Origin of the sequence: Salinicoccus hispanicus (assembly GCF_009831115.1) — a bacterium.
GTDB lineage: Bacteria > Bacillota > Bacilli > Staphylococcales > Salinicoccaceae > Salinicoccus > Salinicoccus hispanicus.
Genome location: NZ_WUUK01000002.1, coordinates 57,227 through 114,897, shown reverse-complemented (window position 1 = coordinate 114,897; position 57,671 = coordinate 57,227). Strand labels below are relative to the sequence as shown.

The window sequence follows — 57,671 nt, the reverse complement described above, 5'->3', positions numbered from 1 at the left end:
ATATAATCAGAGAGCTTGCGATGGTCCTGAACAATCAGGTAGTAGCCATCCATATCCCTTTCATAATGGAATTTTTGAAACTCTTCGAAGGCAGTGGCCGATATCGGACATGTACTGCTATGTTTCATAAAAAAGAAATCTTTATTCGCTTGCAACAACTTTTGAAATGATTCAATCGATGTTGTTTTCGTCAGCATTTCATCACCTTCTCATTAAACTGTTAATAACTTATCATTTATCATTGAATTTAGCAAATCACGTTTTGCATTATGGTATAATGACATGGATTGGAGGCATGACATGAATAATCGATCACTTAAGAGATGGACATTTCTCGATACAATCAATGCAGCCCTGCTGATTGTCGTTTTGCTGTTCATGCTCGATTTTGAAAATAACAGAACAGTATCTTTCATCCTTCTCGCTGTGTTTGCATTCTGGATTACTACTGTAATTCTCAGAAATGTGTTCATATCAAAGGTCCAGAAGGATCCGAACCACCCGATGAACGAGCAGCAACCCAATAACAATCCCAAGAAGAAATAGAGAGCGAACCTACAGTTCGCTCTCTATTTCTTCTATCTGGACATTGTATTCCTGATCCAGTTCTTCATATGTTTCACGCAACGGCAATATATTCTGCAGCTGCAATTCCTGCAGCCGGTTGTTGTACTGCATTGTATTCTTCCGTTCCTGATAGTATTTCCTGAAACCATAGTACATCTCCAATGTCAGACTGCGTACACGCACAGCACTGTCCGTATCAAGGTTCATCTGGTTGAGGGTCTCGATATGGCTGTCGATCAATGGCAGCAGCGTATTATCAATATGCGCCATCTTGGTAGCCTGTGACTCATCCAGCTGAAGAATTTCAGATTCTTCTTCCAGTTCTGTACTGTTCTCATTGATCTGTGAAATGATCGAATCGATTTCTTCGGTCTCCATCCCGCTGCTGGCCGCATCGATCACTTCATCCCTCTCTCTCTGATTGTCCATAAAATCCTGGCTCAGCTGTATAAGTTCTTCATTTGATCTGACAGAGAAGGCGTATGTTTCGACATAGTCATTCAACCCCTGGACAAAATCCTGTTTGACTTCAAGGCTTTCCTTATAAGTATCATGCAGATCAACCAGCTGATCATCCACAACTTCGATATTGCCCACCTTGTCATTCATCTGTGTAATCACCGGCATGATTTCCTGATCCAGTGCTTCGCTGATCGTTGTCAGTTTTTCAAGATTGATATCCGGATTTCTAGGAGAGACCTCTTCCGGCAGACTATCGATATCCAGTTCGGCCATCTTGTTTTCATATTCAGTATCCAGTGCATGAACCTCTTCCATACTGGCCATATAGTCCTCGAAGTTTTCATCAAGCCCAGAGCCACAACCGGCAGCCAGCATCGCAAAAATGACCATAAGGATACCATTCATCAATATTTTTCTATGCAAAGAAAGTCACACTTTCATTGTATTATAGTCACACACCCTGCTCAAATTGCTAAACAAAATATAGCATACATCCTAAATCCTCACAACGGACATAACTTCAATTGGCAATGGACCGGCGATTCCCTTATAATAGTGTTAAGTATTTTCTTTTGAAAGGAAACATTATAGTGAATCATACTCAAATTGAACGAGATCTGAAATCTTTACTGAACCATTCTGAAATCAAATTTTATGAACCTTTGAAAAAATATACATACACTCGAACCGGAGGGCCTGCTGACATCCATATCACAGTCCACGATATTGAAGATGCCTCCCGTGTCCTGCAGTATAGTCATAAAAACGGTATACCGGTAACATATCTCGGTAATGGATCAAACATCATCATCCGGGACGGAGGGATTCGTGGCATCGTGCTGAACCTGCTCGAACTGGATGATCTCCATGAGTCGGAGAATGTAATTACTGCAGGCAGCGGCCGGGCCATCATCGACGTTTCAAACTATGCCAGGGATCTGTCCCTGTCCGGACTGGAATTTGCGTGTGGCATACCCGGAAGTGTCGGTGGTGCTGTGTATATGAATGCTGGTGCCTATGGCGGAGAAGTCAAGGACTGTCTGCTTGAAGTCACCGTACTGGACGAAACCGGAGAGCGTACTGTATTGAGTAATGCAGACCTAGGGCTGGACTATCGTAAGAGTGTCGTCCAGGACAACGGATATGTAGTGGTTGAAGCGAAATTCAAGCTTGAACCGGGGGAGATTGCTGATATTGAAAGAAGTATGGCTGATCTGACAGAACGTCGGGAAACAAAGCAGCCATTGGAATTCCCTTCATGCGGCAGTGTATTCCAAAGACCACCCGGCAACTTTGCCGGCAAACTCATCCAGGAAGCCGGACTGCAGGGGTACCGCATCGGGGGTGTCGAAGTTTCCAAGAAGCATGCCGGTTTCATGGTGAACGTGGATCAAGGTACTGCCGGTGACTACGAAGCGCTGATCGAATACGTACAGGACACTGTAAATCATAGGTTCGGCGTCCAGCTCAATCGTGAAGTCAGAATAATCGGCGAACCATTGCATAGACGTTCCGAACGCCAGATCTAAATACCATCAAAAAAGGCCCATCATAATGATGGGCCTTTTCGTATTCATCTACTGCTCAAGTGCCTGTTCCACTTCTTCAAGTTGACCAATTGTTGTAACAATGCCACCTGAAGCAAGATACCACAATTGAGCGTTCAAATCGATTACTCGATCATTCTTGATGGCATCTACATCTTGAATAACATTGTTATCCAGAACAGTGCTTGAAGCGGATTCCCCACCGATTGCACTGCCTCTATCCAATGCCAAAATGATGCCTGGGTTCCTATCGTTGATATATTCATAGCTGATCGCCTGACCGTGTCGGGTTGTTGAAATCTCTTCATCTACTGTCTTGAAGCCGAGTTCATCGTAGAGGAAACTATAACGGCCCCCTGGACCATGGGCAGAAAGTTCACCTTCATTTGCCATGACAAACAGAAGTGTTTCTTCAGTATTTTCAGCTTTTTGTTTCACTTCTTCGATCTTATCATCAAACTCGCCAATCAAAGCTTCTGCTTCATCCGATTTGTCGAAGATATCACCAATCATTTGAGTGTAATGCCTGATTTCTTCAAAGTAGTTATCACTGGAGGGACCGACAAAGAGGACTTGTGCATCCGGCGCTGCCTTACCAAATTCATCAATGATGGTATCTGTCGCCTGACGCCCAGAAATCATGATGAGATCTGGCTGTAATTCAGCAATTTTCTCGAAGTCCGGATCTTTCAGCCCGCCAAGATTTTCGTAGTCATCTCCGCGAAACTCATCCAGTTCTTCTGGCAGTGTACTTCCGCCATCTCCTTTAGGCAAACCGACAACACTTTCAGCTTCACCTAATTCTTTAATTGTCGAAAGTGCACCATAGTCAAATACAGCTACTTTTTCAGGGTTCAATGGTACTTCGATTGTTTCTGATACTGTTTCCTCAGACTCTTCTCCATCTGAAGCTTCACTTGAGACCATGAAATTATTCTCTACAGATACTGTCCCAGTCTCTCCTGCCTCTGCTTCAGTACTCTCTGTAGTCTCTTCTGTATTACCGCATGCCGCAATTACCATAATCATCATTACAGCAATCAATAAGTAAAATTTCTTCATTTCCATTCCTCTTTCCTTTGGTGTGTTTTCAGCCCCCACTAAAAACATTCATATATCCGATAGGCTCCCATCACCTCCTTAAATGAAGTCGATCGTGTTTAAGCACGTATTTGAACTTGCGCCTGATCTTCAATGAAATCATCCACAGATGCATCCTGATGCTCATCAAAGTAGACACAGATCTGTTGTCCGTAAATACATTCTATATTGATATCCATCTCATAGATGTCTTCAAGAATCTCTTTACGAATGACATCATCTTTACTGCCACTGATGACGACTTCACCATCTTTCATGGCCACGATGTTATCGGAATAGCATGATGCAAAATTGATATCATGAATAACGATGATGATAGTCTTATTCCGTTCTCTTACCAGCCTTCTCAATATCTGCATGATCTGCACAGAGTGTTTCATATCAAGATTGTTAAGTGGTTCATCCAGGAATATATACTCGGTATCCTGAGCGATGGTCATGGCGATATAGACACGCTGCCTTTGACCCCCCGATAGTTCATCTATATAGCGTTCTTCAAACTGTTCAAGTTCCATATAGCTGATCGCTTCATCGATGATCTCATGGTCTTTTTGTGTAAGTCTGCCCCTGGAATATGGAAACCTGCCAAAACTGATCAGTTCACGCACAGTAATTTTTAAATCCAGATTGTTGGATTGTTTTAAAATAGCGATTTTTTTTGCAAGCTTGTCACTTGGTGCTTGAAGTATGTTTTCCCCTTCAAGCAGCACATCGCCACTGTCCTGATCAAGCAGTCGTGTCACCATGGACAACAAGGTGCTCTTTCCAGCACCATTCGGCCCAATGAATGAAGTGACCTTTCCTTTAGCGATTGATACGGATACATCGTTAACAACTTTCTTTTGGCCGTAAATTTTTGAGATACTTTTAAGATCTATCATCTTCGACTCTCCTTAAGCATTAATATGATGAAGTACACTCCGCCTACCAGGTTGATGATGACGCTGATTTCAATTGCCTGTTTGAATACATACTGTGTCAGCATCTGACCAATGAGCAATGTAATCATTGATATGAGCGTACTGCCGATAAGCAGGTAGCGATGCTTGAACGTCTTGAATATCTGATGTGCCAGATTGACGACGAGCAGACCAAGAAACATGATTGGTCCGACCAAAGCGGTCGAAACGGATACGAGAACCGCAATAATGAGCAGCAACTGGGAAACTTTCCTGTCATAGTTGATCCCGAGGTTTATTGCATGATCCCTGCCTAGTGCGATGACGTCGAGAGAATGGAAATCTCTTAGGACAATGATCAACAGCAGCAGTACAATGGTACCAGTGATCCAGATCAATGACTCGTTGATGGCATTGAAGGATGCAAACATCGAGCTTTGCAGAATCAGGAAATCATCCGGATTGATCAGCATCTGCATAAATGATGACAGACTGCTGAAGAAAGTACCGAGTATGATCCCGATAAGCAGCAGTAGGAATACGTGGCTGCCGGTGAGCTTGAACAAGTACCTGAAAACGAGTACTGTAAATGCGACAAGAGCGAGCATACTGATCACATAATTGATGAAACCGTTGGTCAGAAGCGATGATTGGGTGCCTACAATGAATACGATGAGTGTCTGTATAAAAAGATAGACTGAATCCAATCCCATAATGGAAGGTGTCAGAATACGATTTTTTGTTATCGTCTGAAATATCACCGTAGAGACTGCAATCGCTGTTCCGACAATGAGCATTGTAGCCACCCGGTTGAGACGGGAAGGCAATTGGTAGTACAGTATGTTGAAATTCAATTGGTAGAGTATATAGAATCCACCAATCAATAGCGTAATAGCAGTCAGAATAAGTAGTAGCCGGTTATTTTTCCTATCAAGCATTCGATTTCACTCTCCTGAATATCATGATCAGGAAGATGAAACTCCCGACGACCCCAATCATCAACCCAATCGATATCTCATAGGGAAATATGATAAGACGACCGAGAATGTCACATAGCATGACGAAAATTGCACCGAGTACTGCGGTGAGAAGAATTGTATTCTTCAAGTGATCTCCACGGAATATTGATATAATATTCGGAATAATAAGGCCGAGGAACGGCAGCATTCCTACTGTTACAACAACAAGCGCAGTGATTACTGCGGTGATGAGCAAACCTATATTGATTACACGTTTATAATTCAATCCAAGGTTTTTCGAGAAATCTTCTCCCATACCCGCGATTGTAAACTGATTGGCGTAGAGCAGACCAATAATCAGAAAGGGAATGCTTATATACAGGACTTCGTAGCGTCCGGAGATGATAATCGAGAAATCCCCTTGCATCCAGCTTGAAAGTGACTGTACAGAGTTTGTTCTCAGACTGAGAAATGTTGCTACACTTGACACGACATTACCGAGCATCAGTCCAATAAGCGGAACAAAGACTACATCTTTGAATTGCACACGCTGTATGATCTGCATGAAAAGAAGTGTCCCCGCCAGGCTTAAAGCAGAAGCAAACAGTAACTTTACAAGCAGGTTCGCTGTTGGAAAGAACATCAGAGCAAGCAGAATCCCCAGTCGAGCCCAGTCCATAGTACCTGCCGTTGTTGGCGAAACGAATTTATTTCTTGTCAACTGCTGCATGATCAATCCGCATACACTAAGAGAAGCACCTGCGATGATGATCGCAACAGTTCTCGGAAACCGACTTTCAATAATAATATTTTTTTGATTCTCACTGAGGTTCAAAAGGTCTCTTGGAGAAACCTCAACAACCCCTACAAACATGGAGATGATGGATAACACAATCAATAATATAATCATGATGTCCAGCCTGAAAAGTTTATGTATCATAGTGGTCCACCTTAACTGATAATGATTATCAATGATAATCATACTCCCAATTATACATGCCATACTGTTTTTTTCAAGAGAATAAAAGAAGAATTCAAAAAAATGCCACCTGATTGAAAATCAGCTGACACTATTTGTTATTAATTTATGATGAGGGTGTTTCCGGTAGGGATATCTTCCGAACCTGTAAGAATCGTCATGACTTTGTCGATTGCCTGCAGATTTGTACGTTCTGGAGACTCATCATCGCCGAATGGCGGACGATAGCTCAGCGCGTAGACATCCACATCTTCCTTCCTCAGCTCAATAGCAGTGGAATGCGTCAATGCCTCGATTGCACCTGTGACGGTATAATACAGGTTTCTTTCAAATACATCCTCGAACGAAGGGCCGATGACGTTGATGATCTTTGCGTCCTTGCCGTCCTTGAGCAATGGCCTCAGCGTACGGATTCCCAAATAGGTCCCCCATACATGCTCGTACATCACCGTATTGAATTCATCAAAAGAAACATCATAGACAGAACGGTTCTCTGTGAATATGGTATGTACGAGAATAATACCATTCAATGTGCTATGATCCTGCTCAATTTCTTCCACAGTAGCCAACCAGTCGATTTCCTTCGACTGCTCCAGAAGAACCACCTTGTGCTTCCCTTCCGAACTGCTCTGGATAGCCTCCAGGAGGTTGTCCAGTTCCACATGCTCAGTACCTGCCAGAATGACGTTTGCACCCCGCTGCGCCAGATGCATGGAGAGTTCCTTTCCGAGCGCTGTCACAGCATTTGATACAATATAAGTTTTATCCTGCAAATTCATGTTTTCCTCCTGATTTATGCTTCCAGTTTCTATATATATTGTAAACCCTACAGGGCTTCATTACAATAATCAGCATCCGGAAGGAAAGACATGGTTATTCCACAGTAATATCCTTCTGTGGCATCGTATGGAGCTGGAATGCATCTACATGGGAGATGACTGTATACGTACCTGCTTCGTCAAATGCATGCTCGATTGTGTAGTTCCCATTTTCATCATGTTCCGCTTCAATCTTTTCAAGACTTTCTTCGCCCTGGAGCACTTCGAACATGACACTATCTGCATCCGGCACATCTTCACCGTTTGAATGGACATGGGCTGTAAATTCAACCGTTTCTCCTGATGCAGCTGTTTCAGGCACTTCAAGATCCACTTCGAGAGACCTCACTTCATCTTCACTTGCGTGATCGTGATTCATCTCCGCCGGTTCCTCTTCATTGCTGCAGCCCGCTATGATTCCCATGGCCAGAACGGCAGCAGGCAGTAATAGTCTCAACTTCACATAACCCTCTCCCTTTTTATCATATCTAAAATCATAGCATGAAAAAGCATCTGCTGAATTTTCGTTTATTGACGGTTGTTTGAAGTAATTATGGCAAATCCATGGCAAAATAAAAAGCCGATGGATATCGGCTCTTCATTTCTAGCGTATTTTTTTCATGAGGTTGGCCATCTCTATGGCTCCAAGTGCTGTTTCAGCACCTTTATTCCCTGCTTTTGTTCCAGCACGTTCTATCGCCTGCTCGATGTTTTCAGTTGTAATGATGCCGAACATGACCGGTTTGCCTGTCTGGAGTCCAGCCTGGGAAATGCCTTTCGCAGCCTCGTTGCATACATAATCATAATGTGTCGTACTGCCGCGGATGACACAGCCGAGCGCAATGACCGCGTCGTAGTTGCCGGACTCGGCCAGGGTTTTCGCAGCCAGTGGAATTTCAAAAGCACCTGGCACGTAGACGAGATCGATGTCTTCGGTATCCACATCATGGCTGATGAGCGCACCTTCTGCACCTGAAACGAGCTGTGATGTGATGAAGTCGTTGAATCTGCCTGCAACAATCGCAATTTTAAGGTCTGTACCGATCAGTTTCGTATCTATTCTATTCATGTTTTTCCTCCTAGAGCATGTGTCCGAGTTTGTCTTTTTTCGTTTTCAAATAATCCTTGTTGCTGACGTTGGCCTTGATGATATGGCTCTGGCGATTCACTTTTATGCCTTCTTCTTCGAGACCCTTGATCTTTCTCGGATTGTTGCTGAGAAGGGTCACTTCATCCAGTCCAAGCTGGTGCAGCATTTCTGCCGCCACATCATACTTCCTTAGATCGGCATCGAAACCGAGATGTTCATTTGCGCTCACAGTATCATATCCCTGTTCGATCAGCTCATATGCCTTGAGCTTGTTCATCAGACCGATGCCCCTGCCTTCCTGTCTCATATAGAGGATGACACCACCCTGTTCGCTGATGATGCGCATCGCCCGTTCGAGCTGTTCACCGCAGTCGCAGCGCTGGCTATGGAATACATCACCTGTCAGGCATTCCGAGTGGATTCTGACTGTCACATTCTGCTTCAATTCGCCATGCACCAAAGCAAGATGCTCCTTGCCCGTATCATTATCGACGAATCCGTACATCTTGAATCTGCCATAGTCTGTCGGAAGCTGGATGGTACTCTCCAGAGTGACACCGGAGTGCTTTTTCATATGATTCTTGAGGTCTTCTATCGTAATCATTTTGAGCCCGTGCGTCTCCTTGTATTTCTCCAGATCATCGAGCCGCGCCATGGTTCCGTCGTCATTCATAATCTCGCATATTACACCAACCGGTACAGCACCGGCAAGGCGCGCAAGATCTGTCGCCGCTTCAGTGTGGCCCATGCGTTCTATGACACCGCCCTTTTTGGACAGTAGCGGGAATACATGACCCGGCGCATTGAAGTCTGCCGGACCAGTATCCCTGGCAGTCAGTGCCTGCATCGTCGCATGACGTTCATGTGCACTGATGCCGGTCGTTGTCGATACGTGATCGATGGAAGTCGTGAAGGCTGTACCGTGCGGGTCGCTATTGTTGTTCACCATCGGATTGAGCCCTGCCCTTTCTGCGACTTCAGCAGTCACCGGCGTACAGATCAGCCCCCGTCCATGTGTCGCCATGAAATTCACTTCGCTTGCGCTGATGTATTCTGCAATACCGACCAGATCGCCTTCATTTTCACGGTTCTCATCGTCCACTACAATGATCAGCTTCCCTTGCCTGAGATCTTCTACAGCAGATTCAATCGTATCAAACATGTCGATCACCCACTTCTGCAATTGGATTGTCTTTCATTGAATCGGAGAAGCCCAGCAGGTGATCCACGTGTTTGATCAGCATATCCGCTTCAATATTGACCCGGTCGTGGACTGTTTTGCCTGCGAGTGTCGTCCGCTCCTGTGTTTCAGGAATCAGGTTGAGAATGATTTCCGCAGTCTCCACATTCACGTCGAACAGGGTCAGGCTGATGCCATCAATTGTCACCGACCCTTTGTGCACCATATACTTCATCAGAGATGCAGGGCACGCAATATGCATGACAATCGCACTGCCATCGTCATGGATGTTCACGATTTCACCTGTGCCATCCACATGGCCTGAAACGATATGCCCACCAAGACGTGTGTTGAGTGTCAGCGCCCGCTCCAGATTGACCGGCATGCCGGCACTCACACCATCCAGGCTCGTCACCCGCTTCGTTTCATTGACCATCTCCACTGTGAAGGCATCATCCGTCAGCCGGGTCACCGTCAGACATGTACCGTTCACGCTGACCGAATCTCCAAGTTTCAGATCATCAAATACACCTGTGGTGATTTCAAATACCGTATGCTCTCCTGTATCCTGTACTTCCCTTACTTTGCCAATCTGTTCAATAATACCTGTAAACATGGTGCTCAAGCCTTTCCATAAGTTAATTTAAGATCCGACCCGAGCTTTTCAACATCAATCAATTCGAACTGGACGACTTCCTCCATTGACGAAATCTGCTCCCTATATAATGCATGCCTCGATTCACCGAATATTTTCGGGGCAACGTATATCAATATCCGGTCATACAATTGCTGCTTTATGAACGATGTCAGCACTGTGGCACCACCCTCTACAAATAGAGAGGAGATGCCTTTTGCATAGAGGTCATCCAGGATGACATCGAGTGTCCATTCCCCAACCCTGACATCGCAGTTTTCACTGTGCTTCAAGTTTGCTTCATTTGCCGTATAGATGATCGGCCGCTTCGGATGGCTCAGGATCAGCTGTCCGGCAGACAGCTCCTGGTGGCCGAGCAGTACGACCGGCACCGGTGAATCCCCGCCACCATCGATTCTTGCTGTAAGCTTAGGATCATCATGCACGAGCGTACCGCCGCCGATCAGAATCGCATCATGCAGATGACGTTCCTGATGAACGTCAGAGCGGGCCGCCTCGCCGGTGATCCATGTGCTTGTACCATCGTCAAGCGCCAGATTGCCATCAAGACTGATGGCACACTTCAAGGTCACATTCGGTCGACCGGACCCGAGATGTCTGAAGAAAGGTGCATAGAACCGGTCGATGGCCACGTCCGGCGTGTGATCCACATGCACGCCTGCATCCATCAGTACCTGGTGGCCACTCACTTTCGGATTGAGATCCTTGGATGCATAAAATACTCTGCTGATTCCCGCTTCAATAATCGCTTCTGTGCACGGTGGTGTTTTTCCGTAATGGGAGCATGGTTCCAAAGTGACATAGATGTCCGAACCTTGCGGATTTTCATTGCAACTTGTGAGTGCCTGCCGCTCTGCATGCGGCTTGCCGTAGCCAAGGTGCGCTCCCATTCCGATTACTTTTCCTTCTTTCACTATAACGGCGCCGACTGCAGGATTCTTTCCTGTCTGGCCTACGGTCATGCGGGCCATTTCGAACGCCATATTCATATATCGGTTCAAGTTTTTCCCTCCTGAATATAAAAAACGCCGATGAATTGTTATCCATCGGCGCTTAAAAATATATGCAGAAATAAGCATTGTCAGGCAATGCTGAATAAAACCTACTTTGCTGGATAAATCAAACAGACTTATCCATATCGTATGTTCTGCAATTCTTTCTCCCATCCAGACTCTCACTGTCGGCTCCAGAATTTCGACTGGATCAGCCACATCATCAGAAAGATGATGCAGGTCGCGGGCTCGCCATATGGCCTACCGCCGGTTGGGAATTTCACCCTGCCCCGAAAGAACGATTGTATTCAGTTGAAAAACTCTACCTCAATCATATGCCATTCATATGAATTGTCAAGACAATTGCCTGGCTTTACGACTCCATTAAAAAATCCAGGCCCACAATGGACCTGGAATGCAAAGTTTCTATTTCACTTCATCAAAGATGAAGTCTTCATCCTGGATCGGCTCGACATTGAGTGCAATGACGTAGCCATCTCCTTTGACACTGAAGAAGTCATGGTTCTTCGTTGTCGTATCGAGTGCATTCTCGATGATCGGATTGAATGACTTCTCTTCAAAATAAGGATCGAATCCGAGATTTGCCAATGCCTTGTTTGCATTGTATTGGACGTAATTGAGTACATCTTCCGTCAGACCCAGATTATCATACAAGGATTTCGTATAGACTTCCTCATTGGCATAGAGCGCCTTCATGAGTTCGTACATCTCCATATCGGCACGCGCCTGCTCTTCGGCGGACAGCTCAGATCTGAGCGACTGTGCATCAAGACCAGTGAATACGCCGTGGATGGATTCATCGAGAAGAATCTTCCTGATGACCTCGCCACTTGTCGTCATCTTGCCCTGCCCGGCAAGATACAATGGATAATAGAATCCGGAGTAGAATAGGAAAGACTCGAGAAATACGCTGGCAACACGCGCCATGTACTGATCGTAGACGGAAGCCTCTTTGCCGAACAGTTTATGATAGTACTGTACAATCTTATCCGATTTATATTTGAGCTGTTCATTTTCAATGACCCATTTATCCAGAAGCTCATCGGTCTCCCTGGATGACAGGAGTGTCGAGAAGATGTGTGAATAGGATTTCGCATGAATCTGCTCCATCATCCCCATGAAGGAATAGACTGCTTTCTTGCGAAGATCCTGTGTATGCAGCATGATGAGCGGCATGCCATCATCCGCCTGGTGGGTGTCGAGCCCGGTCAGGCCTGCCAATACTTTTTTGAATGTATCCTTCTCATCTTCTGTCAGGCTGGACCATGAACCAAGGTCTTTTGAAACCTTGAATTCCGATTCCACCCACATCTGTGAAATATTCTGACGCCAAAAGACGTTTGTCATATCGTCCTCTTTATTCCAGTTTACTGCAATCATGTCATGACTCCTTTATCTTCGCTCGATTGATTATACGGAACAGCTTGTGCATTCTTCCACGCTGAGCAGTTTGTTCCTTGTATAGTAGAGGGATTTCAACCCTTTATGATGAGCGTATATATATAGTTTGGCGAGTTCTCTTGTAGAGATGTCGGAATTCACATACAGAATGGTGCTGATACCCTGATCTATATGCTGCTGTATTGTTGAAATCATGTCGATGATCTTCGTCTGGTCGGTATTGAATGCACTCTTATAGAACCACATTGTCTCAGGAGACAGGAACGGCATCGGATAGAATGTTTCGGAATTGCCATATGTCCTGCGCTCGATGGAATCCACAATCGGCATGACCGAGCTTGTTGCGTTCTGTACATAGGAAATGCTCTGCGTCGGTGCAATCGCCAGACGGTATGCATGGAACAGTCCATGCTCCATGACCTCTTCAGACAGTGCTTTCCAGTCCTGACGCGTCGGTACATGGATATCGGCAAACAGGGCTGCCACCTTGTCGGATTTCGGTTCCACCGCTTCGTTGATGTAGCGTTCGAAATACTGGCCTGTTGCATAGTCGGATCTGTCGAAATCCTGGAACGTTCTGCCACGCTCTTTGGCAATCATCATTGATTTCTCAAGAGAGTAGAAGTTGAGCAGCATGAAGAATACGTTGGCGAAGTCCCTCGCCTCTTCGGATTCGTAGCTGATCTTGTTCTTTGCAAGGTAACCGTGGAGGTTCATTGCACCAAGACCGACGGAATGCAGCTCATCATTCGCTTTTTTGACACCTGGTGCATTGGCGATCGCAGTATCGTCACTGACGACGGTCAATGCTTCGATGCCGTCATGCACGGATTCGCGTACTTTTCCGGAATCCATGACATTGGCGATGTTCAATGAGCCAAGGTTGCAGGAGATGTCACGGCGGATCTCATCATCTGTACCATAGTCGTTGATCGTGGATGTTTCCTGGAGCTGGAAGATTTCAGTACAGAGATTGCTGATCTTGATCTGTCCGATATCCTTCAGTGGGTGCACCTTGTTGGCGTTATCCTTGAACATGATATATGGATAGCCGGATTGCAGCTGTGTCTGTGCAATCGTGTTCAGCATCTCACGCGCATCCATCTCGCGCTTCTTCACCTTATCGTTTGCTACGAGCTCATCATACATTTCGTCAAGGTTCATATCATCCAATGACTGGCCGTATTCACGCTCGACGGTATGCGGTGCAAACAGATAGAACGGATCATTGTTTTTTGCCAGGTCGAAGAATTTGGATGGGACGACAAGTCCAGTCGAGATTGTTGCAAGGCGGAGATCTTCATCCGCATTCACTTTTTTGGTATCCAGAAACTCTGGCAGATCATAGTGGAAGATATTCAGGTAGACTGCACCGGCACCAGGTCTCTGACCCAGCTGATCGGCATAGCCGAATCCCCCTTCAAGTGCTTTCGCTACCGGAAGTACACCTTTGGCAACGCCTTCGATGCCTTTGATCGCCTCTCCACGTGCACGCAGTTTGGACAGGTTGATGGCGACACCGCCACCAATCTTGCTCAGCTGCTTCGCTGTAGAGTCGATGTAGTTGATGGAGTTCAGGCTGTCATCCACTTCAAGCAGGAAGCAGGATACCATTTCTCCACGGCGTGCGCGCCCTGCATTGAGGAATGTGGGGGTTGCCGGCTGGTAGCGCTGTTCAATCATGGAGATGATGAAACGCTTCGCCTGCGCCTTGTTTCCTCTTGCCAGATAGAGACTGACAATGACAACGTGCTGCTTGTAGTCTTCCAGATACTGTTTCTTATCGTTGGTCTTCAGTGTGTAGTCCTTGAAGAACTTGCTCGCAGCCATATAGCTTTTGAACTGGAACGGGATGCTCTCAGCATAGGCTGAAAGTTCCAATACATCCGCTTCGGAGTATTCATCAAACAGATTGTAGTAGAAGTCGTTATCCACCAGATAGTGGAGACGTTCGAGTTCAGTTTCGAAATGAATGGTCTTATCCTGAACCTCCTCCATGAATACTGCCAGTGCCTCCTGGTCCTTATGCAGCTGATAGAAACCCGTATCATCGCGTTTCGTCACTTCGTTGTTCAGTTCAATATGATTGTATTTTTTCTCGTCCAATACTTTCATGTACAGCCCCTGCCTTCTCAATGAATTCTTCTCTGTCTTTTTTATTCCCATGGAGCTCAAACTTCATCAGCAATGGTACTCCATAGTCGTTGCTGATATGTTCCCCTGCACGCGCAAAGTTCTGTCCCCAGTTCCGGTTGCCGCTTGAGGCGACCGCAATCATGGATTCGTGGTTCACTTCAAGGAACGATTTCACCTCGTCCGGTACACCACCGAAACCGTAGGTGCCTGTAACAAGTATGAACGGTTCACGGATGCGTTCACGGCAGTTGGCCGCCCGGATTTCATAAGTATCATGTTGCTCGGCCACTCCGGAATTTGTGATAAAACGTCTCACATTTCCAGTCATGGAATAGAATGCAATCAGCATGCCATCCCCCCTTATCCTTACTCTGGCAAAATAAAATAATCGAACCGGCGTCCGACAATCATAATACTGTACCTTATTTTCTTTACACCTTTGCCAGGGGAATTAAACACAATATGTTGTGTCTTATGAAAAATTTACACACAACATATATGATTTACTTGTTCAATGATGCCATAATCATCCATAATTATCAATGGCATAAATAGACATTTCATTGCGAATAATGTCACTTAAATATACCCGAAGTCGCATCATATGTATGTTATACTGTACCAAAAATTGTTTTGATTTTTTTTATTTAAAATTATGTCCGAATGCAACTATGAAATAAAATATAAATTACGAAATAAATTAAAAATATGGAGTGTCTCCTCATGAACAATACGCTAAAAGGCATCATCGCACTTCTCATATCGTCACTCGGTTTCAGTCTGATGGCGCTGCTTGTAAAATACAGCGGTGATCTGCCGACGGTCCAGAAAGCATTCTTCAGAAACTTTGTCGCGATGCTCGTCGCCCTCTCTTTTGCATTGTACTACAGAGCAGAACTTTTTGGTCGCAAAGAGAATCAGGGACTTCTGATGCTGCGTTCCGCACTCGGCGTCTCGGGCGTTCTCCTCAATTTCTTCGTCATCGACAGAATGGTGCTGAGCGATGCGGAAATTCTCAATAAGCTGAGCCCTTTCTTCACCATCATACTCTGCGCCGTCTTCCTGAAAGAATACATACGGAAGTATCAGATGATCGCGATCGTCATTGCTTTCATCGGCGCCATTTTCATCATCAAACCCTCTTTCTCAAGCGAGACATTCTATGCCCTGGTGGGCGTGCTTGGCGCGCTCGTCGCTGCCGGGGCCTACACTGTACTCAGAGTGCTTGGCAGCCGTGAAAAATTCTATACTGTCGTCTTCTATTTCTCCTTCTTCTCATCGGTGGTTCTTCTGCCATTCTTCATCTGGCAGTTCGAGCCGATGACCATGTCGCAGTTCTGGCTGCTTGTGCTGGCAGGATTGTTTGCAGCATTCGGCCAGTTCGGGCTGACCATTGCATACAGCTATGCACCAGCAAAGGAGATCTCCATATTCTTTTATTCCACCATACTGTATGCGGCAATCTTCAGTATCGTCTTCTTCAATGAAATTCCGGATATGCTGTCCATCCTCGGATATGTCATCATCTTCTCGGCTGGCTTCTATATGTTCATGAAGAACAGGCCCCGGAAGCAGGATGCAGCCTCATAAACACCAACATAAGCCGGCCATGGGCCGGCTTATTCTATTCCATCTCCGCCATCTGCTTCTTGTATTCGAGTATGGTCTCAAGGAAGTATGGGCAGTAGTGCTTGAGCTTATAGTTTCCGACACCCTGTATATGCACCATATCCTGTTTCGTCTCAGGCACTTTCTTGGCGAATTCCCTGAGTACATTATCGGTGAAGATGTTCTCTGCCTGGGTGCCGTATTTCCTGGCCAGCCGGCATCGTGTATCAGCAAGCTTTTCGTACAGTATCTCATTCGGAGAACTGGCCGTGCTGATGTCCACCTTCTCGTTGAAGTACTTCCTGAAAGGTGCTGTATATAGTATGGCTCCCCCATCCAGTACTTCCCGGCTCTTCTTTACAATATGGAGCTGGTCCGCCTTCAGATGGACATAGCCCCTGTAGATGAGCTCTTCAATGATATGGTTGATCTCACTGGTCAGATAGTTTTCCATGGTACCGAACGCTCCAAGTGTGTCGAGCTGGAAAGCCAGCACGTTTTCAGCCGCTTCACCCCGAAGTATCTGGATGGCCTGCTCCTTGGTCACAGGCATCCCACTCTGAGATACAAGGTTCAGTACGAGCTTCGCCTCTATTGTCATATCATAGGTGCGGTTCGGGCTCAGACAATTGGAACATTCCCCGCATTCGACCACATACTCATCCGCATCAAAATACTTTGTGATGAAGCTGCTCAGACATTTGGTTGTACGGTTGTACTGGATCATGCGGTCGAGCTTGGCACGCATATGATCCTTGTACTGCTCTGTGGAGTTTGAACGGTCGATGAAAAACTGGTGCAGATTGACATCCCGGGGGCTCGACAGCAGGATGCATTCGCTGACTTTCCCATCCCGGCCGGCACGCCCGATCTCCTGGTAGTAGCTTTCCAGATCTCCGGGCAGATTATGGTGGATGATGAAGCGGATATCAGGCTTATCTATCCCCATGCCGAAAGCGTTGGTCGCGACAGCAATGTCCACTTCCCCTGTAATGAAGAGCCGCTGGTTGAGATTCCTCTCCTCCTTGCCGAGGCCGCCGTGGTAGATGACATTCTGGATATCGTGCTCTTCAAGATGAAGGGATATCTTCTCCACTTCCGCACGTGTTGCCGCATAGACAATTCCCGGTGATCCCGGATGGCTTTTGATATACGATTCCATGAACTGTTCACGCTGATAGGTCGGATCGACACTCAGATGCAGATTTTCACGCGCAACACTCGTTGTGAATACATGCGGACGCCCGATCATCAGAAGCTCCTGGATGTTCTCCTGGACCTCTTCAGTGGCTGTTGCCGTCAAACCGACTGTAACTGCATCGGGCACAAGTCTTTTCAGTACGGGAATGATATTCTGATAGCTTGGTCTGAAATCATGGCCCCACTTTGAAATGCAGTGGGCTTCGTCGAAGGCAATCAGTGATACATCAAGCCTCTTGATCAGCTGATTGAAATCATCATTGTTGAAGCGCTCCGGTGCCACATATAGAAACTGGTACCGCCCTGCTTCGAGGTTTGCCATGACAGCATCGATTTCCTTCTTTTTCAATGTCGAGTTCAAATAGGCTGCAGGAATGTCCTGCGCATTCAACGTACCCACCTGGTCCCGCATGAGGGAAATCAGGGGGGAAATCACCAGCGTCAGACCCTCCAGTTTCAACCCGGGCACCTGAAAACAGAGCGACTTGCCCGACCCTGTCGGCAGGACCCCCAGCGTATTATGGCCTTTTAAAACCGATTCTATAATTTCCTTCTGCTTAGGTCTGAAATTTTCAAATCCGAAATACTGTTTTAAAATTTTTTCCATATCGAAACCAATCCCACCGTTCACTAGTCGCTATCGTTCCTCTATTTCTGATATATCATTATACCGTATTTTCCACCAGATTTGTTGCAGACTCTTCATTTTTAAGGCGAAAAATAAAAATTCCGAGGCGGATACCCCGGAATGGAAAGTATTACATTTTTTCTTTGATCAGTTCTTTCGACAATTTATAGTCGATGGCTTTGAACAGACTCTTCTTCCATAGATGATGGGCGTACAGATTGGCGTGCGCATCATCCGCCTCGACACACTTGAAGCGAATTTTCGATCCCGGACGCTTCTGGACCAGCTTATGCATATGATAGGAAGGGATGGTGCCGACATGAGGTGCAGTCGTATACGCATTGAAGTCGTTCAGTGCCAGTACCGGCTGTCCATCTGCAATGTAGACGCCGCCTTTGATTCCCGGATGTTCAATGCCGGTGTCCGGCACTTCGACCGCATCGCCCTCTAGATACAGTGCCACACGGTACTTTTCATTTCTTACAGTATATTCTTCGGCTTCGATGGCTGCATAGACTGCATCCGGTATGTCAGGGCGTTTGACAAGATGGTACGTATCCGACAGGTAGACTTCGACGAGCGCATATGTATCCACGCCCCAGTTCACTTCATGCTGCTGCTTCAGCATGTTGAACAGCTCATCGTGCTGTGCAGTATAGTTTCTGCACATGACAACTTCGTCACCTGATGAAAGTATATTCGACCCCTCGACCTTGATGCCCCCTGCAACAGCCAGATAGACCCGGTTTCCTCTTGTGGATTCACCGAAGACAAGCTCATCTCCGCGATCGAAAAGGTAGATTCTATTCACATATATGTTGCGGTTTCCGGACTTGGCCTTGAATTCCGCACCGGAGAATGCCGCTATTGTCGGTTCTGTAAATTTGATGACCCCAGGACGCAATGTCATTTCAATGGTCGGCTGGTCAGGATTGTTGCCGACAAGCTGGTTGGCAAGCTGATGCGCCAGACGGTCGCATGCACCATTATATTCATTCCCTTTGGCTGAATCCTCGCGATCGAGCGTCTGCAGAATAGTCAGCAGGCCGCTTTCCTGAATGATTAGGCTCATATTGAAAACTCCATTCCTGTGAGAAATTCCCTGACTTCCTCTATGACGATGTCACCGGGTTCAATTGTATTGTGCTCCTCCATCACCTTGATGGGGGAATAGTAGAAGGTGAGTGTATTTCCGGTTGCGACCATGTCCAGCAGATAAATATGGGTACCGTCTTGAAAAGACTGTTCCAGATCCTCACGCCTTGCAGGACTGAGCGGTTCCTGCTGCTGATACGTGATATGGCAGTCTCCATTGGCAAAAATCATGACTTGTTCCTCCTAAAAATTTTCTCCTAATTATCGTTATAGAAAATGGCCAGTTCCTCTGCGGCAAAATCGGTGATGCCGCTGATGATGAACTGGACGATGACGATGGCGGCGACGACCCCGACAAAAGCGAAGAGCACACCGACAATCTTTACATCATTCTCGATGAGATAGCTCACTACAAAATGCGTGAACATGACAATCGCAATCACCAGTATTATTAAAAAAAGAGTTAGCATGCATTCACCCCGAAATATTCAGATCGACTCCAGTCTGGATTCCAGACTGCTGATCATTTGATCTCATGCATCATTTCCACACTGTTCCGAGGAAATGATTTCATGGAATGCGTCCGGTATCAGATCCGGCCGCTTGCTGGTATTCATTATAATACAAAACGGCCGGGAAATCACCGATGGTACTGCAGTAATGATGCAAGCCGGCTGTCACGCCCTCCGCTTGTATCCACATTCCACCATACTACCATATTGCAATTTACTAAAGAAAACCAAAATATACTCTATATGACGGATGAAAAAAATATTTCAGTAATGTAAAATGAATATAATCACTTTTTTCGGAAATCGAAATAAATATATCGATTAAAAAACAAAAATTAGTAAGAAGGTCGAAATTATATGTCGGAACAAAATCAGAAAATCTGGACCAAGGATTTTATCCTCATCGTCATTGTCAATTTCTTCATATTCACTGCATTCCAGATGACCCTGCCTACGCTGCCACTCTTTGTACAGGAAATTGGAGCGAGCGACCGCTGGATCGGGATCGTCGTCGGCATCTTCACGTTTTCTGCCCTGCTCATCAGACCCAGTGCAGGCAAACTTCTCGACACGAAGGGGCGGGCACCGGTATTCCTGACCGGTCTGGTCATCTTCGTCATATCGATGTTCTCCCTCGCTGCAAGCTTCACCATCTTCATGCTGCTGATGGTCAGAGTCATGCAGGGGGTCGGATGGGGGCTTTCAAGTACGTCTTCAGGAACGATCGCAACAGACCTGGTTCCGAAGAAGCGACGCGGTGAAGGTCTCGGATACTATGGCTTGAGTGGTAATATCGCACTGGCCTTCGGGCCGGCTCTCGGACTGTTTCTCGTAAATCACATTTCATTTACCATGCTTTTTTCAATATGCGGCATGCTCGGTGCAGCAGCACTCATTCTGGCAGCCAATATAAAGTATGAAAAACCAGATGAAGAAGCTCCAGCCAGAAATAAGGACACATACGTACCGCGTTTCGATATCGTCGAAAGACGTGCTATGCCAGCCGCTTCCCTGCTCTTCTTCATCACTGTCACATTCGGCGGCATTGCGACGTTCCTGCCTGTCTATACGTACCAGCTGGGATTCGAGTCCACTTATATCCAGTTCTACTTCGTCATATATGCTGCATTCCTGATGCTGTCACGCCTGCTTGCCGGACGACTGTATGATAGAAAAGGGATTGCCATTGTATTCGTTCCGGGATGCCTGTCCATCATCGCCGCCATGCTGATGCTCGGATTCATGCCGAGCCCTGCTTACCTGTTCATTGCAGCAGCACTCTATGGCTTCGGTTTCGGCTGTGTCCAGCCTGCGCTGCAGGCATGGGCAGTCAATCGTGTTGAAAACAACAGGCGCGGCATGGCCAACGCCACATTCTTTTCCGCCTTCGACCTCGGCGTCGGTCTTGGTGCCATCAGCTACGGCTTCGTTGCAGAAGCCTTCGGATACAGCACCATCTATTTCACAAGCGCAGTCAGTGTAACCATCGCCCTCATTCTATTCTTTTACATCATGCAGAAATATAAAAAAGAACAATTTCAGGCTACAAAAATGCCATAAGGTGTTTAGACATTCAAAACCATGGGTATTCATTCTATTAGAACGACGTTTTATTTTCATATTAAAACACACAAATGAACACACACAAGGAGGAATCATCCATGGGTTGGATTATCACATTAATTGTAGGCGGCATTATTGGTTGGCTCGCCGGTCTTATTCTAGGTAAAGATGTACCATTCGGTATTATCGGAAACATTATTGCTGGACTTGTCGGCGCTTCAATTGCAAATGCACTTGGACTCAGCTTCGGACCTGAAGTCGGTGGCGTAAGCATCATCGGTGGCCTGATTGGCGCAATCATTCTTATACTGATTGTTTCATTCATCATGAAGGCACTCGGCGGCGGCAACAAAAGAGCATAATTCGAATGAAACCCTCGTAACGCAAAGTTACGAGGGTTTTTTATCTGCAGTTTTTTCTTCAGTATCATGGATCAGCCAGCGTGACTCCCTACCATCCTCGTAACGCTGTCTTTCACGCTCCTCTTTCATTCGATCAAGCTCGAGCTGCATATGCTTGTTCTCAATCATGAAGTTTTCCTGTCTGAGCTGCTCCAATTCCTTCTCTTCCTGTAATTTTCTTATTTCCAGCTTCTGCTGCTTCTTCTTATAGTCTCTATTGATGGCGTATAGCGGGATGGAAAAGAAAAGCACTACCGGAACTGTTGCAATCAGGAATTCAAAAATACCCATATGGACACCACCCTCATTTATTACATACAGTTTAGCATAGTTGAATTGTTTTTTTGAATAATTTAGAAAAATCAGGATGAGATCTAGGAAATTGAATCATACTTCAATATAATGGATGTGAAGAGGTGCCAGACATGGAAATAAATAAAGAGAATCTACTGAATGCATATGAACGCGGATTCGTAAATCGGGATATAGATAAAGTAGGCCATCATCCTCCACGCATGATCATCAACTCCAAAGAGGAGAATGTACTCTCTTCCATGCTTGATGAAATGGAAGTGTGTGATTCATTTTCCATCTCCGTAGCTTTTATAACGGAAGGCGGACTAGCGACTTTGAAGACGACACTGCACGAACTTGCTAAAAGGAACGTAAAAGGGCGCATCATCACTTCCACCTACTTGAACTTCAATAAGCCGAAAGTTTTCAAGGCGCTCCTCGGCATTCCGAATATCGAAGTCAGAGTCACCGGCAAGGAAGGGTTCCATGCGAAAGGTTATGTCTTCAGAAACAGGCATTACACTTCCATGTTCATCGGAAGCTCCAATCTCACTGATGCGGCACTGAAGAAGAATTACGAATACAACCTCAAATTGACCAGTCTGGAGAATGGCGCGGTCATCCAGCATTTCAACAGCCAGTTCGAAGTGCTATGGAACGATTCTGCGCCTGTCGATGATGCATGGGTCGATGCCTACGCGCAGTCCTATGTCGAGGAACCTATGCAGAGAAAGGTGCTAGAGGTCATCGAAGACCGTTCCAAGTACCGGTATAGAGGTGCAGAAGGTCCTGTCATAAAACCGAATGCGATGCAGCATGAAGCGTTGAATGCACTTGATCAGCTGCGACAGACCGGCAAAGATAAAGGTCTGGTGGTTTCAGCTACAGGAACCGGGAAGACCTATCTTGCGGCATTTGATGTACAGCAGTTCAGACCTGGCCGCATGCTTTTTCTGGCCCACAGGGAGCAGATACTCGATAAATCGAGAAATGACTTTTCCAACCTGCTGGAAGGATCACAGTCCGATTTCGGCATCTTCAGCGGCAACCAGAAGACAATGGATACGAAATATCTGTTCGCCACTGTCCAGACACTCTCCCGTGAGGACAACCTGAAGCATTTTGATCCCGATGATTTCGATTACATCATAGTGGACGAAGCCCACCGTTCCGGTGCCGATACATATAGGAGGATACTGGATCACTTTAATCCGTCATTTCTGCTCGGTATGACCGCGACTCCCGAGAGGACTGACGATGTCGAGATATTCAGCCTGTTCGATTATAATATCGCCTACGAAATCCGTCTCCAGCAGGCACTGGAGGAGGAGATTCTCGCCCCTTTTCATTATTTTGGTGTGACCGACTATGAAAAGGATGGTCATATGATTGATGACACGGCAGCACTTGGCCGACTGACAAGCAGTGAGCGTATTGATCACCTGCTGGAAAAGATTAAATACTACGGCCATTCCGGGGAAGTGCTGCGCGGATTGATGTTCGTATCGAACCGGGAGGAAGCACACGCGTTCAGCGAAGCTCTGAACGCGCGCGATTACAGAACAAAAGCACTGACAGGTCTCAACACACAGCTTGAAAGACAGGAGGCTGTGCGGAATTTTGAAAACGGCGGACTCGATTATATCATCACAGTGGATATATTCAATGAAGGCGTCGACATCCCGGCAATCAACCAGGTTGTCATGCTGCGGCAGACGAAATCCAGCATCATCTTCATCCAGCAGCTCGGTCGCGGTCTTAGAAAGCACGATGATAAGGAATACCTGACGGTCATCGATTTTATTGGAAACTATAAGAACAACTATATGATTCCCATCGCGCTGACAGGAGATAAATCATATAACAAGGATAAGCTCAGGAAATCACTGATCAACCGTAATGCAGTCAGTGGCGTATCCACAATCAATTTTGAAGCAGTCGCCAAGGAGAAGATATACCAGTCCATCAATTCCACACCGGTCAATAGGCAGAGCTTTCTCAAGGAAATGCATATATACCTGAAGAATAAACTCGGGCGCATGCCCACACTCCTCGACTACCAAAAGGACATCGATGTCGTCGATCCGTTTGTAATACTTCATAAATACAGCCACTATCTTGAGTTTCTCATGAAGATCAAGGAGCTGGATCTGAACATCGCACATAGCAGTCATCAGCTTCTCACTTTTCTTTCAGGAGAAATTGCCGAAGGTAAACGTATCATTGAAACCCGACTGCTAAGGGCAGTCATCCAGGCGCCAACAGGTCTGCAGGATTTTCAGCTCGAGATGCACAGACAGGGATACCATATGACGGATGGCACGATGCAATCGGTGCTCGGGGTGCTCACCCACCAGTTCCATACCGAGCAGGACAGGAAAAAATACGGCGCACCACTTGTCGAAATCATCGGCGATAAAATCCATCCGACACATGCATTGACTGACGCCCTGGAAGATCCACTCGTAGACGAACAGATAAACCAGCTGCTGGAGCTGTCCATCGAAAATAGTAGACAGTACAATCAGACAGTCCCGCTTACAATCAATCAGAAATATTCCAGGAAAGATGCCTGCCGACTGCTTGAGTGGAACAAGGACGAATCCTCTACAATGTATGGATACAAGTACAAGCATGGCACTTGTCCGATCTTCATCACCTATCATAAAAACGACATGATTGAGGAAACCATCCAATATGAAGACCAGTTTCTCGATCAGAATACACTGAGATGGTCCACAAGAAGCAACCGGACATTGCAATCGAAAGAAATCAGGACCATCCTGGAAGCACACAGTGAAGGGGCACCCATCCATATCTTCGTAAAGAAGGATGATGACGAAGGCACCGACTTCTACTATCTTGGCCGGGGCAGGATCGATTATGATTCACTTTATGAAACAAAAATGAATGACGGATTAGGAAGACCGGTTGTCATGATGAATATGGTCATGGAGAAGACAGTGGACTATGAGCTCTATAAATATCTGGAATCCAACATATGAAAATAGGAGCAGGCCCCTTTCCGGGGTCTGCTCCTATTCTTCTTCATCGTCATTATTCAATCTGTTGTATCCTTTGAGCAGTGCGACCTGCTTGATCAGATGATTATCCATATCGAGGACGATCCACTTGTCTTCAGCTGTATTGAAATAGTCGTCTTTTCCAATGTCAGTGTTGTTGCTCTGAAGCCAGCCGCCGATGGTGTCTACATCGTCACTGTCATTGAATGTGATGCCGAACTTCTCTTCCAGGTCATCCAGCAGTACGCGACCGTTTATATGGTAGATGTCATCTTCCACTTTAACAATGTCGGGCTCTTCATCTTCATCGAACTCATCCCTGATTTCACCGACAATCTCTTCAAGGATATCCTCCATTGTAATCATCCCTGCTGTACCGCCGTATTCATCGATGATCAAAGCGATATGCACACGCTCCTGCTGCATTTTGATCAACGCATCACTGATTCTTGACACTTCCGTGATCATCGGTATTTCATGAATATGGTCTTCCGGTGTGACTTCTTCGTCGGATACATGGTTTGTCAGAAACTCCCGGACATTGAGAAATCCGATGATCTGGTCCTTGTCCCCGCTTTCATCGGTGACAGGATAGCGCGTATAGTTATGTTCTTTGACATTTTCCAGCACGTCATCGATATGCACAGGATCCGTGAGCGTAATCATCTGCGTTCTCGGCACCATGATATCCTTTGCCAGTCTTTCATCAAAGGAAAAGATATTCTGCATATAAGCCAGCTCTGTCTGGTTTATTTCTCCACTTTGATAACTTTGTGTCATTATAATCTTAAGTTCATCTTCAGAGTGTCCCTGCTCTACTGGAACGTCCTTCAGACCAAGGAGCCTGACAAGCATTCTCGCTGAACCATTCATCGTCCAGATGAACGGCTTCATGATGACTCCGAAGAAATACAATGGTCCTGAAAGCAGAAGCGCCAGTTTTTCAGAATACTGGATTGCGACTGTCTTAGGTGCCAGCTCTCCAATGACGACATGAATGAAAGTAACGATGATGAATGCTGATGCAATTGTCAGCACTGTCGTCATCTGATCGGGTATACCCAGAAAATTAAAGAGAGGATGCAGCAGGAAATCAAACGTTGATTCTCCAATCCAACCGAGTCCGAGAGCAGTTACAGTGATTCCGAGCTGACATGCAGACAAATAGTAGTCGAGTTCTGCTGTCATACTGCGCACCCGGCGCGCTTTCCTGTTTCCTTCTTCAATAAGCTGTTCGATACGGGAATGTCTTGCTTTCACGAGCGCAAATTCTGACCCGACAAAGAGCATTGTAAGTACTATAAGAATTACAAATAAAATCAAGTTCCATATTGTGGTTATGTCCAATTAGTTCCCTTTTCTAGAAGGGATTCACCTCCGGTAATATATGACTACAATCTTTGCGTCGAATGCTTTCTGAAACAGGGTATCTTTATTCATGTTCAACATCTCATTCGATACATGTATTTTCAAATTCGCCTTCCCAATTGCAGCCACCTCCCGGAAGATAATAGTTATAGCCATTCTATCACAGTATTTTTTACTCATGCCACTTTTATCCAATGATTCGCCCTAATAGGAAGCTTTTCATCATTTGCCAATCATATTTTGGACATATATAAATTTATATTGAATTTGCATATAATATAGTATTATAATAGTCATATGAATTTGCAGGATAATACAGAATGGAGGCCGCCCTTCATGACCAAGTCCACTCTGGACGAACGCATCTGCTTCAACCTATATAACCTCCAACGGCAAATCAACCGTTTCTATAACAAGTCCATTCTAAACGAGATGGATATCACTTACCCACAGTTTCTGGTACTTAACATTCTGCAGGACAAGAAACAGGTGAATATAAAGACACTGGCAAAGATGCTGCGATTGGATACAGGAACAATTTCACCTTTGATCAGACGGATGGAAAAGCTTGATCTGGTTCATCGCTGGAGAGATGCGGATGATCAGCGCCTCGTTTATATAGAGGCAACGGAGAGAGGCAAAAAGTTGGAAGAAAAGTTGGATAAGTCTTTTGAATCATTCAGCGAGGCGATCGATATTGCTCCTGAAGAGGAAGAGGCACTTCTTGCACATATAAAGCACATCGATGCAATGCTTACAAAAAATGCGTTTCGGAATTGATTCCGAAACGCATTTTTCTATTGGTTTTTCGTAAAACCGAATCCAATCGTACCATGACCGGTGTGCACACCAGCTACTGTCACCAGTGGTTCCACCACCAGGTTCAGTTGTGGCATCTTCTCTTCAATCCTTGCCTTCCATTCTTCCGTAAGGTCGGCATTACCGGCATGAACAATCGCAAGGGTCTTCACTGCATCTTCCTTGACGTGTTCCTCAAGCTGGGCCATTACAGCATTGACCACTTTCTTCTTTGTGCGCAGCTTTTCTCCGATGACAACCTTGCCATCATCAAACTTCAGCTTCAGATGAATATTGAGGACCGAGGCAAGCATCGATCGGGACGCTGAAATGCGTCCGCTCTTCCTCATCTGATTGAAGCTCTGTGGCAGCAGGTACAATTGCGCCCGTTCACGCATCGACCTGATATCCTGTACCACTTCATCTATGCTCCTGTCGGAATTCCTCGCCTCCACTGCACGCTCCACCATCTGCTTCATCGGGTAGCTTCCGATTCTCGAATCTATGACATATACAGGCTTGGTCATTCCTTCAGAAGCACTGAGAGAGCTCTGATAGGTTCCTGTCAGTTCACTTGACGCATGGACTGCGATGACTGCTTCATAGTTGTCATCCGCTTCCAGTGCTTCATATACTTCCATGAATTCACCGATTGGCGGCTGTGAAGTCTTAGCCCCTTCTCCACTTTCCTTCAGCATGCTGTATATCTCTTCAGTCGTTGCATCAACACCATCTCTGTAGGCAACACCGTCGATGATGACAGACATCGGAAGCACCCGGACATCATGGGTTTCCATATAAGATTTATCAATCCCGGATGAGGAATCCGTCACTACTGCAATTTTTTTCATATAAATCCCTTCCTTCCTGCCACATCCATTTCAATCAAGTGTAGCATTTACTATTTTACATTGCTATAGAAAGTCCCTGAAGCGCTGGACTGCCTGGTAGACCGGTCCATGGCGCTGCATAAGCTGTTCATATGTGCCCGACTCGATGATCCGGCCCTGCTCCATATAGTGGATATGATCAAATGATTCAAGTCTGCTAAGATCGTGGGTGCTTACGATGAGTGTCGGTCTGGAGAGGATATGATCCCATATCTTCTGTTTCAACCGGTCGTCGAGACGTGCAGTCGGTTCGTCCATGATCCACCAGCTCTTATTTTCAGCGAGCATGCGTATGAACTGCAGACGCTTCTGTTCACCCCCGGATAGCCTTCCGGTAAATTCAATCATGGTGTCCGGCGTATAGTGGGCCATCTCGAGTAATTCAAGGTCCGACTCGACGGCTGTCCGATTCCTTTCGATATGACCGAACATGGTGATATTGTCCATTACTGAAGCATTATAGAAGTCGAGCTGCTGTGGCATGACCGAGGCTTGGGCAATGGACGCACCCGGCACCGTCCGCCCACTTTCATCATATAGAGTGACCGCCTTATCGCCGTCGATGATCCGATCGATCAGTGTTGTTTTCCCGGAACCACTGCTGCCGATGATTACATGCTTCTCCCCTTCTTTTACAGTCAATGAGACATCTTTCAATACGTCAAGGGAAGCATTCGGATAGCGGAAGTCCAGATGATCCACTTCAATGGCAGAGACTTCAGAAGGCATATCAGGAATGCTTGTATGAGCAATATCAAGCTCGAGCTCTGAAACTGCAGCCTTTACCGTTCTGTACTGGCTTGCAGGGTTCATCACCGGCATTGCGAGATCAAAGTAGCTGAGAGCGATCAGCATGATCATCGGCACCCATAGCGGCGTCTGTTCATACAGCATTACGATGATCATGATGATTGCTGAGAGCTGCACCCCCTGTGCCATGAACTGCATCAGCGATTCGTTCGTGGCCATCCTGTTCTCATTTTCCCTTATTCTCCGGATGCCGGGTGCGATTTTTTCTTTTTCAGACTCTTTTTTTCCCGTCACCCAAAGATTGGTATAGTCATGGATATAATGGTAGAGCCTCGCATAGAGTGCATCATCGGTCTGATCACGGGATTCCAATGTACCGGACATTCGACCTTCAAACAGTTTGGGAATGGCAAACAGCAGGATGAGCGCAATGATTGCCGTCATTGCTGCAAAACCAAGTCCTGCATATACGGCAAGCACCATGAGGAGCAGGGAAATCAACACCGCCACAATGTACGGATAGATAATGCGTATATAGTAATTCTCCACCTGTTCGAAATACTGGTTCAGCTTCTGGATGAATTTGACGCTGTGGGTGTTCTGTTCTGAACTGATAGTACTTTTGAAGTAGTTCAGCCTGAGCCGGCCGATCAGTTTGAATGTCGCTTCGTGGGACAGCAGCCTTTCAATGTATCTGAAAGCACCTTTCATCATGCCGAAAAGCTTGATGACTGCGATGATGAGAATGATGACGAAGAATGGTGGATCAAAGAAGCTGAGGCTGATCATATATCCACTGAGACCGAACAGTGCAATGCCGACCAGACCACCCGCCAGACCAAGCAAGATGCTGTAGAGAATCTGTTTCCTTTCACTTTTCAAGTATTCCATCATGACCCTCCTTTCTGAAGGACGATCTGCCTGTCGCTGAAAGTATAATGATGGTCGGCAATCTTCAGCAGTTTCCGCCGGTGGACCACTGCAATGATGGCGGATTCAAGTTTCAGTTCAGCAAGATACGCCATGATCATTTCTTCTGTCGTGGCATCAAGAAACTCTGTCGGTTCATCCATCAGAATGATCTTCGGCCGCCGTATGAGAACCCTAGCCATCTTCAGCCGGACGATCTCACCGCCGGACAATGGAATATTATGATTGACGATCGGTGCATGAATACCTTTATCAAGGTTACTGAGACTATCCATGAGACCGAGCTTTTCAAGCAGCTCGATCACAGCCGCTTCAGCATATTCACCATCTGATACGTATTCGTAGATGGTGGTGTCGGAAAAGTAGACTTCATCGGAAATATATCCGATACCCGCATCCGACAGCGCGACTGTACCGTTTCCTGGACGATGCAGACCAAGCAGCATGCGTATGAATGTACTCTTACCGATGCCGGAAGGTCCGGTGATCGCTGTAAAGCCTGTCTCAGGAAGTGCAAGGTCTACATTTTCGAGCAGTACGTTCTCGCCATGGCCGATGGAGACACCGTCAAGCTCGACCGCTTTGGAGGAATTGAAATTGCGGTAATCATCATCCTCCTCTTCATTCTCGAGCCATTCTTCAATACGTTCCAGATTACCTTGGGAAAGCTTGCCGTTATGGAACTCGATGCCAAGCACCTTCAACGCATTATAGAACTCCGGAGCAAGAAGCAGTGTGAAGAATGCGGCATAGAAAGTGATGCCTTCGAAGATGATGATCTGCAGCCCCACTTCCAGTGCAATCAGACCGATGCCGAGGATCGTAATGAACTCGAGCATCAGCGTCGACTGGAATGCATATTTCAGTATGTGCATCGTTTCTCTGACGTACTGTTCATTATAATGCTTCAGCCTGGCGATTACGGTGCGCTCGGCCCCGGTATACTGCACCGTATTCTTGCCGCGGATCAGATTGAGGAATAGCATTCCCAGTTCATCGAACTGGGAAGCCTGCGCCTCCGATTCATCTTTCGTCCTCAGACCCACGAGTATATAGTAGAGTGGGACAAAAGGAGCAGTGAAAATCATGATCAATGCAGCATTTCTATGGATGAAGAACATCGCTGTAATGATGATTGTGATTTTGACCGTCGTCTGTATGACAGTCGGTATGAATACTTTCTCGAATGGCCGGTATTTCTCAAGATGGACAAAGATGGCATTGAGCATCGACTCCGAGTGCTTTCTTGTCTGATCATCGATTTTTGAAACTACCCTATGTGTCAGATGCTCAATTCTCTCGTTCGCCACCCTTGCACCTATTACCCTGTAGACAAAAGACAGAAGGGCATAGAGGAAGAAGAACAGGGCGACCCATACCAGTCCATTGACCCGAGGGGCCTCACCTTCAATCACGATATCATTCAGCAGCAGTGACAGATGGTGGCCGAACAGTATGAATGCCAGCACGCCGAGTGCAGACAAGGCACTGTACAGTATGATATATTTTTTTGGCATATTCAGCTTCATGTTTTTTCCTTCCTAGCAACAAAAAACGTGAAGATGAACTTCACGTTTTCCTAGCCTCCGATATAACTCATGTTGATCTTATTCCGCCTGCGCCGATTTTCAGATGTGATTTCAGTCCTGAGATCGGAATAGCGGTCATCCCGTCTGTTCCAGACGCCTGTCAGCACCTCGGTCAATTCTGCATCAGAGATGCCTTCTCTGATCAGCTGTCTGACATCAAAGCCATCTACAGCAAACAGGCAGCCATAGAACTTTCCATCTGATGAAAGCCGCGCGCGCGTGCACGTGGAGCAGAAGCTCTCGGAAACGCTCGTAATGAACCCGAGATGGGATTTCGCATCCTTATGGCGATACACTTTGGCAACTTCTCCATAATAGGCAGGATCGAGTGGTTCGATATCGAACTCTTCTTCGAGCATCTTTAAAATTTCCTTCTTTGTAATGACCTTATCAAAGTTCCAGCCATTATCATTACCCACATCCATGAACTCTATAAACCTCAAAGTCACCGGTAAAGTTTTGAAAAAACGTGCCATCGGCAGGATTTCGTGGTCATTCAGCCCTTTTTGGACCACCATGTTGATCTTGATATCGAAGCCGAGCGACAGGGCGTATCTGATCTGCTCGATGATTCTCGATGTCCCGATGCCCCGATCATTGATCTGGCCGAATAATTCATCGTCCATTGCATCCAGGCTGATATTGAGCCTTCTCAGACCTGCATCGTACAGTTTCCTGCCTTGTTTTTTCAAGAGCAGTCCGTTTGTTGTCATACCGATATCCTCGATGCCTTCTATACTGTAGAGCTTGCGGATCAGTTCATCCAGATCCCGTCTCAATAGCGGCTCTCCGCCTGTTATTCTGAGCTTTTTGACACCGAGTGTGGCATAGATCCTGGCAATCCGCTCTATTTCTTCAAAGGATAGCAGCTGTTCACGCTTCATGAACTCGAAATCATCACCGAAAATCTCCTTCGGCATGCAGTAGGTGCACCTGAAATTGCAGCGGTCGGTCACCGATATTCTCAGATCTCTGATCGGTCGTCCGAATTTATCTGTAATACTCTCCACTTTCATCCCCCCCAAATCGGATGTCCGTCTTCCTGTTCATGTTGACGAATGTCCCATCATTGATGCCATATGACACTGCATCCACTTCAATCATTCCTCTTTCTTCAAACAGCGCGTGCATGCTCAGTTGTCGTGCATCAAGCAGCTGCCGGATTGTTTCCGGCAGATCCGCGCCCTGATAGACGCCGATAAGCGGATGCAGACGATCCGCCGCCTTCGTTATGACCAGCGCATCGGGATTGCCTACTGCCTTTCTGTAAAGAGTAGACAGCCACTCGGGTGAAACGTATGGCGCATCGCAGGATACGACAAGCAGCCGGTCTCCCGGAAAAGCTTTCGCCACCTCATAAAGGCCACCGAGTGGACCGTCATCCTGGAAAACATCATCAACGATTGTCTGCAATCCATCAAAACAATCTGCGAGACGTTGATTCGTACTGATGACAATCTCATCAATGGCACTGGACGCTTCAAGTGCGCCAGCTACATGGCTGTACATCGGTCTGCCATCGATTTTGAAAAATGCCTTGTCCTCTCCGAATCGTGTTGAATTGCCCCCGGCCAGAACGACACCAATCGTCTTTGTCATCCGCCACTCACTGGGGGAATCAATGCAACCTCATCGTTTTCATCGACGATATGGCCATCCTTCACGAATGACTCGTTGCAGGCGACCTGGAATACATCTCCTTCAAGTGCAGGATATCGCATATATATCGCTTTTTTCAGTTCCCCAGCAGTCAGGGATGATGGCGTATCCAGTACAATACGTCCTTCGCCGATTTTCTCCTTCAGTCCTGCAAACAGCATTACTTTCATATCATTTCTCCTCCAAATCAGGATGATACTGGCGCTGGTCGCCCATCCATTCTGCACCATCTTCCCATATTTCCTTTTTCCAGATGGGAACGATCTCCTTGATCCGTTCGATGGCGTATTCATTTGCACGGTAACTGTCTTTTCTATGGGGAGCACTCGTCACGATAATCACCGCAATATCCGAAATTTCAAGCTTGCCTACGCGGTGGGCAATGGTCGTCTCGACGCCTGGCCAGCGTTCGCTGATCTCCATGCCGATCTGTGCCATCTTCCGCTCCGCCATCGGTCTGTATGCTTCATATTCAAGATGGACTGTGCGCGTGCCCTTCGTCCACTCTCTCACATGCCCTGTGAACATGCATACTGCGCCCTGTTTTTCGTTTATGGCAAATTCATGATACTGATGGATATCAATCGGACCTTCAACTACTTCAAACTGTTTCATCATCAGAACTCCATTCATCAAACCATTCGATAATCTTACTCTCATCATACCGCATATCTGCATATATTAAAACATTCACAAACTCTGCTTCATCGACATTTGTGTGTCCGTCCGTAAATGAATGGGTCAGCACAATTTTAGGATGACTTTCGTGTTTGTACCCTTCTATCAGCAGTACATCGACCGCACCTTCAAGCTGCCTGATCTGGGCTTTTAGATCCGGTGCACGGTTTTCGTGGCGCATGCTCATACCTGGGGTGTTGAGAATAGTCACATCCGCTCCACACCCGGCAAACCGGCTGGTATCACTGCCCTCTGTCATGATGCCATGATCAAGGTGATGATGCTTGATGACAGCCGCTTTCATGCCCTTTGCCCTCAGCAGTCCGATCATCTTCTCCACCAGTGTTGTCTTTCCAGTATTTTTGAACCCGACGACCTGGAGGATCTTCATATATCGAAATGATCGATGCCTGTCGTCATATCCGTCATCATGACTTTGACACCATCCCCTTTTTCATAGCCTCTTGTACCACCCGGCAGCACGATGATGCCGTTGCTTTTCGCAATCGAAGTGACGGCGTTCGATTTATTGAAACCGGCAGGCGTTGCATACACTCTGCCTTCTCGGTAGTCGATCTCCGCCCGGATGAAGCGGGTGAACGGGTTCGCCTTCTTGAAGTCGCCATCGAGCACAGCATTAAGTACCGGGGCAAAGATGCGGTCGTGGCCCACCATTTTCATGAAAGCCGGTCGCGCAAATAGCTCAAAACCTGTGTAGCATGCCGATGGATTGCCGCTCAGGCCGAACATCGGCTTGGATCCGAGCATGCTGACGGTCGTCACGCTGCCCGGCCTCATGCCGACCTTATTGAACAGTTCTTTTGCACCAAGGGCTTCGTAGAGCTTCGGCAGATGATCATAGTCCCCGACCGATACACCGCCTGTCGTGATGATCGCATCCACTTCACCCAGCATCTGCTGCACTCTTAGAAGCAGCGTCTCAAAGTCATCCGCTTCCAGCGCGTATATCCGGGGTTCGATATTCATGCGCTGCAGCTGGCTTTTTATCATCGGACCATTCGAATTGCGGATCTTTCCCACTTCAAGCGGTGCATCGATATCCACCAGTTCACTGCCGGTTGCAAGTATGCCGACGACTGGCTTGCGGTAGACTTCGACATCTTTATATCCGAACGTCGCAAGTGCTGCAACAGCGCCCGGATTGATGAGGGTGCCAGCGGACACGATGATGTCGCCGACTGTACACTCCTCCCCCTGAATGGCGATGTTTTCACCCATCTCAAATGGTCTTCTTATCGAAAATGAACCCGCATCCTGTCTTGTCTGCTCGAACATCACAACGGCATCTGCGCTTTTCGGCACAGGCGCCCCTGTCATGATGCGAAACGCCTCGTTCTCATTCAATTCATAGTCGCTTGCAGCACCGGCCGGCACTTCTGCTGCAACTTTGAAGGTGATTCTATTTTCTCCTGAAGCGCCTCTGCTATCTTTTGCACGAATGGCAAAGCCATCCATCGCGGATTTGTCGAACCTCGGGACATCCATCGATGCCGCAAGGTTCCGTGCGAGAATGCGTCCATAGCTTTCCGTATAGGATATTGTTTCCACGGGAAGGGGGGATATGCCGGAGACCACCCGTCGGACCGCTTCCGAAACGGCAATTGGGGTGCGATTCAAGTTCATATCATCACTACTTTCGATTTGCAGATTCTGTTATACTCATTGTACTAGAAAGGAAGTTGAAAATGTCCGAATTCACTCATTTCAATCAGGAAGGCAGAGCACGCATGGTCGACGTTTCCGATAAGGAAGTGACCAGCAGAACTGCTGTAGCCAAAAGCATACTCGGTGTTACAGAAGAGATCCATCAGGCCATCACCGAAGGTACGGTGAAAAAGGGAGACGTGCTTTCAGTTGCACAAGTCGCCGGCATAATGGCTGCCAAAAATACACACCAGATCATCCCGATGTGCCATCCCCTGCCTTTATCCGGTATCGACATCTCCTTCGACTGGGCGCTTTCCGAAGGGTATTTCCTCCATATCGAAGCCACTGTCAAAACGACCGGCCGTACGGGTGTCGAGATGGAAGCTCTGACCGCTGCAAGCGCCGCTGCCCTGACCGTCTACGATATGTGCAAAGCAATCGACAAGGGCATGGTCATCCATGAAACTGCACTCGTATCAAAGACCGGCGGCAAGTCCGGAGACTACCGTATAGACAAGTAGAGCGTGCCTCGGGCACGCTCTACTTGTTCAATTCATGGACGAAATGATTCAGCTCGGGCACAATCAGCCGCTCCATGCCCAATTTCACTGCGCCGGTCGAGCCGGGCAGTGCAAAGATGACCGTGGATCCAATCGTACCAGCAACGGCACGCGACAGCATGCTGCGCGATCCGATGTCCTCGGTGAAGCTGAGCATCCTGAAGATCTCGCCAAACCCTTCGATCTCCTTATTGAATAGAGGGCGCAATGCTTCAATCGTCACATCCCGACGGGCGATGCCTGTCCCGCCTGTTGTGATGACGGCATTCATGCCGAGACTCACCAGATGTCTAACGGCTTCCGAGATTTCCTCAGCATCATCCTTCACTATGCGATAGTCCTCAACCACCGTGTTGAGCGATGTCAGCTGGTCGATGACCAGGCGCCCCCCTTTGTCCGTTTCCCTGCTGCGTGTATCACTGATGGTGATGACGCCTACTCTTATATCCCTATCGATTGTGCCGACGATGCTCATAGTAGCCTCCTAGCCGAATAGTTGATTGACGAGTGTCTTGGCCTTGTTCATATCATCGAGGCCATGGATCAGCATCCGCCCGTTATTGAAACAGACAAAGCGGGAGGTCCCGTAATGAAATTCCTGAAAATAGGGCGTCCGGTTGACCTCTATGCCAAGGCGCGACAGGGCATGGTCGACGGCCGATGCTGTAATCCGTGCATCCATCACCTGGACCGTATCCCTGCCGCATAGCCGCATGGCATGATCTGTACGCTCATCAAGCGACGGGTAGACCGGATGAGTGCCGCACGTCTCACATTCATCCGATTTCATTCCGTCGATGCGATACTTCATGTGCTCCATGTCCCAGACATTGCCGATGCGCATATGGTGCGGGGCGCGGAACTGGCCGGTCAGGATCTTCAAGCCGGTCGTCACCTGCTCGGCAACCGCCATCTGTACAGCCGGAGCGATGATTCCTGCAGTATCACATGTCAATGTCGTCGCCGGAAGCACCGGCACGAGGCACCGGTAGCAAGGCGTCCCATCCGGCATAAAACCGGCACTGCTGTAGGAGGCCTCGACACATGCGGCGTATACCCAAGGTTTGCCGAGCTTATAGGCAGCATCATTGATCAACAGACGCGTATCGAAGTTGTCCGTCCCGTCAAGCAGCAGATCCGCTGCTTCTGCAAGTTCCAGAAGCAGTGGTGCATCACAATGGGCAATATGCGCCTCCACTTCAAGGTCCGGCCGTATTTCCACGAGCCGTTCCTTCGCGGCAATCACCTTCGGCTGCTTCTCTTCCGCGTCATGTGACGTATACAGTGTCTGCCGCTGCAGATTGGAATACTCCACATAATCCCGATCGATCAATATCAGCTTTCTGACACCAGCACGTGCCAGCATTTCAGCAGACAGAGAGCCGAGCGCGCCAACACCGACGATAAGTACCGTACTCGCTGAAATGAGACGCTGCCCTCTTTCCCCTATGCCACTGTAGAGTACCTGTCTTGAATAACGCTCCATATCATCACTCCGACGCCAGTTGATTTTTCTTAAGATTACTATTCATATGGAACATTGTAAACAGACTGATCAGACAGAAGAGCGACAGAAGTATGAAACCGATGGCATAGCTGCCGGTCAGATTGTATGTCTGGTCGATGACGATCGGCGGAAAGAATCCGCCGAGCCCGCCCATCATGGCGACAAAGCCATTGCTGATGCCGGCCTGCTTCGAGAAATATGTCGGAACGAATTTGAACACCAGGCCATTGCCGATGCCGGCGCAGACAGCCGTCAGCAGACAGCCGATTGTAAATAGAATGATGGCGTTATACGTGAATGCCAGCAGGAGGCCGGAGACGGCCAGACCGATGAACGTGATGATCAGTGCGTGAAGTGCATTGAACCTGTCTCCAATCAGTCCTCCAATCGGTCTGAGTACCGTCGCTATGACGATGAATATTGCCGTTCTGATGCCGGCATCGATTGTGCTCAAGTTGAACAGTGCTTCATCTGTCAGAAAACCTGGTAAGAATAATCCGAAGGCGACAAAGGCGCCGAATGTGATGAAATACCACAGGTTGAAGAAATAGAACTTGTAATCTCTCGTCACTTCCTTGAACTGTTTAGCGAGCGGCAGATCGACTTTGCGCTCATTCCGGTCTCCCATGATGAACTGCAGTATGGCAAAGCAGGCCAGTACAACGAGGTATGTCTGGACTGCTGCCTGCCAGCCGCCGAAAGAAAGGGCCAGCGCCGGTGCACCGAAGCTCGTCACTGCAGTACCGATGTTCCCCATGCCATATACACCGTTGACGAATCCATGCTTGTCCTTCGGATAGTATTTCGGCAGACTCGTGACACCGATGCTGAATGTCGCTCCGCCGATACCGAGGAACACTGCGGCAATCATCAGATTCCGAGGGGTTGTGGCGATGCTCAGATAGAAAACGGGAATCAACAGGAAAATGAAACTGAAAAGGAAAACGACACGCCCACCCATCTTATTGGCAAGAATGCCGAAAGGAATGCGCAGTACGGATCCGAGTATTACCGGCAAGGCGACGATGAGTGCACGCTGGTCGGCAGCTTCCGGTATATCTTTGACGATCTCAGGGAACAGCGGTGCAAGCAGTGTCCACACCATGAATCCGGCCAGCAGACTGAACGTCTGGAGAATAAGCTGTTTCCTGCCCATTTTTTCATTCATACGGATCAACCTCACTTACTTTTTATTGTGATTTATTTTACAAATTCATTATATAATCTGCATATCACTCCAAGTAAGAAGGGAAATCCCTACATTTCTAGGCACTTGTAATCAGTGTATTCATCTGCTCAAACAGTACTTCCTCATCAACCGCCTTCAATACTTTATCCGCCATTGTGAACAGTACCGACTCTTCCTTGACCATATGTACCGTCAGTACTTCGTATGCCTCCATCACATCTTCGACCATTTCATTCATGCGCCCAAGCGACATTTCATTCATACCATGCATCGTATGATGGAAGAAGTGGTCGATATAGGCATCAATTTCCTGATGCTCCTCTTCTATCGAAAGGATCGGTCCCTGCTCGAGCCCGATATACGCCCCGAGCATCGGAAAGAAATACTTCTCTTCCTTGGCCTGGTGGCGCTTCAGCGGTGCCTCGAATGCTTTCAGCTTCTCCCTCAGGTCCTTGATGACCATCAGACCTTCAAGACGGCTCCTGACATCTCCATGCTCAAACTTCAGAACCAGCTGGAACCAGTCGTCCATCAGATATTTGAGATAGCGGTGTTCATTTTCCAGTACGCGCAACGCTTTCATTTTGAATTGAAACTTGTCCTGTTCCATCTATCCACCTACATTCAGAAATCTATCAGTTTTTTCTTCATCGCATATTCCACCAGTTCCGGACGGTTGGACAGCTCGAGCTTCTCCATGATTCTCGACTTGTGCGCCTCCACCGTCTTGACTGAAACGAAAAGCATCTCTGCTATGTCCTTGTTGCCATATCCTTTGGCGATCAGGGGCAGTATTTCAAGCTCACGCCGGGTCAAAATGCTGAAAGGTTTATCCGACTGCTCGGGCACTGCTTCATTGTTGAGCAGTCTTTCGATATTGTCATCCATCAGTACAGGGTCGACATACCGCTCTCCGCCATGCACCTTTCTGATTGCCCGGATCAGCTCATCATCCGGTGAATTTTTTAAAATATATCCCTTGGCACCGCTCTTGAACGTGTGGACGATGTACTCCTCATCGTCATACATCGTCAGGATCAGTATCTTCACTTCCGGAAACGCATCGTTGATGCGACTGGCAGCAAAAAGACCGGACTCTCCCGGTGGCATGCTGAGATCCATCAGAAGAACGTCCGGCCCGAGTGACTTCACTTTTTCAAAAGCCTGCCTGCCGTCGGCTGCTGTACCGATCACTTCCATATCCGACTGGTAGTTGATCAGCATGCTGAATCCTGTCCGCACCACTGCATGATCATCCGCAATGACAATCTTCATCCAATCTCCTCCTATACTGGGATGGAACCAAATACTTTCGTCCCTCTGCCGGGCGCACTGTCCACGCTGACAGTACCACCGACACTGCTGGCCCGTTCCGACATTCCAAAAAGGCCCAGCCCTGTTCCGACCGGCGTATCTCCGACATGGAAACCGAGCCCTGCATCTTCTATCGTGAACTTGATATGATGGGTTTCTTCATTCTTCATCTCTTCGAGCGAGACATCGACGCAATCCACTTCGGCATATTTTGCTGCATTGAATATGGCCTCCTGGATGATTCTGTACAGCACCGTCTCCACTTCCGGATTGAAGCGTTTCTGCTCCACAGTGAAACTGAAGTCCACACTGATGCCATATTGCCTTTCAATCCACTTGAAATGGGTTTTCAGTGCCGCTTCTATCCCAAGATCGTCAAGACTTGCCGGCCGCAGCTCAACTGAAATGTTTCTAACATAGTCCAGAAGATGACTCAAGGATTCCTCCGATTTGACCATCTTGTCATTGAGCGCCTCTCGATCATCGACATATTTGAGCAGTCTCATCTCAAGCAGGACATTCAGAAGTTCCTGCGTCACGCCATCATGCAGATCCCTCGATATGCGTTTCCTCTCACCCTCCTGAGCCTGGATGATACGCTGGGTCAGCCTTTTCTGATGTTCGATCTCCTGTGTCTTCAACTGTTCGGCCAGTGGATTCAAAGTGAATACACTGATTTCATTTTCCGGATCGACCCGCTGGAAATTGGCGATAAAAGGCACCACTTCTCCTTCCCGTGTACGCATATAGACCTGGAAGGATACAATTTCATCCTGGTAAAGGTAGCAGTTGCTGCATGCCACGCGTCCGCCTGACATATACATGCCCTGGCAATGGTTGCATATATGCTGAAACTGGCTTCTATCATAGTCCGTCTCATCCAGTGTACTTGCAGCGTGTGCATTCATATGGACGATTTCTCCGCTTTTATTGACAAAGATGATCATCTCTTTCGAATGGTGGAACATCGCCTCAAGCAGGGAAGTCAGATTCGGCTCATTCATTGACCATCAGCTCTTTCAGTATTTGTTTTCTCAGTGTCTTTTCCACACAGTGCTTGATCATTTCATATTCCTCTTCCGCAAACATCCTCCTGCTCCGGTTACCCATCAGCAGAATACCCATGACTTCTTCATCATCATTCCACAACGGCATGGCGATGAAACTCTGCAGCTGCTCTGTCTTCAGTATCGGGTAACGGAAAAGGTCCCGCTCAATGTCTGTTCCGGCGATATCGTCGATAATCATCGATTTACCCGTTTTCATCACTGTTCCCGGTACACCTTTGCCTCTCGGCAGCGCAATTCTTTTCCACTGTTCCCCTGAACTGCCTATACTGTACTTCCACCTGATCATATAGTTGGTCTGTCTGATTCTGATGTCAGTCAGTACTACAAGGTCGAAACTGAACTGCTCTCGAATATTCGATAATGTCGCTTCAATGCTACTCTCGTTCATAGTACGCCTCCGTTTCCAGGAGATCCCCTCTGCTACTTATTTTTACGGTAGATGATATAGCTTCTGCCAACATAGTTGAATGGCAGGCTCCATGCGTGCACAAGACGTGTTGCAGGCCATAAGGCAAAGATCAGAAATCCGGTTAATACATGTATTTTAAAGCTCAATGGCACATCTGTCATCAGATTTGCGTCCGGCGAGAAGACGAACAGACTTCTCAACCATACGGAAATGGACGTACGGTAGTCGAAATCCGTCACCACTGCGTTTGTGACGAGGGTCGCATAGACACCCATGAACGTGATGAAGAGGAGCAGGAAGTTGACGGTAATGTCAGAAGCCGAACTCAGTCGGCGGACCGCCTGCTTGGTGACGCGCCTGAAAGTCAGCATGATCATGCCGAGCAGCATGACGACACCGAAAATACCACCGATATAAACAGCGCCGATATGATACAGATGCTCCGTCACACCCAAAGCTTCGAGCCAGTGTGCCGGTATGAGCAGGCCGACGATATGACCGAAAAATACAGGAATGACCGAAAAGTGGAAAAGGATGCTACCGATCATAAGCTGCTTCTTCTCGATGAACTCGCTGGATTTGGCAGTCCATCCGAACTGGTCGATCCGGTAGCGCCATATATGACCGATGACGAAGACTGCGACGCAAAGATATGGGAAGATGACCCATAAAAACTGATCAATCATTTTCCACGCCTTCTTTCTCAGAGACTTCCACACATGCCTTGAATGTCTCCCTGAGTCCTTTGATCAAATTGAAATACGGGCTTTTATTTTTCTCAAGTGCCTGGATGATATGATAGGTGCCATCTTCAAGTACCATGATGAGCAGAGTCATGCTTTCCTTCGCACGGTCATCTCCACGCCAGTCGGCAGCATAGAGGAACTCGAGCATCAGCGGCAGATAGTCGCTCAATTCATTGTCCGGCATCTCGAGACCGAACATTTCATACAGCACTTTGAGTTTGGCGAGCATCTGCCCCCGCTCCTTCTGGTCCTCGAACTTGAAGTAGGTCATATACAGATTCGTATGCTTGTCGAAGTCGAAAGTCTGCGTATATACCTGCTGGATCTCGTCGAGACTGATTTCATGCATATCCTCCCAGTACTGGTTGATGAACGGCTGGGCTGGATGACCTTCATGAAACACTCCTTCGAATGCCTTGGGGTGGAAATCAAGCTTCTCCGGGTAGGTCAGCTGATTGGCAAAAAAGCCGAATGCCTGCTTGTAGTTGTGTAGTTTATCAAGGTTAATCACGCCAGATTCCTCCGTAGAAATTCTCTTCATAGACTGCCTTGCCGGACTTCACCGTTGCAGCCTGTGATAATGATGGGCCACATCCATCGCAGTCCGAACCGCCAAAGCCGAAACCGCTGCTGCCCTGGGCGCGGTATGGATCCGTATACTGCTCCCTATGGGACGTCGGAATGACGAAGCGGTCTTCATACTTGGCAATTGCGAGCAGGCGGTACATCTTCTTCGTCTCATTGGCAGACATGCCTACACGATCGAGCCTTGCTTCATCAAAATCCTTGCCGCTTGAAATGGCACGCATATACTGTCTCATCATCGCCATTTTCTGAAGCGCCCCTTTGACAGGCGTAACATCTCCAGCGGTCAGCATGTTTGCAAGATACTGCAACGGAATGCGCATCTCCTCGATTGCCGGGAAGATGGCGTCCGGATTTCTTATGGAGTCACGGCCTTCAAAGTAGTTCATGATCGGGCTGAGTGGTGGGCAGTACCATACCATCGGCATTGTGCGGTATTCCGGATGAAGCGGGAAGGCGAGCTTGTACTTCACGGCGAGGTCATAGACCGGCGAGCGCTGTGCTGCTTCGATCCAATCTGCTGAGATACCGTCACGTTCCGCCTGCTCGATCACTTCCGGATCATTCGGATCCAGGAACAGATCAAGCTGCGCTTCATAGAGGTCCTTTTCATTCTCGGTAGACGCTGCTTCAAGTACACGGTCTGCGTCATAGAGCAGTACACCCAGGTAGCGCATTCTGCCTGTACATGTTTCAGAACATACCGTCGGCAGACCCGCTTCAACGCGCGGGAAGCAGAAGGTGCACTTTTCAGCCTTGTTCGTTTTCCAGTTGAAGTAAACTTTCTTATACGGACAGCCGGTCATGCAGTAGCGCCATCCACGACACGCTTCCTGATCGACCAGTACGATGCCGTCCTCATCGCGCTTGTACATCGCCCCGGATGGACAGCTTGCGACACAGCTCGGGTTCAGACAGTGTTCGCAAAGCCGCGGCAGATACATCATGAAGGTCTGTTCAAAGTTGAATTTGATCTCTTCCTCGATCTTTTCGATGTTCGGGTCCTTCGGTCCTGTAATATGCCCGCCTGCGAGATCATCCTCCCAGTTCGGTCCCCATTCGAGATCCATCTTCTTACCGGAAACGACGGAGTGTGCCTTTGCCACAGGGCTATGCTTGCTTTCCGGTTTGGTAATCAGGTCGTGGTAGTTGTATGTCCATGGTTCATAGTATTCCTTCATTTCCGGCATGTCCGGGTTATAGAAGATCTTGCCGAGTGCAATTTTGGAAAGCTTGGTACCGCTCTTCAGTTCCAGACGGCCGTTCTTAAGCTTCCAGCCGCCCTTGTAGTGCTCCTGGTCCTCCCACCTTTTCGGGTAACCGATACCCGGTTTTGTTTCCACGTTATTGAACCACATGTACTCCGCCCCCGGTCTATTGGTCCATGTGCTCTTGCATGTCACACTGCACGTATGGCAGCCGATGCATTTGTCGAGATTCATCACCATTGCGATCTGCGCTTTAATCTTCAAGCCAGTCGACCTCCTTCATTTTTCTTACTGCAACATAGACATCCCGCTGGTTGCCGATCGGACCATAGTAGTTGAACCCATAACTCAGCTGTCCGTAGCCGCCCACCATCTGTGTCGGTTTCATGTGTATTCTCGTTGGTGCATTGTGGCTGCCCCCGCGGGTATCGGTGATTTCCGAACCCGGCATCTCGATGTGCTTGTCCTGTGCATGGTACATGAACATCGTCCCTTTCGGCATCCTGTGTGATACGACCGCCCGCGCATTGACGACACCATTGCGGTTATAGACTTCAAGCCAGTCATTATCGTTGATGTCATGCGCTTCTGCGTCAAGTTTCGACAGCCACACTGTCGGTCCACCCCTGAATAGCGTCAGCATATGCAGATTATCCTGGTATGTGGAGTGGATGTTCCATTTGCCGTGCGGTGTCAGATATCTCAGTACCAGGCTGTCGACCCCGCCTTTTATCTTCTTATCCCGTGTGCCGAATACCATCGGCGGCAAGGTCGGCTTATATACAGGCAGTGCTTCGCCGTACTGCAGGAACATATCGTGGTCGATATAGAATGACTGGCGGCCTGTCAGAGTTCTGAACGGCACCTGCTTTTCAATATTTATCGTGAATGGGCTGTATCTCTTGCCCGGTTTGTTGTAGCCCTGGAACACGGCAGTCGGGAGGACTTCCCTCGGCTGTGCCGTAATGTTCTTGAAAGTGATCTTTTCATGCGTGCGGTCTGCTGAAATATCCTGCAGCGGCATGCCTGTCTGGTCTTCCAGGTTCTCGTAGGACTTCTTCGACACCTCTCCATTTGAACATGAGGCGACGTGCAGAATGACATCCGCTACGTTTCTGGCCGTATCCATGATCGGGAGGCCATCCTTGATTGTGCCGTCTGTATACACGCCGAGCATCGACTTCAGTTCCTCATACTGCTTCGATACATTGAAAGCAACGCCATGGGCACCGATGTTGTTTTTGAACAATGGTCCTGCAGTGATGAACTTGTCGTAGACTTCCGTGTAGTCGCGCTCAACCACCTTCATGCTTGGCATCGTCCGTCCCGGAACAGCCTCGACCTCACCTTTCGACCAGTCCTTCACATGACCGAGCGGCTGTGAGATCTCCTGCTTCGTATCGTGTGCCAAAGGAGATGCGACAAGGTCCTTATGCTTACCCGGCAGATGCGTCTTCGCCATGTCGCTGAACCGCTTCGTCAGATCCTTGAATATATTCCAGTCCGATTTCGATTCCCATAGCGGGTTGACCGCCGGATTGAACGGGTGGATGAACGGATGCATGTCGGTACTTGAGATATCGTGCTTCTCATACCATGTTGCTGCCGGCAGAATGATATCTGCATAGATCGGCGTTGCCGTCATCCTGAAATCGAGCGCGATCATCAGATCAAGCTTGCCTTCAACATCATCGCGCCATTTGATCTCTTCAGGTACGAACTCATCATTCGGTGATGCCAGCAGACCATTTTTTGCGCCAAGCAAGTGCTTCATGAAGTACTCCTGCCCTTTGGCGGATGAGGAGATCAGATTGGAACGCCAGACGAAGAGCGTTTTCGGGTGATTCTCTTTTGCACCCGGATCTTCAATCGCGAACTGAGTCTCTTTATTTTTCAGCTGCTCGACCGCCAGGTCGATGATGGCTTCGTCGGAATCGTCACCATTTGCTGCAGCTTCCCTGGCAAACTCCAGGCTGCTCTTATTGAACTGCGGATAGCTCGGCAGCCACCCGAGACGGGCGGCGAGCACATTGTAGTCGGCAGGGTGTTTGTAGTCGATCTTCTCTGCAGTCGGCGACTGCAGGGCATCCGCCCCCGCTTCCTCATAGCGCCACTGCTCTGTAGCAAAATAGAACCAGCTTGTTGCGTTCTGCTGGCGTGGGGGCGCCTGCCAGTCCTTGGCGAATGCCACATGGCCCCAGCCTTCATATGGACGCACTTTCTCCTGACCGACGTAATGCGCCCAGCCGCCGCCATTCTTGCCCTGGCACCCACACAGCATGACGAGGTTGAGTATTGCCCTGTATATCGTGTCGGAGTTGAACCAGTGGTTGATGCCGGCACCCATGATGATCATGGATCGTCCGTCCGTATCCACTGCATTCTGTGCAAATTCACGGGCAATCTGGACGACCAGCGACTGTTTGACGCCTGTAATCGTCTCCTGCCAGGCAGGTGTATAGATGCAGGATGCATCGTCGTAGCCTGCTGCTTCATTTTCAGTGCCGAAGCGGTTGACACCATATTGGCTGAGCATGAGGTCATGGATGGTTGCGACGAACCTTTCAGTACCATCTGCAAGCCTTACTTTTTGTGCAGCAATCGGACGTCTGAATACGCGGTTGCCGGCGTTGTCGAAGTATGGGAATGCAATTTCGACAACTTCTGACTCCTGCCCTTCAATAGTGAGAGCTGGATCAATCTCTGAACCATCCTCCCGCTCGAGCACGAGATTCCATTTTCTGCCCTCTTCCCAGCGCTGGCCCATGGTACCGTTCGGTGCCAGCATTTCGTCTGTATTTGCGTCCAGAATGACCGGTTTCCATTCGGCATGTTCTGATTCGATGCCAAGGTCGCTTTCCCTGAGGAATCTTCCCGCTTTCAGAGTATCCTCGAATTCATCCAGCATGATGAGAAACGGCATGTCCGTGAATCGTTTCGCGTAGTCGATGAACATCGGTTCCTGTCTCTGATGATAGAATTCATCGAGAATGACATGGGTCATCCCCTGTGCCAGTGCCGCATCGGTCCCAGGATTCGGTGCCAGCCAGTTGTCCGCAAATTTGACGTTTTCTGCATAATCCGGAGCGACGGAGACGATTTTCGTACCCTTGTATCTGACTTCCGTCATGAAGTGGGCATCCGGTGTCCGTGTCAATGGAACATTCGATCCCCACATCATCAAGTAGTTGGCATTGTACCAGTCAGCCGATTCCGGCACATCCGTCTGCTCCCCCCAGATCTGCGGCGAGGCATTCGGCAGGTCTGCATACCAGTCATAGAAGCTGAGCATCTCGCCTCCGAGCAATGAAATGAATCTTGATCCGGCCGCGTAGCTGATCATGCTCATTGCCGGAATCGGTGTAAATCCTGCGATGCGGTCCGGGCCGTACTTTTTAATTGTATAGATGAGCTGGGCTGCAATCAGCTGGGTGGCATCCTTCCATGTCACACGGACATGACCGCCCATGCCTCGTGCCTGCTTGTAGGATTTCGCCTTTTCCTCATCTTCGATGATGCTTGCCCATGCCTTGATCGGATCACCAGTCTCTTCCAGTGCCGCACGCCAGAGACGCCATAGTTTGCCTCTCATATATGGAAACTTGATGCGCATCGGACTATATTCATACCATGAAAATGAAGCACCACGCGGACATCCCCTTGGTTCATATTCAGGCATATCCGGACCGCATGATGGATAGTCCGTCTGCTGGTTCTCCCATGTGATGATGCCGTTCTTGACAAATACTTTCCATGAGCAGGAACCGGTGCAGTTTACACCATGGGTGGTTCTGACGACTTTGTCATGACTCCAGCGCTGCCGGTACATCTTCTCCCATTCCCTGCTTTTCTCCTCCATTATTGACCAGTTGCCATTGAATTTTTCCGTCGGTTTGAAAAATTTCAGGCCGAACAGTTTCTCCATCTATGCCACTCCCATCAGAATATCTGCTAAGTCTTTAAGATATCTTCATTATCTGCCTGGAAGGGGTGGAAAGATATTAGGGAAATTCCTACTTTTCTTCACATGTCTCCGAAAGATTGTGACAAGTGTGTAAAGTTTTTAAATTTTTCATATGTGTATGGTAAAATGTAACGGCTGATATAAAAATAATTGACTGAATGATAAATGAAAGGGAGTTATTATTTTGTATAGAATCCTCGTTGTTGATGACGAACCCTCTATTGTTACCCTTATGAAATTCAACCTTGAAAATGCAGGTTACGAAGTGATGACAGCGGCGGATGGACGAGAAGGACTGGACCTTGCCCTGACCGAAAAGCCCGACCTCATTGTTCTGGACCTGATGCTGCCCGGGATGGACGGGATGGATGTCTGCAAAATGCTGAGGCAGGAGAAGATGGATACACCCATCCTGATGCTGACGGCCAAAGATGAAGAGTTTGATAAGATTCTCGGTCTTGAGCTCGGCGCGGATGACTACATGACAAAGCCTTTCAGCCCACGGGAAGTCGTTGCACGTGTCAAGGCAATACTGAGAAGGACACAGACGATGAAACCGGACGAGGGGGAAGATGATTCCGCCATCCTGCGTCTCGGTGAACTCGAGATCCGTACAGATACCTATGATGTCTATGCACGGGGAAAACAGCTTGTTCTTACACCAAAGGAATATGAACTTCTGCTCTATCTGGCCAACCATAAGAATAAAGTGCTCAGCCGTGACCAGCTGCTGAACGGTGTATGGGACTTCCATTACGATGGAGATACAAGAATCGTCGATGTACATATCAGCCATCTCCGCGAGAAGATCGAAGCCGATACGAAACGCCCAGCCTATATCAGAACCATACGGGGCTTCGGCTACAAGCTCGAGGTACCTGCTGAATGAAACGGCTGTGGTCCAGGATAGCACTCTCCTTCTTCATCCTGATCCTGATTCTTGTCATCGTATTGTGGTTTTTCCTGACTGCAATCATCAAAGATGCCTATACTGATATGACAAGAAACCATCTGGTGGAAAATGGCCAGATGGTTTCACAGTTGATTGCGACTGCTGAAAGCTATGACGATCCCGAGGGGCTGCAGGATCTGATCCGGCATTTCAACCAGCCGATCGAAATGCGCTTTACAGTTGTAGATGGTGAGGGAGTAGTGCTCGCTGATTCGGAGAATGACCCCTCGGCGATGAACAATCATATCAACAGGCCGGAAATCCAGGCTGTCATCCGCAATGGCGCAGACATGGGTGAATCCGTACGCTTCAGCACAACACAGCAGTTCAATATGATGTATGTTGCACTGCCACTTGTCGAACAGGGTGAAACAGTGGGCGCCATCCGGACATCCCTCTCCCTCCAGGTCGTCGATGAAGCCCTATCAAGACTCTGGGTCAGCCTGTCCATCGTGCTCGGGGTGATGTTTCTCGTTTCCGGCATTGCGAGCGCGATGCTCGCAAGAAGCATCATGCGTCCAATCGACAATATCATGGATACCACATACCGTTTGAGGGAGAAGGACTACAGCAGCAGAGTAAATGCATCTGCCAAAGGGGAATTCGGTGATCTTTCCCTATCCATCAATGCACTGGCTGCCAGTCTGCAGAAGCAGATGAAGGAGATCGACGAGAATGAGCATCAGCTGACCAGTATCATCTCCAACATGGTCAGCGGCGTCATGCTCGTCAATGAAGAAGGCAGGGTCGTTCTGCTGAATTCGGCGATGGAACGGTTCCTTTCCCAGCATAAGGATAATATTATCGGACAGCCTTATGAAAAAGTCGGGGAACGCTTTGCTTTAAGTCCCCATATCCAGTCCGTTCTGGAGAACAGCCAGAAGGTCCACGAAGAAGTCCATTCATACTTTCCACAGGAGCGCATCATGGATGCCCACCTGGCACCCTATTATGGACAGGGCTGGCAGCAGAAAGGTGCCATTGTCGTGCTGCACGACATTACAAACATAAGAAGACTTGAGAAGATGCGCAGCGATTTCGTGGCCAACGTATCACATGAACTGAAAACCCCCGTAACTTCGGTCAGCGGTTTCTCTGAAACGCTGCTCAGTGGTGAAGTGACCGATGAAGCAACGACGAAACAGTTTCTGCAGATCATATATGACGAAAGCCAAAGACTCGACAGGCTGATCAGCGACCTGCTTCACCTCTCCAAGATTGAAAAACAGGAAATGCCGCTCGATCTTGAGATCGTCGATATGTCTGCTCTTGTCCATGAAGTTGCCAGAACACTGCAGAACTCCGTGGAGAAAAGGAAGACAAAGCTCACCTTGCCCGAAGCATCAAAGGAAATATATCTTCAAGGGGATCAGGACCGTATCAGACAGATCATTCTCAATCTGGTCGGCAATGCCATCAACTATACTGCCGAGGGGGGTAATGTTGATATCTCGCTGAAGGAAAATATCAACACCGTCCGTCTCATCGTCCAGGATAACGGCATCGGCATACCGGAAGAGAGCCTGCCAAGAATCTTCGAACGGTTCTACCGGGTGGACAAGGCACGGGCACGCCATTCAGGCGGTACGGGTCTTGGCCTGGCCATAGTGAAGCACCTGATAGAATCCCATCATGGGGAAATAGAAATAGAAAGCAGAGAAGGTGAAGGAACGAAAATCACCGTTGTACTTCCGAAAAACCAGGAAGTCGACTAGTCCATCCATCTGAATCCTATGAATTCATGAAAAAGAACGGACCTGCTTCCATGTGGAAGCAGGTCCGTTCTTTTTGAGTCGATTAATCGTAATGTTTTTCCCTCATCCTTTTGAAAAGTATATTGTTCTCGAGGTGAACATGATCCAAAGTATCCTTCTCAAGCTTTTCGAGTCTTCTATAGACGAGACGGGTTGTCCCGGAATCCTCTTCTGTTGGGGTATAGTCGTTCGTGAAGTCGCGCAGGCGCCAGAAAGCTTCTGCTGCATTGCGGTGCTCATCTTCAAGCTCGGTCACATGAGGTTTGAGCGCTTCTTTTTTATTTTCGGAAGGATCACTCAGGAATGAAGATAGCATCGGGAATACATTCTCATCTTCATCACGGGTATGATCGAGCAGTGCAGTCTTCAAATTGAGAAATAGATCCTCGACAATTTCCAGGTCTCCATTTTCTTTGACCATTTTTTCTGCATAGGACTCGAGAATCGGCAGTTCATCCTTCAGATCTTCATGATATTTTCTTTGGATATAGCTTATTATGCTCTGCTCATCCATATATTTGATATCGATACCATCCTGGTTTTCAGTTCCCATCCTGTTGATTTCATACAGCAGGTTATCAAGTGGCAGCTGGTGATCCTGTACAACTTCTTCGAGTGTCCTATTGCCGTCATTGGCAAAATCGACCCTCTGCTTCCTGAAAATATCACCTGATTTCGGAATTTCTGTTACGATATTACCAAGCGTCATCTGTCCAGTAATTGTTTTCACCCTGCATTCCTCCTCATTCTTACTTCAACCATACCTTTATTGCCGGGTATTTAAACGAATTTGTTTACAGTTTAATGAAACTGTGACGAGGGTATATTATAATCATCATATACGAACACGCTGGAGGTTAAGTGAATGAATGATAAAGTGAAAAAGGCCGTAACGCTGCTGCCTGTAGTACTCGTTCCCCTTTTTAATGAAAGAAACCGCATCAAGAAGCATCCTGATGTACAGAAGATCAGCGCGACATCGAATACCATCTACCATTCTGCCAAAGACAAGAGTGCCAGTGCCGCCCAATCGGTCAAGAGTGCAAGTACATCCACATACCAGACAGGCAGGACTGCCATCTCAAAAGTTGGCGATGCTGTCGAAGACAGACGTGTCCAGCATACTTACAAGAAGGAACAGAAGCAGTATCAGAAAAGCCTTCAGCAGGAAGAATCACTGCTCAAGCAGTTTGAAAAGGAAAAGGAAAAGCATAGGAAACAGCGTCTGAAGGAACAGTCTGCAATACCGGTACCGAAAATTCTGCAGTCCGGTTCCGATCAGACCCATGATAATGACGACAAATCACATGCCATGACCGTGGATGATGCCTACAGGGCGACTGAGGTTGAAATGCCGGAAACAAAGGCCGAGATGAAGTCCAATCCTGACAACTATGGCATCGCCACAGAGTACAGTGATGACCAGGCAAACAATCGGGCAAGCCTGACAGATGACGACGAAGAACGACTGGATATCAATGCCGAAACGGCAGACGATGCCAAAGACAACAACGGACAGGAGAGATTTGACCACATGGATCAGAACATCAACTACTGGATTGACAAGAAAGTAAAAGGTCATGAATCAGATGGGTTTGAAAATGGAGAATTATTCACGAAGCATAAGAACAAGCTTGATCCGAAACATGCTGTAACTGCGAAGAAGGAAACAGAATGGGAGAATTCCCTTTTCAACAGGCACCGTGGTCTGCAGGAGACAAGAGTGTCTGCGAGCGGCCGTAAGACAGGAGAGCCTGGCGCAGTTACAAAGTCCAGAAGACAGAAGAAACTGGAAAAGAAAATCGAGAAGCATAGGAAAAAGCAGTATAACTGATCAGTGGAGCATACCAGCCTTTAGCAGAGGGAGGTGTCAAGATTATGAAGATTCGAAACGTTACCATTTTCTGTGGGGCCCGGACCGGGGACGATCCCATATATGAAAAACAGGCCTATGCACTTGGTGCGTTGCTTGCAGAAAAGGGTATTGGTGTCATATTCGGCGGTGGTGCCATCGGACTGATGGGTGCTGTAGCTGATGGGGCCCTTTCAAAAGGGGGGACTGTAACCGGCGTCATCCCTCAGTTCCTGGTTGAAAGGGAAATGGCACATCCGGATGCTCAGCATATGGAAGTTGTTGAAACCATGCATGAAAGAAAGGCCCGGATGGAAGAATTAGGAGATGCGATCATTACACTGCCTGGCGGAGCCGGTACCATGGAGGAATTCTTTGAAATCTTTACTTGGGGCCAGCTTGGCCTGCAGAAAAAACCAATTGGACTGCTCGACGTCAATCATTTCTTCGACACACTGACCCACCTTTTCGAGAAGCTGATTGCTGAAGGTTTCCTCGAAGAAAAATATATGGGACTTCTTTTCATCAGCGATGATGCTGCTGATATCCTTAAGAGTTTCGAGACATTCGAGCCTGTAAAAGCAAGGACATATGGTACAGAAAAACGACGCCCCTAGGGGCGTCGTTTTGATATTTCAAGCTTATATACGATATGTTTTTTCAGTGAATGACCATCAGCAATCAGAGGATGATCAAATGTTTCCAGTTGGGACATGCCTATCTTCTCCATGACATGAATGGAAGGAAAGTTCCTCTTTGCTGCAAGAGCATATATTTCTTTTATATCCGTATGACGCTCTGCAAACTTGAGTACACCTACTGCTGCTTCCGTAGCGAACCCCTGATTCCAATGTTTCTTCATCAGTCGCCAACCAATTTCAATGCATGGCAGAAAGTCCAGTCTGAAAGGGCCATCCTCTTCCAGCACTTGTATGCCTGTAAAACCAATGAACTCCCCTGTATCTCTTCTCTCTATAGCAAAGAGTCCAAACCCTCTATCTTCAATATCTTTTTGCGCATCGATGACAAATTGTCTGGATGCTTCTCTGGACAGAACGTTTGGAAAGTAGCGACGTACATCAGGGTCCTGGTTCATTCTTATAAAATGAGTGATGTCGCTCTGCTGCCAATCACGCAGTATTAAACGCTTGGTTTTGATGTATTTCATGCTCATTTTCAACCACTCTTTCAATTATTAATGCTCTCCGTCTGTAAAACATCAGATAAAATTGAAAGAGACAGAAGTGCAGACACCCTTACTGTTCTTCCACTTTATCACTTTCATTATCCGTCGGTGCGTCCATCCTCTTATAGGTAAGGAGCTGCACTTTCACTTCTTTGTCGTCGAAATCATAGTCTTCCAGGTTCTCTTTCTTTTCAGTAGTGAATACTACATCCACGAAGTCATGGGATTCCTTGAAATCATATCTCACATTGAACGTTTCAAATTCCTGATCAAGGTTGGGTTTTTTGGCTACAAAACGGGAAGTATCCCCTTTGAAGTCCTGTACTGCCATCCCGGTAATTTCTTCTATTTCATAACCCAATGATTCAAGTGTCATTTCCTTTCCTTCAATGATGTTGAACTTTTCCTCATGCATGAAAATCTCCTCGCTCTCAAATGTTTACTTCATATATTCCCTTTTAAACAGCATTTAATCTTAACATGACAGACTACTCCTGCTCATCTTCCGTATCTTCTTCATCACCCTGCTGCGCTGCACCGGACTCTTCTTCCCTTAATGATTCAAGTTCTGTTTCTTTAGCATCTATATTCTCCTGGAACTGGCTATTTTCCTCTTTGATATTCTGAATTCTATTTTCCAGAGACTTATTCTCCTGATTAACTGTTTCCAGATCTTTTGCCGCCTGGCTTTCATCCTCTCCGCATCCTGCGAGAAGCACTACTATTGCGATGGCAGTTAGACGTTTCATTCGATCACCCTTTTTTCATTCTGTTGTAGATTATACCATTTTAAGCCAATCATGAGAATTCAAGCAATGGAAAAGGGATACGTATATAATACCTCGCAGGAAAAACAAAGGACCGGAGAACATTTCAAATGTTCTCCGGTCCTTTGTTTTTCGTTTTCATAGATGACTATTCACTGATGTTGACATCTCTGAGGTCGTAGATATTATAGCGGTCGATCCCAATGTTTTCCACGTTATTACTGAAGGCATTGAGGTTCTCGGAGTGTCTGACGAAGATGGCAGGTGCTTCATCAACCAGGAGCTGTTGTGCTTCCTGATAAATTTCTTCTCTTGCTGCATCATCCGACTCCCGCTTACCTTCATCAAGCAGTGCATCAAGTTCATCATTTTCGAAGAATGAACGGTTACCTTCTGCACCGACCATGTCTGAATGGAACAGTGGAGAAATACCATTATCAGGGTCGCCGGTAGTGTTCGACCAGCCAAGAATGAACATGTCATGCTCGCCATTACCGGTCATCTCAAGGTACGCACCCCACTCGACCTGCTGGATATTGACATTGATATTGAGTTCTGCCAGTGATTCCTGCAGCCATATAGCCATATCGATACGCTCAGGGTTGTCATCGTTCACCATTAGATTGACGTCGAACCCGTCTTCGTATCCTGCTTCAGCAAGCAGTTCACGTGCCTGATCCATATCATATTGAGGTCCTTCAAGGCTGTCGCTGCTTCCCATGATGCCTGGAGCAAGCGGTCCGGCTGCTGCCGTACCCGAATCATTGTAGACACCGGATAATACCGCTTCCTTGTCAAACGCATGAGTGATGGCAGTACGTACCTGCGGGTCATCAAACGGCTCTTTTTGTACGTTGAAGCCGATGTAGTCGATGGATACCGAGTCTGTACGCTCCAATGTCACGTCTTCGTTGCTTTCCATACGCTCAATATTGCTGGACTCGACCTGTGCGATGAAATCGGAAGAGCCTGTTTCGAGTTCTGCAATTCTTGATCCTGTTTCAGAAACCACTTTGAATGTTGCGGAGTCAATCGTCGGCGCACCATCCCAGTAGTCTTCAAAAGCGACGAGTTCAGTACTCTCGCCTGGATTTCTATTTTCAAACTGCAGATATCCCGAACCAACCGGATTCTGCTCTACAACTGTACCGATATATTCACTGATCGAACCAGAGACCTCATCGTACTCGGCCCCTCCTGCTTCGCGCACTTCATAGTAGTCGGCGGGAGTCATATCAAGACCCGCTTCATCAATCGCATTTTGATAATCTTCATCAATCAGATCCCCACTCATCATCTTACCTGCGCCATGCGTCAGGTGGTTGAGGATTGGTGCAAATGGATATTCAGTGACGACTTCGACCTGATAGTCATCTACAACATTCACTTCTTCAATCATCTCAAGAACGAATGCGCGTTCAGAGGCAGCAGCAGTATCCAGCAGACGGTCAAGATTCTTTTTAACAACTTCTGCATTGAACTCACTACCATCATGGAAGGTGACACCTTCCCTCAAAGTGAACAGCCATGTCGTATCATCGGTCTGTTCCCACTCCGTGGCGAGCAATGGAGCAACTTCAAGATTTTCATCCTGCGTCACAAGTCCTTCATACATCGTATCCCTTACCTGCTCGGATGGCACATCGTTACTGCCATGCGGATCCATGGATACTGCGTCACTCGGGAAGGACAGGATCATATCGCCGCCTCCACTGGATGCTTCATCACCGCCAGCATCTCCTTCAGGCTCGACACTGCTATCGTCGGTACATGCCGCAAGTACAAGAACAAAAACGCTGAGCAGCAGCAATTTCAAGTAATTCTTCATTTACCATTCCCCCTGTAGTCATCTTCTCCCACCATCACAACTTCTATGTATATTCGGGATAAACCTATCTTATAACAGTAGGATTATTCTTTCAATAAGGAATATTCAGAAATATTGAAATAAGAATGGAACGTGGGTATGCCGACATGACATATCCACGTTCCATTCCCAATCATTAATTTTCCAAAGTAACATTTCTGAAGTCCGGTTTGTTATAGCGGTCAATCGTCAGACCTTCCACTTCATCCCTATACGCATTTGTACTTTCCGCCTGTCTCATGAATATTGACGGCGCTTCTTCTATCAGCAGCTGCTGTGCATCCTGATAGATCTGCTCCCGCTCTTCCATGTCGGTTTCCTGTCTGCCTGCTTCAAGTAAAGTATCCAGTTCATCGTTTTCAAAGAAGAAACGGTTCCCCTGGCTGCCGATCATGGAAGAGTGGTATAACGGCCATAATCCCTGGTCCGGATCTCCTGTTGTATTCGGCCATCCCAATAGGAATATATCATGGTCACCTGTACTGGCCCTCTCAAGATATGCGCCCCATTCGATCTGCTCCACCGTGGCTTCAATGTTCAGCTCCTGGAGTGCCTCCTGAAGATACACAGCCACATCGACCCTCTCCGGTGTATCGTTTGTAATGATGGATATTTCAAACCCATCTTCGTATCCTGCTTCTGCCATAAGTTCTTTGGCACGATCCACATCATATTTCAATCCTTCAATATTTTCATCATACCCGAGCACCTCCGGCTGTAATGGACCTTCAAGTGCTCTGCCTGTACCGTTGTAGATCCCTGCGAGCACTTCTTCCTTATCAAATACATGGGTGATGGCCTGACGCACTCTTTTATCATCCAAAGGCGCCTTGCTGGTATTGAAACCTACGTATTCCATGGAGATGGAATGAAAAGTATACATGTGCGTCTCTGGATTATTTTCTATTCTTTCGATATTACTTGCATCAAATCCACTGATCATATGCGAAGCGCCAGTTTCGAGTTCAGCAACCTGGGAACCTGTCTCCGCTACTACTTTATATGTAACAGTATCGAGGTTTGCCGGCGTGTCCCAGTAGTCATCGAATCTGGACAAGGTCGTCGACTCGCCCGGATTTCGCTCCTGCAGCTGCAGATAGCCGGTCCCGACAGGTTTCTGCTCCACTACTGTATGCAGATATTCCGAGATATCGCTGCTGATTTCATCGTATCCGTCTGCATCGGATTCTCTCGAACTGTACAGTTCCTCAACCGTCATATCAAGACCAGCCTCTTCCAGAGCATTGCTGTAATCCTCATCAATGACTTCCTTGCTTATC

At 47.5% G+C, this 57,671-nt stretch carries 59 protein-coding genes and 1 riboswitch (2 of these 60 running past the window's edge); of the genes, 12 read left to right on the top strand and 47 right to left on the bottom strand.

Annotation, left to right across the window (positions count from 1 at the left end):
* Positions 1–197: the 5' portion of a bacillithiol system redox-active protein YtxJ gene (gene ytxJ, locus GQ671_RS05510; RefSeq protein WP_160653919.1), read on the bottom strand. It extends 124 nt beyond the left edge of the window; 197 of the gene's 321 nt are visible here — the first part of the coding sequence; the start codon lies at positions 195–197; its stop codon lies off the left edge, out of view.
* Positions 198–300: 103 nt separating this feature from the next.
* Between ytxJ and GQ671_RS05505 the strand changes: the two genes are divergently transcribed.
* A complete protein-coding gene (locus tag GQ671_RS05505) occupies positions 301–546 on the top strand; it encodes a hypothetical protein (RefSeq protein WP_160653916.1) in 246 nt (81 codons plus the stop codon).
* A 9-nt stretch (positions 547–555) separates the two neighbouring features.
* Here GQ671_RS05505 and GQ671_RS05500 read toward each other — a convergent pair whose 3' ends face one another.
* Entirely contained in the window at positions 556–1,434 is an 879-nt protein-coding gene (locus tag GQ671_RS05500; RefSeq protein ID WP_160653914.1) for an EMYY motif lipoprotein, read from the bottom strand.
* Positions 1,435–1,619: 185 nt separating this feature from the next.
* On the opposite strand from GQ671_RS05500, the gene murB reads away from it, so the two are divergent.
* Complete coding sequence (gene murB, locus GQ671_RS05495) at positions 1,620–2,558, top strand: UDP-N-acetylmuramate dehydrogenase (RefSeq protein ID WP_160653911.1); 939 nt, start codon at positions 1,620–1,622, stop codon at positions 2,556–2,558.
* A 48-nt stretch (positions 2,559–2,606) separates the two neighbouring features.
* Here murB and GQ671_RS05490 read toward each other — a convergent pair whose 3' ends face one another.
* The 13 genes from GQ671_RS05490 to nrdI all read right to left on the bottom strand — a co-directional run bounded on the left by GQ671_RS05490 (position 2,607) and on the right by nrdI (position 15,156).
* The gene (locus GQ671_RS05490) at positions 2,607–3,638 is read right to left on the bottom strand and encodes a siderophore ABC transporter substrate-binding protein (protein ID WP_160653908.1); all 1,032 of its coding nucleotides are present in this window, start codon (positions 3,636–3,638) and stop codon (positions 2,607–2,609) included.
* A gap of 98 nt (positions 3,639–3,736) precedes the next feature.
* Positions 3,737–4,558: an iron ABC transporter ATP-binding protein gene (locus GQ671_RS05485; protein ID WP_160653904.1), complete on the bottom strand. Its 822-nt coding sequence runs from the start codon at positions 4,556–4,558 to the stop codon at positions 3,737–3,739.
* Entirely contained in the window at positions 4,555–5,514 is a 960-nt protein-coding gene (locus GQ671_RS05480; RefSeq protein WP_160653901.1) for an iron chelate uptake ABC transporter family permease subunit, read from the bottom strand. The genes GQ671_RS05485 and GQ671_RS05480 overlap by 4 nt, the downstream gene beginning before the upstream one ends.
* The gene (locus GQ671_RS05475) at positions 5,507–6,475 is read right to left on the bottom strand and encodes an ABC transporter permease (protein ID WP_160653897.1); all 969 of its coding nucleotides are present in this window, start codon (positions 6,473–6,475) and stop codon (positions 5,507–5,509) included. The genes GQ671_RS05480 and GQ671_RS05475 overlap by 8 nt, the downstream gene beginning before the upstream one ends.
* A 140-nt stretch (positions 6,476–6,615) precedes the next feature.
* On the bottom strand, positions 6,616–7,293 hold the full coding sequence (locus GQ671_RS05470; protein WP_160653894.1) for an SDR family NAD(P)-dependent oxidoreductase: 678 nt from the start codon (positions 7,291–7,293) through the stop codon (positions 6,616–6,618).
* Positions 7,294–7,387: 94 nt separating this feature from the next.
* Complete coding sequence (locus tag GQ671_RS05465) at positions 7,388–7,795, bottom strand: FixH family protein (RefSeq protein ID WP_322789460.1); 408 nt, start codon at positions 7,793–7,795, stop codon at positions 7,388–7,390.
* 141 nt (positions 7,796–7,936) lie between these two features.
* Positions 7,937–8,401 carry a 6,7-dimethyl-8-ribityllumazine synthase gene (gene ribH, locus GQ671_RS05460; RefSeq protein WP_160653891.1) on the bottom strand — a complete coding sequence of 155 codons (465 nt, stop codon included), beginning with the start codon at positions 8,399–8,401 and terminating at the stop codon, positions 7,937–7,939.
* 10 nt (positions 8,402–8,411) lie between these two features.
* Complete coding sequence (gene ribA / locus GQ671_RS05455) at positions 8,412–9,584, bottom strand: GTP cyclohydrolase II (RefSeq protein ID WP_160653888.1); 1,173 nt, start codon at positions 9,582–9,584, stop codon at positions 8,412–8,414.
* Positions 9,577–10,218, bottom strand: coding sequence for a riboflavin synthase (locus GQ671_RS05450; RefSeq protein WP_160653886.1), 642 nt, complete (start codon positions 10,216–10,218; stop codon positions 9,577–9,579). Before GQ671_RS05450 ends, ribA begins: the two co-directional genes overlap by 8 nt.
* 5 nt (positions 10,219–10,223) lie before the next feature.
* Positions 10,224–11,258 carry a bifunctional diaminohydroxyphosphoribosylaminopyrimidine deaminase/5-amino-6-(5-phosphoribosylamino)uracil reductase RibD gene (gene ribD / locus GQ671_RS05445; RefSeq protein WP_246153174.1) on the bottom strand — a complete coding sequence of 345 codons (1,035 nt, stop codon included), beginning with the start codon at positions 11,256–11,258 and terminating at the stop codon, positions 10,224–10,226.
* Between the two features lie 149 nt (positions 11,259–11,407).
* Positions 11,408–11,551, bottom strand: a riboswitch (FMN riboswitch).
* Between the two features lie 124 nt (positions 11,552–11,675).
* Positions 11,676–12,650, bottom strand: coding sequence for a class 1b ribonucleoside-diphosphate reductase subunit beta (nrdF, locus tag GQ671_RS05440; RefSeq protein WP_160653883.1), 975 nt, complete (start codon positions 12,648–12,650; stop codon positions 11,676–11,678).
* Between the two features lie 30 nt (positions 12,651–12,680).
* Entirely contained in the window at positions 12,681–14,786 is a 2,106-nt protein-coding gene (gene nrdE / locus GQ671_RS05435) for a class 1b ribonucleoside-diphosphate reductase subunit alpha (RefSeq protein WP_160653880.1), read from the bottom strand.
* Complete coding sequence (nrdI, locus tag GQ671_RS05430; RefSeq protein ID WP_160653877.1) at positions 14,749–15,156, bottom strand: class Ib ribonucleoside-diphosphate reductase assembly flavoprotein NrdI; 408 nt, start codon at positions 15,154–15,156, stop codon at positions 14,749–14,751. The genes nrdE and nrdI overlap by 38 nt, the downstream gene beginning before the upstream one ends.
* Positions 15,157–15,530: 374 nt before the next feature.
* Between nrdI and GQ671_RS05425 the strand changes: the two genes are divergently transcribed.
* Entirely contained in the window at positions 15,531–16,397 is an 867-nt protein-coding gene (locus GQ671_RS05425; RefSeq protein ID WP_160653874.1) for a DMT family transporter, read from the top strand.
* A 34-nt stretch (positions 16,398–16,431) separates the two neighbouring features.
* Here GQ671_RS05425 and recQ read toward each other — a convergent pair whose 3' ends face one another.
* The 4 genes from recQ to GQ671_RS05405 form a co-directional block, all read right to left on the bottom strand.
* Positions 16,432–18,222, bottom strand: coding sequence for a DNA helicase RecQ (gene recQ / locus GQ671_RS05420; protein ID WP_160653871.1), 1,791 nt, complete (start codon positions 18,220–18,222; stop codon positions 16,432–16,434).
* Between the two features lie 151 nt (positions 18,223–18,373).
* Positions 18,374–19,315 (bottom strand): 5-oxoprolinase subunit C family protein, encoded by a 942-nt coding sequence (locus tag GQ671_RS05415; protein ID WP_160653868.1) that lies wholly within the window; start codon positions 19,313–19,315, stop codon positions 18,374–18,376.
* Positions 19,312–19,569, bottom strand: coding sequence for a hypothetical protein (locus GQ671_RS05410; protein WP_160653865.1), 258 nt, complete (start codon positions 19,567–19,569; stop codon positions 19,312–19,314). The genes GQ671_RS05415 and GQ671_RS05410 overlap by 4 nt, the downstream gene beginning before the upstream one ends.
* 26 nt (positions 19,570–19,595) lie before the next feature.
* Entirely contained in the window at positions 19,596–19,808 is a 213-nt protein-coding gene (locus GQ671_RS05405; protein WP_160653862.1) for a hypothetical protein, read from the bottom strand.
* 399 nt (positions 19,809–20,207) lie between these two features.
* Between GQ671_RS05405 and GQ671_RS05400 the strand changes: the two genes are divergently transcribed.
* Positions 20,208–21,410 (top strand): MFS transporter, encoded by a 1,203-nt coding sequence (locus tag GQ671_RS05400; protein WP_160653859.1) that lies wholly within the window; start codon positions 20,208–20,210, stop codon positions 21,408–21,410.
* A gap of 101 nt (positions 21,411–21,511) precedes the next feature.
* Entirely contained in the window at positions 21,512–21,775 is a 264-nt protein-coding gene (locus GQ671_RS05395; RefSeq protein WP_160653856.1) for a GlsB/YeaQ/YmgE family stress response membrane protein, read from the top strand.
* A 27-nt stretch (positions 21,776–21,802) separates the two neighbouring features.
* Here the strand turns inward: GQ671_RS05395 and GQ671_RS05390 are convergent, their stop codons facing one another.
* A complete protein-coding gene (locus GQ671_RS05390; protein WP_160653853.1) occupies positions 21,803–22,105 on the bottom strand; it encodes a hypothetical protein in 303 nt (100 codons plus the stop codon).
* Between the two features lie 134 nt (positions 22,106–22,239).
* Here GQ671_RS05390 and GQ671_RS05385 point away from each other — a divergent pair, with 134 nt between their 5' ends.
* Complete coding sequence (locus GQ671_RS05385; protein WP_160653851.1) at positions 22,240–25,113, top strand: DUF3427 domain-containing protein; 2,874 nt, start codon at positions 22,240–22,242, stop codon at positions 25,111–25,113.
* 33 nt (positions 25,114–25,146) lie between these two features.
* Here GQ671_RS05385 and GQ671_RS05380 read toward each other — a convergent pair whose 3' ends face one another.
* The gene (locus GQ671_RS05380) at positions 25,147–26,478 is read right to left on the bottom strand and encodes a hemolysin family protein (protein ID WP_160653848.1); all 1,332 of its coding nucleotides are present in this window, start codon (positions 26,476–26,478) and stop codon (positions 25,147–25,149) included.
* A 357-nt stretch (positions 26,479–26,835) separates the two neighbouring features.
* Between GQ671_RS05380 and GQ671_RS05375 the strand changes: the two genes are divergently transcribed.
* The gene (locus tag GQ671_RS05375) at positions 26,836–27,279 is read left to right on the top strand and encodes a MarR family winged helix-turn-helix transcriptional regulator (protein ID WP_160653846.1); all 444 of its coding nucleotides are present in this window, start codon (positions 26,836–26,838) and stop codon (positions 27,277–27,279) included.
* Positions 27,280–27,296: 17 nt separating this feature from the next.
* Here GQ671_RS05375 and GQ671_RS05370 read toward each other — a convergent pair whose 3' ends face one another.
* From GQ671_RS05370 to GQ671_RS05330, 9 genes are all read right to left on the bottom strand, one after another.
* A complete protein-coding gene (locus GQ671_RS05370; protein WP_160653843.1) occupies positions 27,297–28,148 on the bottom strand; it encodes a DegV family protein in 852 nt (283 codons plus the stop codon).
* 63 nt (positions 28,149–28,211) lie between these two features.
* Positions 28,212–29,828, bottom strand: coding sequence for an ATP-binding cassette domain-containing protein (locus tag GQ671_RS05365; protein ID WP_160653840.1), 1,617 nt, complete (start codon positions 29,826–29,828; stop codon positions 28,212–28,214).
* Positions 29,828–31,384 carry an ATP-binding cassette domain-containing protein gene (locus GQ671_RS05360; protein WP_246153173.1) on the bottom strand — a complete coding sequence of 519 codons (1,557 nt, stop codon included), beginning with the start codon at positions 31,382–31,384 and terminating at the stop codon, positions 29,828–29,830. The genes GQ671_RS05365 and GQ671_RS05360 overlap by 1 nt, the downstream gene beginning before the upstream one ends.
* 62 nt (positions 31,385–31,446) lie before the next feature.
* Positions 31,447–32,472 (bottom strand): GTP 3',8-cyclase MoaA, encoded by a 1,026-nt coding sequence (gene moaA / locus GQ671_RS05355; RefSeq protein WP_160653834.1) that lies wholly within the window; start codon positions 32,470–32,472, stop codon positions 31,447–31,449.
* A complete protein-coding gene (mobA, locus tag GQ671_RS05350; RefSeq protein WP_160653831.1) occupies positions 32,447–33,055 on the bottom strand; it encodes a molybdenum cofactor guanylyltransferase in 609 nt (202 codons plus the stop codon). Before mobA ends, moaA begins: the two co-directional genes overlap by 26 nt.
* Positions 33,052–33,285 (bottom strand): molybdopterin converting factor subunit 1, encoded by a 234-nt coding sequence (moaD, locus tag GQ671_RS05345; protein ID WP_160653828.1) that lies wholly within the window; start codon positions 33,283–33,285, stop codon positions 33,052–33,054. Before moaD ends, mobA begins: the two co-directional genes overlap by 4 nt.
* A gap of 1 nt (position 33,286) precedes the next feature.
* Complete coding sequence (locus tag GQ671_RS05340; protein ID WP_160653825.1) at positions 33,287–33,730, bottom strand: molybdenum cofactor biosynthesis protein MoaE; 444 nt, start codon at positions 33,728–33,730, stop codon at positions 33,287–33,289.
* On the bottom strand, positions 33,717–34,184 hold the full coding sequence (gene mobB, locus GQ671_RS05335) for a molybdopterin-guanine dinucleotide biosynthesis protein B (protein ID WP_160653823.1): 468 nt from the start codon (positions 34,182–34,184) through the stop codon (positions 33,717–33,719). Before mobB ends, GQ671_RS05340 begins: the two co-directional genes overlap by 14 nt.
* The gene (locus tag GQ671_RS05330) at positions 34,181–35,437 is read right to left on the bottom strand and encodes a molybdopterin molybdotransferase MoeA (RefSeq protein ID WP_160653820.1); all 1,257 of its coding nucleotides are present in this window, start codon (positions 35,435–35,437) and stop codon (positions 34,181–34,183) included. Before GQ671_RS05330 ends, mobB begins: the two co-directional genes overlap by 4 nt.
* Before the next feature lie 62 nt (positions 35,438–35,499).
* Between GQ671_RS05330 and moaC the strand changes: the two genes are divergently transcribed.
* Positions 35,500–35,982, top strand: a complete 483-nt coding sequence (moaC, locus tag GQ671_RS05325; RefSeq protein ID WP_160653818.1) for a cyclic pyranopterin monophosphate synthase MoaC — start codon at positions 35,500–35,502, stop codon at positions 35,980–35,982.
* Positions 35,983–36,001: 19 nt separating this feature from the next.
* Here moaC and GQ671_RS05320 read toward each other — a convergent pair whose 3' ends face one another.
* The 11 genes from GQ671_RS05320 to GQ671_RS05270 all read right to left on the bottom strand — a co-directional run bounded on the left by GQ671_RS05320 (position 36,002) and on the right by GQ671_RS05270 (position 47,974).
* The gene (locus GQ671_RS05320; RefSeq protein WP_160653815.1) at positions 36,002–36,496 is read right to left on the bottom strand and encodes a MogA/MoaB family molybdenum cofactor biosynthesis protein; all 495 of its coding nucleotides are present in this window, start codon (positions 36,494–36,496) and stop codon (positions 36,002–36,004) included.
* A gap of 9 nt (positions 36,497–36,505) precedes the next feature.
* Complete coding sequence (locus GQ671_RS05315; RefSeq protein ID WP_160653812.1) at positions 36,506–37,507, bottom strand: ThiF family adenylyltransferase; 1,002 nt, start codon at positions 37,505–37,507, stop codon at positions 36,506–36,508.
* Between the two features lie 4 nt (positions 37,508–37,511).
* A complete protein-coding gene (locus tag GQ671_RS05310) occupies positions 37,512–38,696 on the bottom strand; it encodes a nitrate/nitrite transporter (protein WP_160653809.1) in 1,185 nt (394 codons plus the stop codon).
* A gap of 97 nt (positions 38,697–38,793) precedes the next feature.
* The gene (locus tag GQ671_RS05305; protein ID WP_160653807.1) at positions 38,794–39,327 is read right to left on the bottom strand and encodes a hemerythrin domain-containing protein; all 534 of its coding nucleotides are present in this window, start codon (positions 39,325–39,327) and stop codon (positions 38,794–38,796) included.
* A 14-nt stretch (positions 39,328–39,341) separates the two neighbouring features.
* A complete protein-coding gene (locus GQ671_RS05300) occupies positions 39,342–39,992 on the bottom strand; it encodes a response regulator (protein WP_160653802.1) in 651 nt (216 codons plus the stop codon).
* Between the two features lie 11 nt (positions 39,993–40,003).
* Positions 40,004–41,035: a sensor histidine kinase gene (locus GQ671_RS05295; protein ID WP_160653800.1), complete on the bottom strand. Its 1,032-nt coding sequence runs from the start codon at positions 41,033–41,035 to the stop codon at positions 40,004–40,006.
* Positions 41,028–41,489: a GAF domain-containing protein gene (locus GQ671_RS05290; protein ID WP_160653797.1), complete on the bottom strand. Its 462-nt coding sequence runs from the start codon at positions 41,487–41,489 to the stop codon at positions 41,028–41,030. The genes GQ671_RS05295 and GQ671_RS05290 overlap by 8 nt, the downstream gene beginning before the upstream one ends.
* A 32-nt stretch (positions 41,490–41,521) precedes the next feature.
* Entirely contained in the window at positions 41,522–42,196 is a 675-nt protein-coding gene (narI, locus tag GQ671_RS05285) for a respiratory nitrate reductase subunit gamma (protein ID WP_160653794.1), read from the bottom strand.
* Entirely contained in the window at positions 42,189–42,767 is a 579-nt protein-coding gene (gene narJ / locus GQ671_RS05280; protein WP_160653791.1) for a nitrate reductase molybdenum cofactor assembly chaperone, read from the bottom strand. The genes narI and narJ overlap by 8 nt, the downstream gene beginning before the upstream one ends.
* The gene (narH, locus tag GQ671_RS05275) at positions 42,760–44,313 is read right to left on the bottom strand and encodes a nitrate reductase subunit beta (RefSeq protein ID WP_160653788.1); all 1,554 of its coding nucleotides are present in this window, start codon (positions 44,311–44,313) and stop codon (positions 42,760–42,762) included. The genes narJ and narH overlap by 8 nt, the downstream gene beginning before the upstream one ends.
* Positions 44,303–47,974 carry a nitrate reductase subunit alpha gene (locus GQ671_RS05270; RefSeq protein ID WP_160653785.1) on the bottom strand — a complete coding sequence of 1,224 codons (3,672 nt, stop codon included), beginning with the start codon at positions 47,972–47,974 and terminating at the stop codon, positions 44,303–44,305. The genes narH and GQ671_RS05270 overlap by 11 nt, the downstream gene beginning before the upstream one ends.
* Positions 47,975–48,245: 271 nt before the next feature.
* Between GQ671_RS05270 and GQ671_RS05265 the strand changes: the two genes are divergently transcribed.
* Both GQ671_RS05265 and pnpS read left to right on the top strand, forming a co-directional pair.
* Positions 48,246–48,902: a winged helix-turn-helix domain-containing protein gene (locus GQ671_RS05265; protein ID WP_246153192.1), complete on the top strand. Its 657-nt coding sequence runs from the start codon at positions 48,246–48,248 to the stop codon at positions 48,900–48,902.
* On the top strand, positions 48,899–50,680 hold the full coding sequence (gene pnpS, locus GQ671_RS05260) for a two-component system histidine kinase PnpS (RefSeq protein WP_160653783.1): 1,782 nt from the start codon (positions 48,899–48,901) through the stop codon (positions 50,678–50,680). Before GQ671_RS05265 ends, pnpS begins: the two co-directional genes overlap by 4 nt.
* Positions 50,681–50,762: 82 nt before the next feature.
* On the opposite strand, the gene GQ671_RS05255 is transcribed toward pnpS, so the two are convergent.
* A complete protein-coding gene (locus tag GQ671_RS05255) occupies positions 50,763–51,449 on the bottom strand; it encodes a DUF542 domain-containing protein (RefSeq protein ID WP_160653780.1) in 687 nt (228 codons plus the stop codon).
* A 135-nt stretch (positions 51,450–51,584) separates the two neighbouring features.
* Between GQ671_RS05255 and GQ671_RS05250 the strand changes: the two genes are divergently transcribed.
* Complete coding sequence (locus GQ671_RS05250; RefSeq protein ID WP_160653777.1) at positions 51,585–52,553, top strand: hypothetical protein; 969 nt, start codon at positions 51,585–51,587, stop codon at positions 52,551–52,553.
* 44 nt (positions 52,554–52,597) lie between these two features.
* On the top strand, positions 52,598–53,188 hold the full coding sequence (locus tag GQ671_RS05245) for an LOG family protein (RefSeq protein ID WP_160653772.1): 591 nt from the start codon (positions 52,598–52,600) through the stop codon (positions 53,186–53,188).
* Here the strand turns inward: GQ671_RS05245 and GQ671_RS05240 are convergent.
* The 5 genes from GQ671_RS05240 to GQ671_RS05220 form a co-directional block, all read right to left on the bottom strand.
* Entirely contained in the window at positions 53,185–53,739 is a 555-nt protein-coding gene (locus GQ671_RS05240) for a GNAT family N-acetyltransferase (protein ID WP_160653768.1), read from the bottom strand. The two genes, GQ671_RS05245 and GQ671_RS05240, sit on opposite strands and share 4 nt — an antisense overlap.
* A gap of 88 nt (positions 53,740–53,827) precedes the next feature.
* Entirely contained in the window at positions 53,828–54,172 is a 345-nt protein-coding gene (locus GQ671_RS05235) for a hypothetical protein (RefSeq protein WP_160653765.1), read from the bottom strand.
* Between the two features lie 73 nt (positions 54,173–54,245).
* A complete protein-coding gene (locus GQ671_RS05230; RefSeq protein ID WP_160653762.1) occupies positions 54,246–54,506 on the bottom strand; it encodes a hypothetical protein in 261 nt (86 codons plus the stop codon).
* A gap of 166 nt (positions 54,507–54,672) precedes the next feature.
* Positions 54,673–56,352 carry a glutathione ABC transporter substrate-binding protein gene (locus tag GQ671_RS05225; RefSeq protein WP_160653758.1) on the bottom strand — a complete coding sequence of 560 codons (1,680 nt, stop codon included), beginning with the start codon at positions 56,350–56,352 and terminating at the stop codon, positions 54,673–54,675.
* Between the two features lie 175 nt (positions 56,353–56,527).
* Positions 56,528–57,671: the 3' portion of a glutathione ABC transporter substrate-binding protein gene (locus GQ671_RS05220; RefSeq protein WP_160653755.1), read on the bottom strand. The gene runs 518 nt beyond the window's last position; 1,144 of the gene's 1,662 nt are visible here — the last part of the coding sequence; its start codon lies beyond the right edge, outside the window; the stop codon is at positions 56,528–56,530.

Excerpts from the sequence above, each read along its gene's own strand:
- GQ671_RS05505 (WP_160653916.1), top strand. The coding sequence starts at position 301 with ATGAATAATCGATCACTTAAGAGATGGACATTTCTCGATACAATCAAT.
- GQ671_RS05500 (WP_160653914.1), bottom strand. The coding sequence starts at position 1,434 with ATGAATGGTATCCTTATGGTCATTTTTGCGATGCTGGCTGCCGGTTGT.
- GQ671_RS05490 (WP_160653908.1), bottom strand. The coding sequence starts at position 3,638 with ATGAAGAAATTTTACTTATTGATTGCTGTAATGATGATTATGGTAATT.
- GQ671_RS05485 (WP_160653904.1), bottom strand. The coding sequence starts at position 4,558 with ATGATAGATCTTAAAAGTATCTCAAAAATTTACGGCCAAAAGAAAGTT.
- GQ671_RS05480 (WP_160653901.1), bottom strand. The coding sequence starts at position 5,514 with ATGCTTGATAGGAAAAATAACCGGCTACTACTTATTCTGACTGCTATT.
- GQ671_RS05475 (WP_160653897.1), bottom strand. The coding sequence starts at position 6,475 with ATGATACATAAACTTTTCAGGCTGGACATCATGATTATATTATTGATT.
- GQ671_RS05470 (WP_160653894.1), bottom strand. The coding sequence starts at position 7,293 with ATGAATTTGCAGGATAAAACTTATATTGTATCAAATGCTGTGACAGCG.
- ribH (WP_160653891.1), bottom strand. The coding sequence starts at position 8,401 with ATGAATAGAATAGATACGAAACTGATCGGTACAGACCTTAAAATTGCG.
- ribA (WP_160653888.1), bottom strand. The coding sequence starts at position 9,584 with ATGTTTGATACGATTGAATCTGCTGTAGAAGATCTCAGGCAAGGGAAG.
- GQ671_RS05450 (WP_160653886.1), bottom strand. The coding sequence starts at position 10,218 with ATGTTTACAGGTATTATTGAACAGATTGGCAAAGTAAGGGAAGTACAG.
- nrdF (WP_160653883.1), bottom strand. The coding sequence starts at position 12,650 with ATGATTGCAGTAAACTGGAATAAAGAGGACGATATGACAAACGTCTTT.
- nrdE (WP_160653880.1), bottom strand. The coding sequence starts at position 14,786 with ATGAAAGTATTGGACGAGAAAAAATACAATCATATTGAACTGAACAAC.
- nrdI (WP_160653877.1), bottom strand. The coding sequence starts at position 15,156 with ATGCTGATTGCATTCTATTCCATGACTGGAAATGTGAGACGTTTTATC.
- GQ671_RS05425 (WP_160653874.1), top strand. The coding sequence starts at position 15,531 with ATGAACAATACGCTAAAAGGCATCATCGCACTTCTCATATCGTCACTC.
- recQ (WP_160653871.1), bottom strand. The coding sequence starts at position 18,222 with ATGGAAAAAATTTTAAAACAGTATTTCGGATTTGAAAATTTCAGACCT.
- GQ671_RS05415 (WP_160653868.1), bottom strand. The coding sequence starts at position 19,315 with ATGAGCCTAATCATTCAGGAAAGCGGCCTGCTGACTATTCTGCAGACG.
- GQ671_RS05410 (WP_160653865.1), bottom strand. The coding sequence starts at position 19,569 with ATGATTTTTGCCAATGGAGACTGCCATATCACGTATCAGCAGCAGGAA.
- GQ671_RS05405 (WP_160653862.1), bottom strand. The coding sequence starts at position 19,808 with ATGCTAACTCTTTTTTTAATAATACTGGTGATTGCGATTGTCATGTTC.
- GQ671_RS05400 (WP_160653859.1), top strand. The coding sequence starts at position 20,208 with ATGTCGGAACAAAATCAGAAAATCTGGACCAAGGATTTTATCCTCATC.
- GQ671_RS05395 (WP_160653856.1), top strand. The coding sequence starts at position 21,512 with ATGGGTTGGATTATCACATTAATTGTAGGCGGCATTATTGGTTGGCTC.
- GQ671_RS05390 (WP_160653853.1), bottom strand. The coding sequence starts at position 22,105 with ATGGGTATTTTTGAATTCCTGATTGCAACAGTTCCGGTAGTGCTTTTC.
- GQ671_RS05385 (WP_160653851.1), top strand. The coding sequence starts at position 22,240 with ATGGAAATAAATAAAGAGAATCTACTGAATGCATATGAACGCGGATTC.
- GQ671_RS05375 (WP_160653846.1), top strand. The coding sequence starts at position 26,836 with ATGACCAAGTCCACTCTGGACGAACGCATCTGCTTCAACCTATATAAC.
- GQ671_RS05370 (WP_160653843.1), bottom strand. The coding sequence starts at position 28,148 with ATGAAAAAAATTGCAGTAGTGACGGATTCCTCATCCGGGATTGATAAA.
- GQ671_RS05365 (WP_160653840.1), bottom strand. The coding sequence starts at position 29,828 with ATGGAATACTTGAAAAGTGAAAGGAAACAGATTCTCTACAGCATCTTG.
- GQ671_RS05360 (WP_246153173.1), bottom strand. The coding sequence starts at position 31,384 with ATGCCAAAAAAATATATCATACTGTACAGTGCCTTGTCTGCACTCGGC.
- moaA (WP_160653834.1), bottom strand. The coding sequence starts at position 32,472 with ATGAAAGTGGAGAGTATTACAGATAAATTCGGACGACCGATCAGAGAT.
- mobA (WP_160653831.1), bottom strand. The coding sequence starts at position 33,055 with ATGACAAAGACGATTGGTGTCGTTCTGGCCGGGGGCAATTCAACACGA.
- moaD (WP_160653828.1), bottom strand. The coding sequence starts at position 33,285 with ATGAAAGTAATGCTGTTTGCAGGACTGAAGGAGAAAATCGGCGAAGGA.
- GQ671_RS05340 (WP_160653825.1), bottom strand. The coding sequence starts at position 33,730 with ATGAAACAGTTTGAAGTAGTTGAAGGTCCGATTGATATCCATCAGTAT.
- mobB (WP_160653823.1), bottom strand. The coding sequence starts at position 34,184 with ATGAAGATCCTCCAGGTCGTCGGGTTCAAAAATACTGGAAAGACAACA.
- GQ671_RS05330 (WP_160653820.1), bottom strand. The coding sequence starts at position 35,437 with ATGAACTTGAATCGCACCCCAATTGCCGTTTCGGAAGCGGTCCGACGG.
- moaC (WP_160653818.1), top strand. The coding sequence starts at position 35,500 with ATGTCCGAATTCACTCATTTCAATCAGGAAGGCAGAGCACGCATGGTC.
- GQ671_RS05320 (WP_160653815.1), bottom strand. The coding sequence starts at position 36,496 with ATGAGCATCGTCGGCACAATCGATAGGGATATAAGAGTAGGCGTCATC.
- GQ671_RS05315 (WP_160653812.1), bottom strand. The coding sequence starts at position 37,507 with ATGGAGCGTTATTCAAGACAGGTACTCTACAGTGGCATAGGGGAAAGA.
- GQ671_RS05310 (WP_160653809.1), bottom strand. The coding sequence starts at position 38,696 with ATGAATGAAAAAATGGGCAGGAAACAGCTTATTCTCCAGACGTTCAGT.
- GQ671_RS05305 (WP_160653807.1), bottom strand. The coding sequence starts at position 39,327 with ATGGAACAGGACAAGTTTCAATTCAAAATGAAAGCGTTGCGCGTACTG.
- GQ671_RS05300 (WP_160653802.1), bottom strand. The coding sequence starts at position 39,992 with ATGAAGATTGTCATTGCGGATGATCATGCAGTGGTGCGGACAGGATTC.
- GQ671_RS05295 (WP_160653800.1), bottom strand. The coding sequence starts at position 41,035 with ATGAATGAGCCGAATCTGACTTCCCTGCTTGAGGCGATGTTCCACCAT.
- GQ671_RS05290 (WP_160653797.1), bottom strand. The coding sequence starts at position 41,489 with ATGAACGAGAGTAGCATTGAAGCGACATTATCGAATATTCGAGAGCAG.
- narI (WP_160653794.1), bottom strand. The coding sequence starts at position 42,196 with ATGATTGATCAGTTTTTATGGGTCATCTTCCCATATCTTTGCGTCGCA.
- GQ671_RS05270 (WP_160653785.1), bottom strand. The coding sequence starts at position 47,974 with ATGGAGAAACTGTTCGGCCTGAAATTTTTCAAACCGACGGAAAAATTC.
- GQ671_RS05265 (WP_246153192.1), top strand. The coding sequence starts at position 48,246 with ATGAAATTCAACCTTGAAAATGCAGGTTACGAAGTGATGACAGCGGCG.
- pnpS (WP_160653783.1), top strand. The coding sequence starts at position 48,899 with ATGAAACGGCTGTGGTCCAGGATAGCACTCTCCTTCTTCATCCTGATC.
- GQ671_RS05250 (WP_160653777.1), top strand. The coding sequence starts at position 51,585 with ATGAATGATAAAGTGAAAAAGGCCGTAACGCTGCTGCCTGTAGTACTC.
- GQ671_RS05245 (WP_160653772.1), top strand. The coding sequence starts at position 52,598 with ATGAAGATTCGAAACGTTACCATTTTCTGTGGGGCCCGGACCGGGGAC.
- GQ671_RS05240 (WP_160653768.1), bottom strand. The coding sequence starts at position 53,739 with ATGAAATACATCAAAACCAAGCGTTTAATACTGCGTGATTGGCAGCAG.
- GQ671_RS05235 (WP_160653765.1), bottom strand. The coding sequence starts at position 54,172 with ATGCATGAGGAAAAGTTCAACATCATTGAAGGAAAGGAAATGACACTT.
- GQ671_RS05230 (WP_160653762.1), bottom strand. The coding sequence starts at position 54,506 with ATGAAACGTCTAACTGCCATCGCAATAGTAGTGCTTCTCGCAGGATGC.
- GQ671_RS05225 (WP_160653758.1), bottom strand. The coding sequence starts at position 56,352 with ATGAAGAATTACTTGAAATTGCTGCTGCTCAGCGTTTTTGTTCTTGTA.